We start from the raw sequence: 50,118 nt of genomic DNA, 5'->3' as shown, positions 1-50,118 counted from the left end.
CGGCGGCGGGGGCGGGGGCGGGGGAGGCGGCGGCGGCGGCGCGTCTTCCGCACCGAAGCTGTAGCGCAGACCCAGGGTCACCGTGTGCGACTGATCGTAGTCGCCGTCCCAGGTGCCGAACTGCGTGGCGCCCACGCCCGTGCCGGCCGTGGTCGAATCCCACGAGGCGTCGCCCGTCAGATAGCGGTAGGTCAGGTCGATGTTGGCGCGGTCGCCGATCGCCCAGGCCAGACCGGCGATCGCCTGAGCGGCGAACTTGGTCGAGGTGTCGTCGATGGCGAAGCCGGCCAGACGGTTGGCGCGCAGAGAGCCGATCGTGTCGACGTTGACGCGGTTCACACCGGCGCCCAGACCCACGAACGGACGGACGCCCCAGGCTTCGTAGCCGAAGTCATAGATGACGTTGGCCATCAGGGTGGCGGATTCGATGTCGCCTTCCGGCGAGAAGCAGCCGCCCGTCGCCGGAGTCAGGTTGCACAGACCTTGCGTGCCGGAAACGGCGCGGATCTTGCCGATGTCGCCCGAGCGGTAACCGCCTTCGAGCTCGACACGCCAATTGGGGTTGAAGCGATAGCCCAGGCGCGCAAAGGCGGCCCAGCCGTTGTTCACTTCATACTTCCAGCTTGCGCCGGTGGTGGACGACTCGGCGTTGATATCGTCCATGGTGTGATAGCCGGCGTCGATGGCGCCGTACCAACCATTGGGTTCCGCCGATGCGGCGCCGGCTGCGAACAGCCCGACCGCGGCGACGGAGGCGAGAAGTTTGAGCTTCATAGCTTCCTCACTGTGTGAATGCGCGAAGCTGCGCACTAGCACAGCATTCGCGATCCAAACGGCGTGGCTGGCGCCCGGTTCCGCTCCCGGATTATGATTGTGTCCACTGTGGCGCCATTTCAACACATTGGCCGCCCGCGAAAGGGAGCGATTATGACGATGCGGTTCGACGGACAGGTGGCGATCGTGACGGGGGCCGGCGGCGGTCTGGGGCGCGAGCACGCCCTGGCGCTGGCGGCGCGCGGGGCAAAGGTGGTGATCAATGATCTGGGCGGGGCGCGCGACGGCTCCGGCGGGTCTGCGACGGCGGCCGAGGCCGTGGTCGCCGAGATCGAGGCGGCGGGCGGCGAGGCCATGGCCAACGCCGCCTCCGTCACCGACGCCGCCGCCGTCCAGGCCATGGTCGATCAGGTCATGGCCAAGTGGGGCCGGATCGACATTCTGGTGAACAACGCCGGCGTCCTGCGCGACAAGTCCTTCGCCAAGATGGAGCTGGAGGATTTCCGCTTCGTCGTCGACGTTCACCTGATGGGGGCGGTCAACTGCACCAAGGCGGTGTGGGAGATCATGCGGGGTCAGAACTATGGCCGGATCGTGATGACGACCTCGTCCTCGGGCCTTTACGGCAACTTCGGCCAGTCGAACTATGGCGCGGCCAAGATGGCGCTGGTCGGGCTGATGCAGACCCTGGCCATCGAGGGCGCCAAGAACGACATCCGCGTCAACTGCCTGGCGCCGACCGCCCACACCCGCATGACCGAGGACCTGGGCGCCGCCCTGCCGCTGGAGGCCCTGGCCCCGGCCCTGGTGACGCCGGGCCTTCTGTATCTGGTCAGCCGCGACGCCCCGACCCGCGCCATCCTGGCCGCCGGCGCCGGCGGGTTCGAGCGCGCCTATGTCACCCTGACCCAAGGCGACTTCATCGCCGGCGACGATGCGCCCGAACAGGTCGCCGCCCGCTTCGACGCCATCTCGGACCGCGCCGGCGAGATCGTGCCGGACATGGGCGCCGCCCAAGGCATGATCGAATTGACCAAGGCCCAGAAGGCGCACGGCGGCTGAATACGAAGGCGCCTTGCGTTGACGCGACGGGAGGCGCCTATCGTCGTCACAGAGGAAACCGGCCTCAAGTCGCGCGAACGCGCGATAGGCCAAACAGAAATGGCCTCAATCAGCGCGAACGCGCGATAGGCCCAGGACAGAGAGCATCCATGCGCGAAGCCGTCATCGTCTCCACCGCCCGCACCCCCATCGGCCGCGCCTATCGCGGCGCCTTCAACGACACCCAGGCTCAGAGCCTCGGCGCCCATGCGGTCCGACACGCCGTCCAGCGCGCCGGCGTCGATCCGGCCGAGATCGAGGATGTCGTCATGGGCGCGGCCCTGCAGCAGGGTTCGACCGGAACCAATGTGGCCCGCCAGATCGCCCTGGCCGCCGGCCTGCCCTCTTCCGTCCCCGGCATGAGCCTGGATCGCCAATGCGCCTCGGGCCTGATGGGCATCGCCACGGCGGCGAAACAGGTCGTCTTCGACCAACAGAAGATGGCGGTCGGCGGCGGCCTTGAAAGCATCTCCCTGGTCCAGAACCAGCACATGAACCTGTACCGGATGAAGGACGAGGCGCTGCTGAAGCTGTCGCCCCACATCTATATGTCCATGCTGGAGACGGCCGAGGTGGTGTCGCGCCGCTATGGCGTGTCGCGCGAGCGTCAGGACGCCTACGCCCTTCAATCCCAGCAACGCACCGCCGCCGCCCAGGCCGCCGGCCGGTTCGACGCCGAGATCGTGCCGATGACCACGGCCATGCTGGTCATGGACAAGGCGACCGGCCAGACTTCGTCGAAGGAGGTGACCCTGTCCAAGGACGAGGGCAACCGCCCCGACACCACCCTGGAAGGGCTTCAGGCGCTCAAGCCCGTCTTCGGCGGCGGCGAGGAGATCCAGACGGGCGAGTTCGTCACCGCCGGCAACGCCTCTCAACTGTCGGACGGCGCCTCTGCCGTCGTGGTGATGGAGGCCGGCGAGGCGGTGAAGCGCAATCTGCAGCCGCTCGGCGCCTATCGCGGCATGGCCGTCGCGGGCTGCGAGCCGGACGAAATGGGCATCGGCCCGGTCTATGCCGTGCCGAAGCTGCTGAAGCGCCACGGCCTGACGGTGGACGACATCGGCATCTGGGAGCTGAACGAGGCCTTCGCCGCCCAGGTCCTGTATTGCCAGGACCAGCTGGGCATTCCCGACGAGCGTCTGAACGTCTCGGGCGGCGCCATCTCCATCGGCCACCCCTACGGCATGTCGGGCGCCCGCATGACCGGCCACGTCCTGATCGAGGGCAAGCGTCGCGGCGCCAAATACGGCGTCGTCACCATGTGCATCGGCGGCGGCATGGGCGCGGCCGGGCTGTTCGAGATCTTCTGAGACACCCATCCAACGCCGTCATCCTCGGGCTTGACCCGAGGATCGGACGCAGATCGGGCTCTGCGTCGCTCTTTTGGCAATGCGGCGGACCATCCGGCCCTCGGGTCAAGCCCGAGGGTGACGGCTGTAAAAAATCAGACCTTCTCGCTGATCTTGATCGCCGCCCGGCATCCCGCCTTGATCACGCCCGACAGCAGCCGATAGGCCGGCGCCTCGCGGCTGCCGTGTTCGACGGCGTGGTCGTGGTGGGCCAGTTCCTCTTCGCGGAACTGTGTCAGCTCGGCGGCCAGGGCCGGGTCGCGATCGCCGATCTCGGCGATCTGATCGGCATAGTGTTTCTCGATCACGCTCTCGACCGCCTCGGTGCAGGCGTGGGCGGCCTTTTCGCCCATCAGGGCCGTGCCGGCGCCCAGGGCCGAGGCCGCGATCCGCCACAGGGGCGTCATGACCGTAGGCCGCACCCGGCGTTCGTTCAGCAGGCGGTTGAAACGGTCCAGATGCACCGCCTCCTGATCCTGCATTTCCGACAGGTCGCGCACCATGTCGCCATGGGCCTTGCGCCTCTCGAACACCGCCTTCTGCGCCCGATAGATCAGGACCGCCGCATATTCCCCGGCGTGATCGACGCGCAGGATCTCGTCCATCCGGGCCTTGTCGGCGCCCTGTCCGGGGCGGGGGAGAGGAATGGAGCCGCTCATAATCTATGTCAGGGCCTTCTCGATCCGGGGCGCGCGGGCGTCCTTGGGCCGTTTGGCGGCCAGCAGGCTGAACACGGCCAATGCGGCGCTGATGATCGCATTCCACCCGGCCATCGACAGACCCAGCCAGCTCCAGGCCACATCGCCGCAGCCGATCACCTTGACGACCGGCCCCGTGCCCAGCGCCAGGGCCGCCAGACTGTCCATGTCGATGGCGCCGCCGCCGGGCGAACAGGTCGCCGGCAGGGCCCACCATCTATACTCGCCGCCCATGTGGAAGACGGCCGTGATCGCCCCCGTGGCGAAGACGGCCGCCAGCAGGAAGGCGGCGATGCGCGGCGTGCCGCGTCGTCCGCCGCTGAACAGGGTCCAGGCCGTGGCCACCGCCCCCACCACGACGGCGGCCCAATAGACCTCGCGCTGCTTCAGGCACAGATTGCACGGCGCCAGCCCGCCGAACCGCTCGAACGCATGGGCGGCGCCCAGCATGGCCAGCGACGCGGCCAGGGCGAAGGCGGTCCACCAACGGGTCAGAAGGCGATAGGCGTCTGTCATCGTGCTTCGCTCTTACCGCGCCCGCCCGCATCCGTCGACTTACAGAACCTTCAGCACGACGATCAGCCCGACCAGGGCGACCAGACCCACCCCGGTCCACAGCGCCAGCCGCTTCTCCACCTGGGCCAGCATGGCCGGACCCCAGCGTTTCAGGATCCATGCCTCCAGAAAGAACCGCCCGCCCCGCGTCACCACCGAAGCGGCGATGAAGACCGGGAAACTGAACGCCGCCAGGCCCGAGGCGATGGTCACCAGCTTGTAGGGAATGGGCGTCAGTCCCTTGACCAGAATGACCCACAGCCCCCACTGATCGAACCACTGACGAAACTGCTCCAGCCCGTCCGAATGGCCCAGCACCCGCATGATGGCCAGGCCCAGATCGGTCAGGAAATAGCCGATGGCGTAGCCCAGCACGCCGCCCAGCACCGAGGCGACGGTGCAGACCGCAGCATAGAAATACGCCTTCTGCGGCCGCGCCAGGATCATCGGCGCCAGCATCACGTCGGGCGGAATCGGAAAGAACGAACTCTCGGCGAAGGAAACCACGGCCAGGGCCTTGGTCGCGTGCCGGCTGCGGGCCAGTTCGAACACGCGGTCATACAGTTTGCGAAGCATGGGGATCCTCGGCGTCGAACCGACGCCCTTTGACGATGCGGATAACACGCCGCGCGCCGTCGCGTCATCCGCCCGCGCCTGACGCAAACCGTCGCTGGCGCCAAAAGCGCTTCCACGTCCAATGTCACCGCGAAGTCGCCTGAATCGAAAAACGCCAGTATGCTGACGCTTACACTCCAGGAGTTCCGAACCAGATGAAGACGAAGCGGATCGAAGCGCTGGCCGTCGCCCTGACCCTGGGCCTTGGCCTGACCTTGGGCATGACCCCGGCCTTGGCCGCCCCAGCCCAGGCTCAGCAGGCGGCGACCATCCAGGCGCGCACCGCGCCGGGCGGCGTCGCCGTAACCTGGCGACTGGCCCAGCCGGCCACCGAGGTCGCTTACCTGGACCCCAGTATCATCCGCACCCTTTGGACCGTAACCACGCCCGGCTTGAGCCTGGCGGACGGGGTGGTGAAATCCGACCGACCCTTCGACACCTTCGAAATCCTGATCGCGCCCGACGCGGCCGAGGTCGACCGCGTCTATATGGGCCTGACGCGCGTCGGCGCGGGCCATGTCCTTTACGGCCCCGGCCTGGCGCTCAGAGGGATGGACGCCGAACTGACCGCGCAGCCGGTCGCGCGCGAAACCACCCTGCCACAGGCCCACGCGATCAAGGGCTACGCCTATCTCGGCCCAGAGGCGGCGGTCACGCGCCGGGACGGGGGGGCTGTGGTGTCCGGCGCCTCTGTCCCCGCATCGCTGTCCAGGCTGATGAGCGACGGCTTCCTGGCGGCGCAGACCTTCTATGGCGCACGGCTTGGCCGCGATTTGCCCTATCGGCCCGTCCTGATCGTCACCACCGACAGCCCCGGCCCCTCGACCTTTCGCGGCGACGTCACCGACACGGGCGTCATCTCCACCCGTTTCTTCGGCGCGTCCTGGGATCCGCCGGCCGAGGATGTGGCGGACCCCCTGTCCACCTTCGTCTGGCATGAGACCTTCCACCTGTGGAACGGCCACGGCCTTACGGTGAAGGACGGCGATACGGCGCCTTGGTTGCACGAGGGCGGGGCCGAATACGGCGCCATGGTCGCCGCCGCCTCAACGGGCGTCATCGACGACGCCCAGGCCAGATCGTCGCTGGCCGAGCGACTGAACGGTTGCCGTTCGGCGCTCAAAGATCGCGACTACAATCCCCGGCGGCTTCAATCCGGCTCGGGCATCTATGACTGCGGCGTTGTGATCCAGTGGATCGCCGATCTGGAGGCCCGCCAGGCTTCCCAAGGCCGGCGTGACATCCTTGATGTGTGGAAGACGATGCTGGACGCCGGGCGCGCCGGCGACGGCTATGGCGTGGCGGATTTTCGGGCCCTGCTGCCCGCCGACAGCGGCGTGAACATTCTGCTGGACGGTCCCGGCGCGGACCGATGGACGGGAATCGAGGCGCGGCTGACGGACCTAGGCGTCGCCCTGAAGGACGAACCCGGCCGAGGCGACTATCGTCGCGCGGCCCTGTTCCATCTGAACGCCCAGAATTGCACCGGGGGCTCGGCAGGCTTCTATCAGGTTCCAGAAGGCATCAAGCTCGACACCACCGAGAAATGCGGCGTCCTGGCCGCGTCGCCGATTATCGCCGCCATAGAGGATCACGACCCCTACGCCGACGCCCAGGGCATGTTCTTCGCCGTCCAGGCCCGCTGCGCAGCCGAATTGCCGGTGCGCTATCGGTTCCAGGACGGCCGATCGGTCGAGGCCGTCTGCAAGGCCCCCCTTGCCACGCCCAAGGCCTGGGTCGTTACGGCGGCCCCGTCCTTGAAGACGCGCGGCGCCTGACGCAAACCGTCGCTGGCGCCAGGCCCGATCATCACGTCCCCGTGGCTTCGTCTTGGCTCCGTCGCCTTCCATGACTAGGTTCCGCGCCAATCGGCGGCCCCTTCCGGGTAAGACCGCCTCAAAATCTGTGCGGGAGACGCGCCATGAACGACATGACCAAGGCCCAAGTCGAGAAGCTGGATCTGGAGAACCCCCTCGGCGTCGACGGTTTCGAATTCGTCGAATTCACCGGGCCCGAGCCCAAGGCGATGATCGCGCGCCTGGAGACGATGGGCTTCACCCAGACCCATGTGAACCCCAGGACCGACGTCGTTCGGTTGAAACAGGGCGACATCAGCTTCTTGGTGCATCGTTCGCCGGCCGCCCACGCCGCCGACTTCGCCCGCGATCACGGCCCCTCGGCCAACGGCATGGCCTTCCGCACCACCGACGCCAAGGCCGCCTACGAGGGCGCGGTCGAACGCGGCGCCAAGCCGGCCGAGGGCGTCAATGGCGGGGCGCTGGGCGACGACTATCCCTACATTCTGGAGGGCATCGGCGGCAGCCTGCTCTATGTCATCGACCAGTATGGCGACGCCGGCTCCCTGTACGACGCCTGGGACGAGATCGAGGGCTGGGAAGAGGCCGAGCGCAAGAACAGCGTCGGCCTGGAGGTGCTGGACCACCTGACCCACAACGTTCGTCGCGGCCAGATGCGGACCTGGTCGGGCTTCTACGGCTCGGTGTTCAACTTCGAGGAGCAGAAGTATTTCGACATCAAGGGCAAGGCGACCGGCCTGTTCTCCCAGGCCATGATCGCGCCCGACCGCGCCATCCGCATCCCGCTGAACGAAAGCCAGGACGAGAACTCCCAGATCGAGGAATTCATCCGCCGCTACAACGGCGAGGGCATCCAGCACATCGCCCTGACGACCGAGAACATCTTCGAGACGGTGGAGGCCATGCGCGAGCGCGGCGTGGACTTCCAGGACACGATCGAGACCTATTTCGAACTGATCGACAAACGCCTGCCGGGCCACGGGGAGGACGTGGAGCGGATGCGAAAGAACCGCATCCTGATCGACGGTTCGGACGAAGAGGGCCTGCTGCTGCAGATCTTCACCCAGGACGCCTTCGGCCCGATCTTCTTCGAGATCATCCAGCGCAAGGGCAACGAAGGCTTCGGCAATGGCAACTTCCAGGCCCTGTTCGATTCCATCGAGCTGGACCAGATCCGTCGCGGCGTCATCAAGGTCGACGCCTGAATGAAGATGCGGCCGCCGACGTGGCTGCCCTGGCTCGGCCCGGTCCTCGCGGCCGGCGCCGGGGCCCTGGCGGGCGAATACTGGCTGGGCGGCGGGTTCTGGGTGGTGCTGTTCACCGCCCTGACCTGCGGCTTCGCCCCCATCGTGGGCTATCAGGTGTGGAAGCGGCTGCATCACCGATCCTGATCCCTCGCCCGTCTTCCGCGCCGCCCCTCCCCGTTTGTCATCCACGGGCTTGACCCGAGGATCGGGCTATATTCGAGATCGTCGTCGATATCCTCGCACCAGCGGCGGCCCCTCCGGTCCTCGGGTCAAGCCCGAGGATGACGCCAGAACGGGATCAGCCATACAACCGCATAAAGCTTCACCTCGGAAAACTCTCGACTTCTTAGATTTTCCGACCAATCGACCTGACAGTGTTCGGCGCGGGGTTACAATCCGCCGATGGAGGGACAGGCCATGATGCGATCTGTACGAAGTGCACTCATTGCACTGTTTATTTCGGGCGGTGCGGTCGCCGCGCACGCGCAGGACGCCCCGCGCTGGTCGCTGGCCATCCACGGCGGGGCGGGCGTGATTGAGCGCGCCAGCCTGACGCCGGAGCAGGACGCCGCCTATCGCGCGTCGCTTCAGCGCGCCCTGGACGCCGGCTCGGCCGTGCTGGCCCAGGGCGGCCAGGCGATGGATGCGGTGCAGGCCGCCATTCAGGTCATGGAGGACGATCCGCTGTTCAACGCCGGGCGCGGCGCGGTCTTCACGGCGGTGGGCAGGAACGAGTTGGACGCCGCCGTCATGAACGGGTCGGACCTGACCGCCGGCGCGGTCGCGGGCCTGACCACCACCCGCCATCCCATCGCCGCCGCCCGCGCGGTGATGGAGCGCTCGCCCCACGTCATGCTGATCGGGGCCGGCGCCGACGCCTTCGCCGCCCAGGCCGGGCTGGAGCAGGTCGATCCGTCCTATTTCTTCACCGAGCGGCGCTGGCAGGGTCTGGTCAAGGCCCTGACCGAGGCCGGCCAGCCCGTGCCGCCCCGTCCCGTCGGCGCTGCAATTCCTGGCGCTCAGGCCGCCCTGCCCGCCCCGCCGCTGAACGAGAAGAAGTTCGGCACGGTCGGAGCCGTGGCTCTGGACGCGCAAGGCCGTCTGGCGGCGGGCACCTCGACCGGCGGCACGACCGCCAAACGCTGGGGCCGGGTCGGGGACGTGCCGGTGATCGGGGCGGGCACCTATGCCTCCAACGCCGACGGCTGCGCCGTGTCGGCCACCGGCGACGGCGAATATTTCATCCGCGCCACCGTCGCCCGCGACATCTGCGCCCGGATCGGCTCGGCGACCCCGCCCGACGCAGCGGCGCAGGCCGAGATCGACGAGGTCAGAACGCTGGGCGGCCTGGGCGGCGTCATCGTCATGACCGCGACAGGCGCGCCCGTCTTCGCCATGTCCACATCCGGCATGTACCGGGCCGCCGCCGCATCCGACACCCCGGCCCGCGTCGCCATCTATGCCCACGAGGACTGACCCGGCGCCGCCGATTTCAGACGATTCAGACGAAATAGACTCTCTTTTTTCCAGACTGACCCCATGCCCGCATCCGACGACGAACTGACCGTAATGGCCCAGGAGGAACTGGACGCCGCCTGCGCCATGCCCTTCGTCGAGGTCAGGAAGATCACCCCCTGGGGCGACAGCTACGAAGGTTTCGCCCCGTCCGGCCGCACGGTCGAGATCGAGCGCCGCTACCTCTGGGCGGTCGAGCCTGAAGGCGGCGTCATCGTCGAAGTCGAGGTGCGCGACCGGGCCGCCCGCACCGGCGCCGAGGCCCGCGCCCTGCTGACGCCGACGCGCTGAGCGGCGGGTGATCGCCGCTCAGTTTCCAACCGCATGAAATCCGTCTAGGCCGAACTCATGAAACTCGCCTCGCTCAAGCACGGCCGCGACGGCCGCCTCGTGGTCGTCTCCCAGGACCTGAACTGGTTCACCGACGCCTTCCTGATCGCCCCGACGCTGCAGGCGGCGCTGGACGATTGGGAGAACTGCGGCCCCCGCCTTCAGGCCCTGGCCGAAAGCCTGGAGCACGAGGGCGTGCCGCGCGGCCGTTTCCACGAACGCGACGCCGCCTCGCCCCTGCCCCGCGCCTATCAGTGGGCCGACGGCTCGGCCTATGTGAACCATGTGGAGCTGGTGCGTAAGGCGCGCGGCGCGGAGATGCCCGACAGCTTCTGGACCGACCCCCTGATGTATCAGGGCGGCTCGGACGGCTTCCTATCGCCCCGCGATCCCATTCCCTTGGCGGACGAAAGCTGGGGCTGCGACCTGGAGGCCGAGATCGTCGTGGTCGTCGGCGACGTGCCGCAAGGGTCGACGCGCGAACAGGCTCTGGCCGCCATCCGCCTGGTCGGCCTGGTCAACGACGTCTCGCTCAGGAACCTGATCCCGGCCGAGCTGGCCAAGGGCTTCGGCTTCGTCCAGTCCAAGCCCGCCAGCGCCCTGTCGCCCGTCCTGGTCACGCCCGACGCCCTGGGCGACCGATGGAAGGACGGCAAGCTGCACGGAACCCTGTCGGTCCAGCTGAACGGTAAGGATTTCGGCCGCGCAGACGCCGGGGTGGACATGACCTTCGACTTCGGAACCCTGATCGCCCACCTGGCCAAGACCCGGTCGCTGGGCGCCGGGACCATCATCGGGTCGGGCACCGTGTCCAACAAGGACGCAGACGGCGGCCCCGGCAAGCCGGTGTCCGAAGGCGGCCTGGGCTATAGCTGCATCGCCGAGATCCGCACGGTCGAGACCATACTGCGCGGCAAGGCCGAGACCCCCTTCCTCAAGCATGGCGATACGGTGCGGATCGAGATGCTGGACGACCGCCACCACACCCTGTTCGGCGCCATCGAACAGACCGTGGCCCCGCTTCCCAGCATCGGATGACGGCGCTAGGGTGATCGCGGCGGCCGGGGGGTAAGGTCGCAAGAGGTCTTTGGGGAGAGAGACGACGTGGCGCCTGAAAAACTGATCCCGCTGGCGATCATTCCGATCATGCTGGTGCTCGTTCTGTTGAAGAACCGGCGCAAACGCGTGCTGAAGCCCCAGCTGCTGTGGATCATGCCGGCCATCGTCGTGCCCCTGATCGGGCTGGGCATTTGGGGCTCGGCTCAGAACCCCCACATGGCGCACGCCCCCTTCGGCCCCGACGCCTGGGCCGTGCTGGCCGTCGGCGGCTTGCTGGGCGGGATTGTCGGCTGGTATCGCGGCAAGACCGTCACCATAGAGCGCGAACCGAACGGCGTCCTGATGGCCCAGGCCTCGCCGCTGGGCCTGATCCTGCTGGTCGTGCTGTTCGCCGGCCGGTCCCTGCTGCGCGACCTGATCGAAAGCCACGCGGCCCAGTGGCATCTGAACGCCTTGGCCGTCACCGACGCCTTCCTGGTCTTCGCCATGGGCCTGATCGTCATGCAGCGCGTCGAAATGTACATCCGCGCCCGCCGCGTCCAAGCCGGCCGCCTGGATGAGCATGTGGAGGTCGTGGCGTGAGGTTGCGCTGGACGCGGCCTCGCCCCTTGTGGCATGAGGCGGTCCTTCCGCTGCGGGCGTGGTGGAATTGGTAGACGCGCTGGACTCAAAATCCAGTTCCGAAAGGAGTGCCGGTTCGACCCCGGCCGCCCGCACCACCTTTTAAGTCAATGACTTAGCTAGAAGGCCCCGCCGAAACGCGGGGCTTTTTGCGTTCTGGGGCTTCCGTTGAATTCATTCAACTTTCTCCCGGTTTCGCAACCTTCCGCCATTCTCCGAGCGCCGCGACAGCGCCGCAACGTTGCTTATTCGTTCTCGAAACTTATGGTGTTTGAATGAACGACGTGCCGCAGGACGCCAAGATTTTTATAGATAGGGCCACCTTCCTCCGGGGATCTATCGTCCAGAGCTTCGCGCAGATGGAATACATGCTGGGCGATCTGGGACATCAGGCGGCAACTCTTCCGGAGTATTCTGATTTCGCAGGGTTCAGGCGTCCGGTTGATAGCCGGATTGCCATGGCGCTGGAGATCGCTGCGGCTGCGGGACCGTTTGGGCCATACCGCACAGGAATCGAAGGCATCTGCTCAACTTTAAAAGCGATAGAGCCGTTTCGGAATTTCCTGACGCACGGCTGGCTTGAAGTGAGGTCAGCCCCAGCCGGGGTCTTACCTAAGTATCATCTGCAGTTCCGAAAGTGGGATCCCGCCAAGCCCAATCGGCCCCTCTACTTGCGCGTCGATATGGATTGGCTAACCGAGCTCGCTGATCGGGCTATGGCGGGTGCAGTTATAAGCCAAGCTCTATTCCGGGAGATCTATCAGGGCGTGGGGCTTCAGGACCCGCTGTTCGAAAATTACGACGGTGACACTCTCAAGCTGCCCCTTTTCTAGGCTTTCACTGCTGCCTGCCACCACGTGAGGGCCTCGCTCAGCACTTCTGTCATTTGCCATGACCGGATCTGCTCATCCGGAAAGCGCCTGGCTTGCGCCAATATTATTGGGGCCCCGTAGGGGCCTGTTCCGTAGCTGCCTTGCCCGTAGCCGCGTCGAGTGGCCCCCCTTGTAGCGCTAGCTTTGCGAACTGCGGAGTTCGTCACCGACCGATGCTTTCCGGCCAGGGCGAACTCGCGAAGAACGGCTCCGAAGGGGCATCCAGACAAAAAGTCTTCTTCCGTCACTTGCTCTTCAAGCACCGCCCAATCCAACACATGGAATAGAACAATGCAGGCAGCGACAGCGCGCGATTTCGACGATGGCTCATGACAGGCAGCCGCGACAGCCGGGGATGCTACCTCATCTAAAAACTCCCGAGCCGTCACGGTGAGGCCAGACAAGGGCGTCAATCCAGGCTCCAAGTTCACGCTCCGCTGATCATGCGTTCGCTGGCCTGGGCGATGGCGTCGTCGCCGGCAGGGTCGGTCCAGAGGTGGCCATAGAGATCCATGGTCAGCTGCAGGGTGGCGTGGCCGAGCAGCTCCTGCAGCTTCTTCGGCTTCACGTCCTGCTCGATCCAGAGGCTGGCGGCGACGTGGCGCAGGGTGTGCGGGCCGAACGCCGGCACCGGCCGGTTCTTGCCCTTGCTGTCCGGCAGCATGTCGACCAGGCCGGCGCGGCGCATCATGGGCAGCCAGCACTCGCGGAAGAACTCGTTGTAGCTCCAGACGCCCTGTCCGGATTCCGGATGCGGAAACAGTCGGCCGGCGGCGCGGACCTTCTGCCGGCGGCCGTCGACGTGGTCGAAGGGGCTGACCGGTCCGCGCGAAAGACGCCAGGCCCGGATCGCCAGAGACGTCGCCTCGCCGATCGGCACCTCGCGCGTGCCTTTCTTCGACTTGGGCGGATCCAGGGTGCGATAGTGCCGATCGAGACGCTCGCGGATCCGGACCTTGCCGCCCTTAGGCTTCACCTGGGCGGCGTCGTCGGCGAGGCCGAGAACCTCGGAGATCCGCAGGCCGCCGAACATCAGCAGGCGCACGATGGCGGCGTCGCGCAGGGGTGCGTCGCCTTCGCCGGCGGCGGCGAGCAGTCGACCGAGGACGGCCTTCTCCGGGATGACGAACTCCTCGTCCTGATCGCGTTCGACGCGCTTGCCGCCCTCTACCTTGCAGGCCTCGGCCGGGTTGGTCAGCAGCCAGCCCTTGCGAATGCCGAACCGGCACCAGGTCACCAGACTGCGGCGGACGCGCCGGGCGAGGTTGACGGATCCGGAGCTGGCCAGCACGTCATCGAGCAGGCCCTGAACCTGGGGCGCGCGCAGGTTCGACAGGCGGGTGCGGCCCAGGGCGTGAGGCGCGAGGTGGACGTCCAGGACCGACTGATAGCCGTCGCGCGTGATGGCCTGGCGCTGGCCGATCTTCACCAGGCCGTCGAAGTGGCGGATGTGCTGCTCGGCCAGCTCGGCCAGCGTCATGATCGAGGATCCGCCGATGCGGCCGGCGCCGACTTCGTTCAGCCAGGCCTGGGCCTCGCCCTTCCGTTCGAAGTTCTTGGACTGGCGCGCACCGTCCGGACCGGACCAGGTCGCGCGCCAGCTCGTTTTGACGCTGCCGTCCTTGCGCGGACGGTGTGAGATCTTGCGGATGTTGGCCACGCGGCGGCTCCTGTTCGGGCCGCATAGATACACGTCAGGCGCGCGGCGTCACCTTCCGCGCCGGGATCGGTCAGGACGGGCGATGCGGAAGGGTCTCGGGATCATTGAGCCAGGCGTCCAGCTCGTCGGGGAAGGCGTAATAGCCCAGGCCGTCACGCTTGCGGATCGGCACGGACCAGCCGCGTTCGCGGGCCTGGTAGACCCAGCGCTCCGGCTTGCCGATGTAGTCGCCGATCGCCTTCACGCCATCGAGGCGCCGGCGCACGGCGTGCGCGGATCCGTCAGCCATCTCGACGCCCCTGCCGATAGCCCATGTCGGCCAGCATCGCCGCGACCAGGTTCCAGATGTGGAAGTCGTGACGACGCCAGCCGCGCACCGAACCGCGCTTAGACACCCGTCCCTTGTCCAGGGCGGCGGCGTCGCGGCCGACGAAGGTTTCGCCCTGGTAGTCACCCAAGCGGGGGTTGGCGATCGTCGCCTGACCGTCGTTGGCGATGTGCATGCGGGCGAGCTCGGTCTTGCGACCGTCGATGGCGCTCCAAAGTTCGACGCGAACAACAATCATCAGTCGCCCTCCCCGTCATAGGTTTCTCTGTCTCGCTGAAGCGCGCGCTGGGTTAGAAGCTCATCCTCGTCGTCGGCCAGCTGCGCGCCTGATGCCCACGGTTCGAATGGGAAAGATGGGTCCAGTTCGTCAAAGACGTTGACCACGCCTTCGCCCGGACCATCCAAAATGGCGACCGTAACGGCCCACCCCTGGCGAGGACCGTAGAAGGCGATGCTGTCGATGCGCCCGCGTGCGCCGGGCTGGCTGGTGCGCTGCTCTTCCTCGCTGTCGTTGTCCGGGTAGACCCCGCCTTTGCAGGACTCCAGCACGCGCACTTCGTCTCCAGGCTTGTAGCCGTTCAGGGCAGGCGGAAGGGTTCCGTCAAAGGTTAGGGCGGCTGACTGCTCAGCCGCCCCTCCGCTTAGTTCTTCGAGTCGGCCAGCGCCAATAGTGCGTTCGCCACGTTGAGCGCCGCCTGAGAGAATTGCACTGCGTCGTCCGGGGCTTTGGCTTCCGCCGCCTTCGTGATCAGTTTTTGCACTTGGTCTTCCATTGGGCTCTGGCTCCGAATGTGCCTGCGCTGGTTGATCACCACCCGAGGCGCGCAGGCCATTCCCTTGGCGGTGTTCTGTTGCCTTGTCGCTAGCCTGTGGGGCACTAGCGGCGAGGCCGCGCGACCGCTCGATCAGCGCCATGACCTGGACGGCGTCGTCGAACTCGCGGAACAGGCCGATCGTGCGAGGCTGGTCTTTCACGACGATCGCCGTCGAGAAGCCGTCATAGATCGAGGCGGTCATCTCCAGCTCGGCCGTCATGAGATCGACCTTGGCGAAGGCTTGGTCGCGTGGGGACAGGTCAGCCATTTGCGGCCTCGGTCGGCAAGCCCATCAACTTGAGCACCATGGATGAGTGACCGCACCCGCTCTGCGTTATCCTTTTCGATAGTCCGAAGGCGACAGCATCGAAGTTTCCCATCGATCGGGCGGCCATCAGGTTGATAGCCATCGCGTGGGAATGATTGGCGGGAAGCGTCGCTGTAGTGCCGAAACTGTCCGGGGCGTACTCAACAGTAGCAACGAAGCCGAAGCCGCGCGCCTGAGATAGTTCAGAGGCCTTCAGCAGAAGAGGCGCGATCTCGGAGTCGTAAAACTCTTCATCAGTCATGCTTCGACCTCCGAGGGAAGAAGGGCGGCGGCGACGTCGCTATGGAAAGGCAGCCAGCCAAGAACCTCAACGTCGTCGGCTGCCTCGACCAGATGATCATGCGACCAGCACCAACCGACGACCTGCCAACGATCATCTTCGGTGTTGTCGCGATTGTTAAAACCGATGCTCCAACTCTCGCGGGCATCGTCCAGCGGCGTCCAGCTTCCGCCTTCGGGGTAGCGGACCCAAAGGCGCAGCATCTTGCCGTCGCACGGCGCGGTCGAAATCGGATTCGGGGTAGGCACCAGTCCTGAACGGGCGTCGCTCTCGCTTCGAACTTCAGAGGCCGCCTGCGCCAGGGCGAGGCTGAGCCAGCGGATCCGCTCCTTTGCGGCCGTCTGCCAAACGATGAGGTCCAGGTCGTTCCGGTTGGCCAGGAAGATGCCATTGGCGAGGGCGAAGTCAGTCAGATCGGGCCGTGAGCGCGGCCGCCCGCCATACTGCCGGGCGAACTCCGCCCAGGCCGCGTCATCCTCGCAGTGACCCGATCCGCGCGCCGGGACCCCGGCCTGCAGGACTGGCGAGGTTTCGGACGCCTTCAGCTTGCGGGCGATCGTCCGCGCGATGACCTCGCACGTCGCGTCGGACAGGCCGGGCGCGCCAGCGCGGATGGTCGTCAGGGCGGTTCCGTAGACGTCGGTCATGGCTCAACTCCGGCTTCGATCAGCTCGCCGCGATCGATGCTGAACAGGTGGGCGATTTCGCGCAGGGGCCAGCCGGCGCGGCGCATGGCGGCCGCCCAGGCGACGAGGCGCGGGTGGCGGTCGGGAATCGGGTCAAAGGCGTGGGACATCAGCGGCCTCTAGAATGCGGTGTGGCGAGCGGCCTCGGCGGCCGGGATGGCGAGAAGGGCGCGGCCCTGGTTCGTGGCGGTCCAGCCGTCCGGCGTGCGGGCGAGCAGGCCCTGGCGATCGAGACGCGTCAGGGCGGCCCGGGTGCGCAGGCCGTGGATGGCCGGGTCGCAGGATCCGAACAGACCCTTTGTCACGATGCGTTCGGCCTCGACGGCCGAGACGGGACGGCGGGCGGCCTCGAGCAGGATCCGGCGATCGCGGCGGTCACGGAGCCGGGTCATGCGGCGTCGTCCAGGATGACCAGGCGGTTGCGACGCAGCGCGGCCTTCAGATGTTCGAGCCCCCGGCCCTTCATCCAGGCGTGGCCGATCAGTCGGTCGCGACGGCCGTCGACGTCGGTGGCGAAGATGCTGACGCCGGGGCGGGCGACCAGATCGCCCTTGCACTCCAGGTCCGCGATGTCGGTCATCTCCAGGCCCTGTTCCCCGCGCTCGCGCTGGACGTGACGGGCCAGGTGGTCGAGATCCCGAAAAGCCATCGGCTTGTCGTGCGGGTTGGCGCCGACCAAGGCGTAGTCGATGTCGCCGGCGAGGGCGGCCCGGCCGCGCCGGTCGCGGCCGTCGCCCTTGGGCGGCGGTAGGGGGAGGTCATGGGCAGCGAGCAGCACCGCCCCCTCGATCCAGGGACGCCGCATGTCAGGCCTCTCCCTGGCGAAGGGCCAGCGCCATCAGGCGCATGCGCACCGAGGTCAGGGGCCTGTCGAGCGAACGCGCGATGGCGGAGGGGCCCTGACCCGCGAGGGCCAGGCTCTGCATCTTCTGGTCCTCGGTCGCGCTGAAGCGGCGCTGCACCCGACCATTGGCCAGGTGGATGACGCGGGGATTGGCCTGGGCCTGCAGGCCCGTCTCGTTCGGCGAGCGGGCGCCCTGGCGAAGGCACTGGTAGTGGACCGCGCCGGGCGTCACGCCGTAGGTCCGGGCGAGACGGCCATAGGACCAGCCCTTTTCGCGCCGCTCGGCCATTTCGATGATCTGCTGTTCCGTCAGCCGCGCCATGGTCAGTGCGCCTCCGCCCGTGCGGATTGGTCCGTCGCCCAGGCGGCGCGGAGGGTCGGCTGCGACGACGCCATGGCGCGCAGCACGGTCAGGGCGGCGTCGCGGGCGTCGACGTCGCCGATGCGGTTGAAGGCCTCCAGCACCTCCGACGCGCCTGGCCGGGCCAGCGCCAGGGCGTCCAGGTCTCCGGCTTCCAGCTCCCCCAGCAGATCCGCGCCCGTGGTCCGCAGCGCGTGGGCGATCTGCAGCAGGCGGGCGGCGGCGACGCGGTTCACGCCGCGCTCGTATTTCTGGATCTGCTGGAAGGTGACGCCGGCGGCGCTGGCCAGCTGCGCCTGGGTGATGCGGCGCGCCTCGCGGCGGACGCGGATCCGGGCGCCGATGGCGATGTCGACGGGGTCGTTCACGGCGGCGGCGTTGGACTTGGTCATAGCAATCTGTCCTTGCGGATGAGCCTGAGAAGCAGGCGGTGGAGGATGAAGAGGGCCTGGCCCACGTCAGACGGCGTCGCCGTCGCGCAGGGCGTGTTCGCCGCGCCAGGTGATGGAGAAGCGGGCCTGTTCGATCTCGACGAAGCCGAGCCCCTCGAGGCCGGCCAGGGCGCGCCAGACCTTGGCGCGTTCGACCTTGCCGGAGTGGGTGGTCGCGCCATTCCGGCGGACCGCCGCATAGACTTCGGACGCCTTCAGCGGTCCGAGCGTCTTCAGGGCGCGCAGGACCCGCTCCCATCGGCCGCCGGGGGCGTAGGTGCCGGGCGCCGGCTCCTGTCGGACGACGGCGTGTTCGGCGTCGCACTCCAGATCGTTGAGCGGGCCTTTCATGCCGTGCCCGCCGTGTCGGCCAGCATCCGCGCCCGGCGCTCCAGTTCGGCGACGATCAAGGCGCCCGCGCGGACCAGGTCCCGCGTTTCGCCAGTGGGCTTGAACATGTGCGGATCCCAACCGCCCGGCCAGAACATGGCGGCGTCGGGGTCGCCCGCTGCAGCGGCTGCATAGGCGGCGGCGGCATAGGCCATCTCGCCATCCTCGTTCTGCTCGTCGTCCTGGTCGGGCGTGAAGCGTTCGTCCTCGACCTGCCGGCGACGTTCGTTCGCGATCAGACGCAGGGCGGCATTGGTCGGATGCTCACGCGCCTGGGCCAGCGACGCCAGGTGGTCGCGCATGACGGCGGCGGGCGGAACAGGTGCGGCGGGGACGGTCGTGGAAGCCTCTGACGCCGGAAAGAGTTCGGCCGTTTCGTCGTCGTCCCCCGCTTCAACGGCGGGTTCGATCGGCGCGGGCCGCCCTTCGGGACGCGGGACTGAGCCATAGTTCGGCGTCGGCAGGGGCGGCAGAAGTCCAAGCGCACGGCGAGCGTCGTTGGCGCGGGTGGCGTTGCCGTAATCGACGCCATTGACGACGTGAGGGCCAGTCGGCGCTGGCTTCGGCGTGAGGAGATGCTTGCGTTTCGCAGCAGTGTTCAGGGTCGAAGTGTAGAACCCTTCGTCATCACCGTGCGCCGGTTCCCGCCGACCAGCCGGCATGCCAACCTTCTCGCGCCAGGCGATAAGCTGGGACAGGTTCGGGGCGCCCCTGTCAAAGTGTTCCGCCGCCCAGGCCATGCCCTTGGCGGTCGGCCGGACGACACAGGCGCGGCCCGTGTCCAGATCCCAGCCGAGGTAGTCAATAAAGCCATTGCGGACCAACAGGCCCATGCCCGCCGACGTGTAATAGTAGCCGTCGGTCAGAACGGCGACGCCATGCCCCGGCGGGTCGAAGGGCGCCCAGAGCATCGCCCATACGATCTCGACCAATGCCAGTTCTGCAGCGGGTGTCAGCGGCTCATCTGGGAGCGCCCCTTCCGGCCCCAGATCGGACGGACCTGTTTGGCTCAACACGGCTGCGCCGTGCTGAGCGACCTGTTGCCCGATCGTCGGTGCCTTCGGCGTCGTGACGCTGTCGCGCAGCTGGTCCCAGCTGCCGTTCTGCTCATAGGCCGCGATGGCTTGGGGCGTCGCTTCGCGCGCCACGCGCAGCTTCGTCTGGACGTCGCGCAGGCCGCCCCGGTCCCCTTCCCTCGCCCGGCCGATGCGGCGGGCAAGCTCGCTGGCGTTGGTGATGCCCAGGCCGTCGGCCGCCGCCTTCAGCAGCTTGGCGTCTTCCCAGGGCGAGAGGTCCTTGCGGGCGGTGTTCTCAATGACGGCAATCAGGGCCGCTTCGCCCTCCGTCGCCTCGCGTTCGACGAAGGGAACGCCCGCCTCCAGCGGCTCGGGAAGGTCGGGGTTGAAGAACACCGGGCTGCCATCCAGCACGTTCTCATTGTGCTGCTCGGTGTCGCGGTTCTGGATGAACTGGACCGCACGCCAGCGGCGTTCGCCGGCCAGGAGCATGCGCACGCCGTTCGCGTCAGGCGGGGTCAACAGCAAGGGCTGCAGGATGTCGCCCGCGCCGATGATGGCGTCGGCGAGGTCTTCCACCTCGGCCGGATCGACGGCGCGGTTGGCCGGGTTCGGCCGGATCTTGTCGACGGGCCAGCGGGTCGGCGCCTCGCTGCCGGCGGCGACCGCGCCGGCGGCGACGTCCTGGCCTTGGACCCAGCGCGCGCCCTTGTCCGTCAGAACCCAGGCGCCGGTTGCGGCGATGGTGATGACGCCGGCGGCCCGCAGCTTCTGCGCATCGCGGCGGACATTGGACAGGACCCGTTGCGTCGCCGAGGCCAGCTGGTCCGGCTGCGAGGTGTGGTCAGTCGCGGCGGCCAGGACGCGCAGGACGTCGGTGTAGGTGTGGACCACGGCGGGGAAGTCGGGGCGTGAAAGCTCGCGTGGGGAAACATGAGGCGCGGTCATCGCGGATCTCCGAAGGTCAGAAGGGGGAGGCCGCGCCGAACAGCTGGGCGCAGACCAGGGCCAGAAGGGCGGCGGCGATCAGGGCGGCGACGCCGCGCGGCGTGAAGGTGCGGCGCATGTCCGAGGCCGCCGGCCGGCGTCGGCGACCGAAGTCGCGTCGGGGATCGGGGGTCAGGCCGCTGCTCACAGTCGGCCGTCCCGGGCGTCCGGCGCCTCATAGAGGCCGTCCTTGATCAGGCGGCGGATCTTGGCGGCGCGGCGATCGGGCCGGTCCAGGATGGCGACGCTGATCACCGCGTCGATGAAGGCGTCCAGGGTGACGCCGTAGACGCGGGCGATGCGGCGGTTGCGGTGCAGGACGTAGAAGACGTGGGTGTCGGCCGTCGTTTCGTCGGGCTCGGCGTCCAGGGTCGCCGCCCTGACGTTGCAGGTTCTGGCGATCTTGCGGACGATGGTGCTGGCGCGCGGTCCGGTTTCGCCGTCCAGCACCTCGGTGCGCTGCAGGGCCGAGGCGTCGGGGGCGAAGTCGATCAGCACGCATGGCCCGTCCAGTTGCTCGGCCAGCGTCAGGATGCGCTCACGCGCCGGCTGCAGGGCGCGGGCGGGGCTCACTCGAGGTCCTCGGTCGGACGGATGCCGGCGGACCAGTCATGAACCGCGGCGACCTTGCCTTCGGCGTCCTGGCTGGCGAGGGCGAAGGCGTCGGCGAACAGATCCGCGCCGTGCAGGTTGGGCTCCAGCCGGACGCGCAGGGCCAGCAGCGCGGTCTCCAGCGTCGGCAGGCTCCAGTTCCGGCCATCCATGCGGACGAGAACCCGGCCCTCGACCGTGCGCCCGGTGATGACGGCGGCCGTTCCGATGTCGAAGTCGTGCATGCCGCCGGCGACCAGGGCCGCGATGATCTCGTCGGCGGACTGGTCCCAGGCGTCGAGCGGCGCGGGGAATGCGAAGGGTTTGCGCACGGCGTGCTCGGCGTCGCCGATGGGCGTCGGGGTGATGATCATGGTGGGCGCTCCTCGTTGAAAGGGCGCCCGCACCGGCGGGTTGGTAGTCCGTCTAAACGCAACGCGGCGGGCCGCCCCGCCGGTGCGGGACAACGCAGCCTTACCGCGAGTAAGATTTGCCGCGCAAGCGAAATCTTACCGCCAGTAAGATGTGCTACGTCGATATCGGTCGTAGGCACCTACGGTCAGGCTGGACTCCTGCGCGGCGGACGGGAATCAGTCGTTAAGGATTGGAGGCCGCATGAACAGGATATTCGGAGTGGCCACCTACCGGCGCGCAGGCAGCGGGCATGTGCGGAGCCGGCTGCAGCACTACACCGAGCGTCGCGTAGCCAGCTTCGCGGCGCGCGGCATGATTTCAGAACGCGCCGGCGTTATGGTCTTCGCAGTGGCCGGAAGCGGCGACTATTGGATGGAGCCAGAGATCATCGAGACCTATGGCGACTGCCCGCCTCGACCGCTGTGACGGCCTATCGAAGATCCGACGACGAGAAGCGACTTATGGCATCGCCGGACGGGCTCGACCTGAACTCGACGCCGCGAAGCCAGACGTCCTGAGCCGTAAGCGCACAGTAGTGCGCCCTAGCGACGCCTTTGACTGTTGCGTAGTCCAACAACGCAAGGCGCGCGCGATCAACGACGAGAACAAGATTAGGCCCATCCAGCTTGGAGTCGACAACCAATCCGGATCTCGAGCTTCGGCCCACCAGCATTGTGTTGTCAGTGGGAGATCCGCACGCCACGTCGGTCGAGGAGCGTCCGGTACCACCCAGTTTGGCGGCGTCATCCTCAGATGTGCGTCCGAATATGAGGACGACTGCCAGCAATCCTGCGCTGATGACTGCGAGAGCAACCCCCTGGTTTCGGTCGAGGCCTTTGAAGAGTCGCATGTCGGTCCGCTTTTCAGCCGGCTTTCAGAAGGGCTTCAACGGCTGCAGCGACGCGCTCCTGCTGTTTCTCATCAACCGTCGCCATCGCCGCCATTACGCGATCCTGAGCTGGTGAGCGGACATCGTCGAACGGCGTGCCTTCTCCGAGCAGCAGCCATTTCCAACTAACTTTGAACTTACGCCCGAATTGAATGGCGCGCTGGTCCTTCAGGCGCGTGCTCTTCGAGGCCTCGGGCGGTCGTTCATAGGCGGAATAGGTGTCCTCCTTCATGGATAGCGTTTCCGACGCCGATCGCGCCGTCGGAAAACCAGCCTGAAGGCGCGCCCAGCGAACGCGCTCCCAATCCTCTGAAAGCTGTGACCACTCGGTATCCATGTCGGATATCTTACCGAGAGTAATCTTACTGCGAGCAAGATCGATCTTGCCGTTAAATCTTACTCGCGGTAAGGCCGGACGATGTTCGCCACCGCAGCTGATTTGATCGATTCGAGAGGCGGCAACGCCGTTGTCGCCCGCGACACGGGTTACAGCGAAAGCGCCGTCGGGGTGTGGAAGCACCGGAACCGCGTTCCGCGCGCGGCCTGGCCCGAAATCATGAGCGCCTATCCGGACGTCGACCTGCCCGCCTTGCTGAGGCTGGAGCGGATGAGCGGCGGCGGAAAGGGCAGAGGTCATGGCCAGAAACTGGCGCCGCCTCTCCCGGCTGGCGCCGAGAATTCCGACGTGAACGTCTCGGGAACGGAGCGCTGCGCATGACCCTCGCCTTCAGTGGACCGCAACTGGTCACCACGCCATGGCACGCGGCCAATCGTAACGTCGTTCAGCACGACGCCTTCCGCTTCATCAAGCGCGCCCGGCGTGCGCGGATGCCGATCCCTCAGATGCGCGCCGGCTTGAACGCCATCAGTTCAGGCGTCGTCCCCGTCTTCGGGCGGGTGGGACAGATAGCCCATGACGGCGCCGCCCAGTGCGTCCAGCCCGTATCGGTCGTCGTCGGCGGCTATCGCCCAGTCGCGAATGTCGGGGCATCCGTTGGTTTCGCCGGCCTCGATCAGAGCCGCGATCGTGCGCTCGGCCGCCTCCAGTTTCTGGCTGGGACTGAGGGTCGGCATGGATCTCTCCGTGGGTTGGTTTGCACTGCCATGGAAGAGCGAGTCGTCGGCGGGGTCGAATCCCCCGCTGGCGACGAAGCCTCGGAGCGCCGCGCATGAGGCCGCTGCAGCTGAAGATGAAGTTCGGCAAGCTGATCGACGAGTGCGGCGGGCTGAAAGAGGCGAGCCAGGCCTGCGAGGATCTGGTGCGCCGTTACTCGGTTCCGCAGCTCTCGCGCTGCTGCACGCCCAACACGCCGGACTTCGCGCCGATCGATATCGTCATGGCGCTGGAAGAATACTGCGGCCAGAACATCGTCAGCGCGGCCATGGCCGAGCAACGGCCGTCAGAGCGGTCGGCGGTCGGCGACCTGATGGACGAGGCCAGCGAGGCGACCGAGGTCGTCGCCCTGCTGCAGCGTCATGTGCGTGAGGCGCGCAGCGACGGGCGGATCAGCCCGCGCGAGGCCAAGGCCATCATCGCCCAGGCCGAGGCCGCGATCGAGCAGCTGCGTGACGTGATCGACGCCGTCAACGCCGTGGCGGAGGCGGGGCGATGAGCAAGGTCCAGCCCGCTCTGATGAAGAGCCCGACGTTCCGCCGGTGCATGCGCGGCGTCGTTGCTCGCGCAAGCCGCCTGTCCCCCCTTACCGGAGAAAGCCATGACCGCGCCCAAAGCCCCACCCGCCCCGATTTCGGTCACGACCGAAACCACGCGCACCGTCCGACTGACGCAGGAGATCAAGGCCGGCGTCGTGGGGGAAGCGGTTCGCGTGTCGATCAGGCCGCCGGAAAGCGATCCTTTCCCACTGAGCGGCGCGAGCATCCTGCTATCGCCGGATCAGGCCCGTGCGCTTGCCGCTCAGTTGACCGAGGCGGCTGGTCAGGTCGCCTGACGATCAATCGCCTGCTGAAGAAAGCGGGAGCGCGACACCCAGGCGCGCGTGGTCCCGGGCTGAGCCTTCTGTTCCGGGTCTGCGCCTCTGATCGCCTCTGCGGCCTCCGCCTGCAGCTGCTGCAGATCGGCCGCCGGCAGACGCGCCAGAAGGTCGACGATCAGGGATTTGACTGCGACGACGTCGTCTTCGCTAAACCCAATATAGTCCTCAGAACGTATCATCGTCTTCTCTCCTATGTGTTGCGCTGCGGAGAAGAGGCCGAGTCGTCGGCGGAGGCGAATCCGCCGCCGACGACAAAGCGGCGGGCCAAGGCATGAGCCGCTACGGCCGCCTGGCGAAGGCTCCCGACAATCGGTTCACGCCGGAAGACGCCGCGTGCTGGCGCGACCTGATCGCGGCGTCCGGCAAGGCGGCGCGCGGGCTGGCGACGGCCGCCGTGCCCGAGCTGCAGCGCGTGACCAATGCGGCCAAGAACGCCTGCGCGCCTGGCGTCGTGACCCGCGAAAACCCGTGCGTGATCCTGGTGCGTCTGGCGCGTCGATACTGCGCAGAGACAGCGGCCGGACGCAGAGATCTGCAGGCCGAGCTGGCGACGGCGGCCGAGGCAGCTGAAGCGGCCATCGAGGCCGGGCAACCGCGTCGCCGCAAGGATATCGACGGATGAGCGACGTTCTCGAGGCCCCCGAAACCCACGTCCTGCGCGGCGTGCGACCGATCAACCTTATGGGCGTCGACGTCGCCTCTGCGGAGGCGGCCAAGCCTGAATTCGAATGGGTAGATCCCGGCGTGCTGCTGGTCGACGACGGCTATCAGCGCAACCTGTCGGAACGGTCCGTAAAGCTGGTCCGCAAGATCTGCGGGAGCTGGGACTGGCGCCGGTTCAAGCCGCCCGTCTGCGCCCGGACCGACCGAGGCCTGGAAGTGATCGATGGCCAGCACACCGCCATCGCCGCCTGTAGCCATCCGGGCGTCACCGAGATCCCGGTGATGGTGGTGGTCGCCGCGTCGCGCAGCGATCGGGCGCAGAGCTTCATCGGTCACAATCGCGACCGCCTGAACATCACGCCCATGCAGATGCATTTCGCCGCCGCCGCCGCCGGCGACGAGGATGCCCAGGACATCGATCGCGTCTGCGAGCGCGCCGGGGTGAAGCTGCTGAAATCGACGCCGGGCAATGGCGCCTGGAAGCCCGGCGAGACGGTCGCCGTCAAGGCCATCGGCGCGCTGATCAACCGACGCGGCGTCGTCCGGGCGCGCGAGGTCCTGGAAGTCCTGATCAAGGGCCAGGCCACGCCGATCAGCACCGTCCAGATCCGCGCGGTCGAATGCCTGCTGCATGACGACGAGTATCGCGAGGACATCGATGCGGACGGCATCGTCAATGCGATGCTGAAGCTCGGCTTCATTGCCGACCAGGAGGCGGCGGTGTTCGCCGCAACGCACAAGGTGCCGATCTTCCGCGCCCTGGCCATCGTCCTGTTCCGAAAGGGCAAGCGGCGTGCACGACGGGCCTGAAGCGACCGACCGCGAACTGGCGCTGATGGCGGCGAACCGTCGGCTGCAGGATCGCGTCCAGGAGTTGGAAGAGGCCTTGGGGGTCTTGATCCTGCCGCCGCTGGAATGGGGCCTGACGAAGAACGAGAGCCGTCTGCTCGGCGTGCTGCTCGAGCGCGAGCTGGTGACCAAAGACACGGCCATGGCCGCCCTCTATCGCGATCGGGGCGAGCGCGAACCCGAGCTGAAGATCGTCGACGTCTTCATCTGCAAGGCGCGCAAGAAACTGAAGCCGTTCGGCATCGTGATCGATACGCGCTGGGGCGTCGGCTATTCGATGTCGGCCGCCTCGAAGGCGGCGGCGCGTCAGCAGATCGCGGCGTCGGCCGGCCTGGGCGTGGCCGCATGAACCGGGTCGAGGTCATCGGCCCGGCGACGCTGCACCTGGGCGACAGCTATGAGATCCTGCCGACGCTGGGCGAGCAGGACGCGGGCGTGTTCGATCCGCCCTATCGGTTTGCGACCTCGGGCGGCGGCCGGTTCCGCAAGGCGCGGCCGTCGATGGACCAGATCGCGGCCAAGGGCCTGGACCAGGGGTTCGACGACAGCATCGTCAGTCCCGCGCGGTTCCGATCGGTCGCGGTCTTCTGCCACAACGACCAGCTGGCCGAGCTGCTGCCGCGAATGACTGCCCGCTATCACCGCGCGGTCGTCTGCAGCTGGCACAAGAGCAATCCGCTGCCGGTGGCGAACAAACATTATCGGCCGGACACGGAGTTCTGGATCCACGCCTGGCTGGAGGGCGCGCATCCGGTCGGGACGCTGGCCGACAAGGCGCGCTGGATCCTGAGCGAAAGCGGCCGGTTCAGCGGCATCGATCATCCGACCGTCAAGCCCGATCCGGTGATGGACAAGGTGCTGGCGACGATCAACGCCGCCTCGATCTGCGATCCCTTCATGGGCAGCGGATCGACCGGCGTGGCGGCGATCAAGCGGGGGCTGCGGTTCGTCGGGATCGAGAAGGACCCGGCCTATTTCGACATCGCCTGCGCGCGGATCGCCCAGGCCGTCGGCCAGGCGGAGGCCGCCTGATGCCGAAGTGGCCCATGAAGATCGCGCCGGGATGCGACCTGACGCCGTTCAAGGCCAAGGTGCTGCGCCATGTGGCCGACGCCGGCGAAGCGGGCCTGTGCGCCGGTCCCCTGACGCCGGGCGGCACCTTGGGCGCCCTGAGCCAGTTCGGCCTGGTCGAACCTGCCGCCACCCCGGCGAACGACGTCCTGGGCGGCCGACGCTATCGCGTGACGGCCGAGGGCCGCGTTGTCATCCAGAAGCTGGGGGCACGCGGATGACGCGGCGCAAACCCAAGACCTATTGCGACGACTGGTCTTGCCCATCCCTGTGGGGGTGCGAGCGTTCCTGGGCGCGGGCGGAGGAATACTGGAACTTCGACCAGGACGACTTCGACCTTGGTCGCGTCTCCAATCGCAAGTTCGAACGTCGCAAGGGCGTAGATTCCTGCGACGACTATGAGCGTGCGACACCCAAGCCGTGGCTTGCCGACGTGTTCACCAGCCAGGTGCCGATGACCCCGCCCCAGCGCGGCTTCCAGCTTTACGGGATCAAGGGAGGTCGCGCGTGAGCGACGACCGCCTCTTTGACCAGGCCCGCGACGCCGTCCGCTGCGAGGACGTCGCCGATCGGCGCGTGAAGCTGCTGAAGGCCAAGGGCGGCTGGCGCGGCGTCTGTCCGTTCAAGGACTGCGGGTCGAACAGCAAACAGTCGCCCTTCTCGATCTTCGGCGACGGCCGGCGCTGGAAGTGCTGGAGCTGTGATCCGCGCGGCGGCGACGTGATCGATCTGGAGCATCGGTTGTTCGGCAAGGTCGATGAGACGGTGCGGGACGCAGCGCTGCGCCTGGTCGGCGGCATCGTCCAGGAGGAAAGCGACGAGGCGCGCGAACGGCGTGCGCAGGCGGCCGAGGCGCGCGAGCGGGCGGCCATGGAAGACGTGGCGTGGAAGGCCGCGCTGGGCGCCCGTTTATGGCGCGAAGGCCAGCCCGCCGCCGGCACCCTGGTCCAGACCTATTTCGAACATCGCGCCATTCGCGGACCGGTGCTGGCGCGCGCCCTGCAGATCGTTCGCTTCCACCCGGCCGCCTACCATAGCGGCGATCCCGAGGCGGGCGTGCGCCTGCCGGCCATGATCAATATCTGCATGACCCCGCTGGGACCGACCGGCGGCTTTCACGTCACCTACTTGGCCCCCAACGGCAAGGGGAAGACGCACCGCAAAGGCGCGAAGAAGATGTGGGGGCCGCAGGGCCTTTTCCTGCTGGCGCGCAAGGACGGCGGCTATGGGCCGCCGGCGCGCCCCGAGCGCGGTCATCGTCCCGAGGGCTATGTGATGCGGGGCGGTTACTGGCTAAGCCGCCCGGACGCACCTGGTCCGTTGGCTGTCGCCGAAGGCCAGGAGAACGCGGCGTCGCGCGCGATGATGCTGGCCGGGGACCTGAGCCTGCCGGTTCGCGCCGTGGCGGCCGGATCGCTGGACAGCCTGCAGGGCTTCGAGCTGCATGACGAGGACAACGCGCTAGTCGACGCCTGGGGCGGCCTGGGCGATCCGATGCGCCCGCCCTTCACCTGGCCCGAGGATCCCTGCGCCCCCTGGGGCGTGGTCGACATCGCCTGCGACAGCGACATGAGCCCGGTGACGGTCCAGGGGCGCAGCGGCCAGAACCGGGTCGGCAAGAGCCGCGTGATCGACATCCGCCGCGACGCCCATGAGCGGGCGCGGATCTGCGGCCGACTGGCGGTCGCCGCCTGGTGCGCGCGCCTGGGCCCAGACAGCAAAACCCGCGTGCGCGCCAGCCGGCCGCCCGAGGGCTTGGACTTCAACGATTTGATGAGAGCGGCCGAAGCCGTCGGGGATGCGTGAGTGACTGATACGAACGACGCCTATGTGGTCGAGCCTAACGATACGACCACGGGCTATGTCGATCCGGATGTGAAGGACTGTCCCGTCATCCCCTTGGGGTTCGTCGGCCGGGACATCGTGTTCGCCCTGCCCGAGGGCGAGATCCGGCGCGAACCGTCGGCGCGCATCTCGGCCATGCTGGCCACCGACGTCTACGCCAGCATCGCGGGGACGGCCTTCCTGACCAACTGGAAGTCGCCGGACGACGGCAAGATCCAGCTGCAGCCGGCTGCGCGCTGGCTGGTGCGCAAGTGTCGGGATCGCGGCATCTATGACGGCGATCGGCCGCAGCGCGGCTATGGCGTCTGGCCCACGGCCGATGGGCCGGTCGTGCATGTGGGCAACGCCGTGGGGCGGTGGCCCTTCAAGGACGACGCCTGGCGTCAGGTGTCGGACATGCTGCGCGAGGATGTGTCAGGGCCGATCTGGCTGCTGCGCCCCCCGACCCCCCGGCCGAAGAAGGCAGCGTCGGTCGCTGAAGCCGGCGCAATGCGCCAGGCGCTGGACCGATGGAATTTCGCACCGCTGGATCCGAAGGCGAGCGAGGGCGGATTGAGCGAGGCGGACGTCGTGTTCGGCCATCTGGGCGTCGTCCTGTTGGGCGCATGGCCCCGGTTTCGGCCGCACATCAACGTCAGTGGCGGCGCTGGGACCGGTAAGACCACCCTGTCGCGGCTGATGCAGGCGGCGGCGAGCGCCAACGCCGGCGAGTTGCTGGACAGTTTCACCGACGCGGGGATCCGCAACAGTCTGTCAGGCGAGGCGCGCGGCCTCTACCTGGACGAGGCCGAGCCCAGCACCGATGGCCAGCCGGGCCCGGTCGAGAAGGCGATGGAGGTGCTGCGCCGCATGTCCACGGGCGAGGGCAGCGCCGGCCGCAAGGGATCGATCAACGGCGGGGTGGCGGCGACCTCGGCCGTGGGCAGCGCCTATCTGGCCAGCATCTATCCCATCGCCCTGGGGGACGCGATGTCGTCGCGGATGGTCGAGGTGCGTCTGCGGCCGCTGGGCAAGGCCAAGGGCGGGGCCGACGAGGACTTGGAGGAGGCCATCGTCAAGGCGCGGGACCTGTCGCCCTCCCTGCTGGCCCGGGCGTTGAGGGAGGCGGCGCGGTTCCGGTCCGATGTCTCGATGCTGAAGAGCGCGCTGGGCGAGGGCGGTCAGGCGCCGCGCGCGGCCGACCTGATCGCGTCCCTGGCGGCCGGGCGGCGGCTGTTGCTGTTCGATGAGGCCCTGACGGCCGAGACAGCCAGGGCCGAGGTCGCCTTGTGGTCAGCGCTGGCCAGAGGGCGAGAGGAATCGTCATCGGCGCAGAACCCGGGCCAGGCGTGCCTGTCGAAGGTCTGGGCCATCAACTCGGGCCAGCATTCCCACGACCGCCATCTGTCCTTGGGCGAGCTGATCACCGAGGAGCTGGAAGCGCCTGGTGCGCGGGAGAAGGTGCTGAAGGCATGGGGGCTGAAGGTGGAGAATGGGCACGTGGGCGCCGATCGGGTGGGGCCGTGGCTGATCATCTCCAACAACCATCCGACCCTGGCCAGGGCCTTGGCCGGGACATCCTTCGCCAACTGGCGCGGCGTGCTGGAGCATCTGGCCGACCTTGGGCCGACCTATGCGCCCCAGCACCCGTCCGGCCCCGTGCGCTTCGGCATGCACCAAAGCCGGGCCATGGCGATCCCCCTCGCCCCCTGGTTGGAAAGGCCCGTCGCAATCGGGGCGGACCGCAATGCGGTGACGGCCTTTGAAGCGCCGAACTGGCACCGGGACGCGCCGGTGTCCCATGATTCGTCCCACGCGCCGTCCCATGGGGAAACCTATGAATAGCGGGGCTTTGAGGGCGCGGCGGGACAGTGGGACGCCTGGGACAAGCGAGCCTCCCCGTAGGCATGCGAGCGTGCGGACACATACGACGCCACAGGTGCGTCCCATGCGTCCCGCGCCGTCCCATGTTTCTTTTTATGCAGTCTTCCAATTAGTTAAGTGGGACAGCCTTGCGGGACACCGTGGGACGCCCATCCAGTCAAAGAAAGGGCCTACCCAGTGACCGCGTCCGCCGAACAATCCGCCCCTCAAGGCAAGCGCTGGTATGTCGTGGTCACCCACGTCAACCAGGAGCGGATGGCGCAATACCAGCTGAAGCAACAGGGCTTCGAGGTTTACCTGCCGATGGTCCCGCCTCCCCCTGGCGCTCGGGTCCGGAACGGCATCGCCCCTGCCAATCGCCCGATGATCCCGCGCTACCTGTTCGTGTCGATCGACCTGGACCAGGAGCGTTGGCGCGCTCTGTTCTCGACCATGGGCGTGACCGAGGTGATCATGCGCGGCACCGGCGAGGCCGCCCGGCCGAACCCGATCCCGTCGAAGTTCATCGAAGAGATCCAGTCACGCGAGGTGAACGGCCTTGTCGTGCTGAAGCACGGCGACCGTCAGGCCGAGGCCGCCCTGGCCGCTTCGCTGCCCAGCAAGTATCGCCGGGGCGACAAGCTGCGCTACACTGGACCGACTGCCGACTATGAGATGATCTTCGAAGAGATGGTTGACGGAAACCGGGCTGCGGTCCTATTCAAGTTGCTAGGGCGTGATTCGCGCCAGATCATTCCGCTGCCGTCAGGGACCTGACGCGCAGTGCGGTAGCCATCCAGCCCACCTCCATCCTGAACGACCCGCCAGCGCGACGCGAAGGCGGGTTTTTCAATGGAGATCAACCACTTGCACCGCGCCAACGGCTTCACGGGTCCTTCCCCCCGACCCAAACCGTATACGGGCAGCTGGGGCATGTTCGTTCCCTAGTGAGCGATGTTGCAGGCGGTGCAACAGGCGTTGCGGGCGCAACAGGGAGCGCAACGGCATGAGCAACGCCTTCCTCCTCGAAGCACCGAGCGCGAGCCGCTGGGTCAGCGTCAGCGAGGCCGCCCGGCTAGAGGGCGAGGCGGGCCGCGCCGTCAACAAATCGTCGATCTCGCGGTTCATCGATCGTAACCCCGACGTCCCGGTGCGACGTGACGCCCGCAATCGTGTGACGGAGGTCGACTATGAGGCGCTGGCCGTCGCCCGCGCCCAGTCGCTGTCCGTCCAGGATAGTCGCCCGGCCTTTAATGCCGCCCCCGCGCCGACGCCCGCCGCTCCCGTCGTCGGCTCGCGCAAGCGCGATCTGGAAGTCGAAAAGCTCGAGCTCGATCTGGCCGAGCGGAAAGGCGAGCTGTTATCGCGCGCTGCGACCAGCATGGCGATCGATGCCATCGGCGTCGCGTTCCTGCAGGGCCTCGAGCGCCGGCGCCGCACCTTGGCGACGCAGCTCGTCGGCATCAGTGAACAGCGCCCGATGGAGCTCGCGCTGAAGGCCGCCGACACGGCGTTGCTGAACGACCTGGTCGGCAAGCTGCAGAAGCTGGCCGGTGACATCGTCGAACCGGAGCAGGCAGCGGCCTAATGGCGCTGTTCACTAGCAGGGACATCGCCGCCCAGGCGGCTGCGCTCCTGCTCGGTTTGGCCACGGCGATCACGCCTGCGGCCGACGAGCAGATCAGCGCCTGGGCGAACGGCCGGGTGAACATTCCCGGCGAGACCGGCACGACGCGCGAAGGGCTGCTGTCCTGGGACGGCTTCGAGCCTTTGATCGAGCCGCTGGATCGCCTCCACCCCGACGATCCGGCGCGCACGGTGACCTTTGTCGGATCCGCGCAGATCGCCAAGACGACGATCGGCGTCATCGCCACCCTTTATTACTCGACGGCCATATCGCGGCCGTGGTGCGTAGCCCTTCCCAGCGCTGAAGAGGCCCTGAAGTATAACCGGACGAAGTGGCAGCCGCTGGTCGACTCCACGCCGGAGCTGAAGCGGAAGATCCGCGCGGTCACATCGCGCGACGAGCAGGGTTCGACCAGCACCTACAAGCGTTTCGCCGGCGGCTACGGCCAGTTCTTCGGAACCGAGACGGCCAAGGCGCTTCAGATGCTGACCTTCTGCCTAGTGGTGAAGGAGGAGACGCCGAACTGGAAGCTGTCGGTCGGCGACCGTGGCGACCCGCACAAACAGATCGCCATGCGCCAGCTGCAGTGGGAGCTCGCGGGTGCCAAGACGTTTCACAACTCGACGCCCGGCCTGGTGCGCCGCGACGAAGAGAACGGCGGCCAGCTGACCGGTTGCCCGGTGACGATGGATTTCCTGGCCGGGGACCAGCGCCGGCTCTATCTGCCCTGCCCGCACTGCGCGCATCTGCCCGGCGGCGTCCTTCTCCGGCTCGATCGCGACGCGATGATGGGCATCGCAAAGGGCGAGACGCCGCACTTCACCTGTCCCGGATGTGGCGCGGACATCGAGCACCGTCATAAGGCCGAGATGGTCGCGGCCTGCCATCCCTATCGAAACGCGCACGCCGTGCGCGGCGGCTGGATCCCGACCTTCCCGTCCGAGCTGGTCGACAACCCCGCCCCCGGCGCCTTCATCCGGGCCGACGAGTTCGACCAGTGGCGCGCCCGCCCAGTCGAAGGTCGCCAGCCCAGCTATCACGCTTGGCAGGTCGTTTCGGGCGCCGTCGACTGGGCGTTCATTGCGCAGCAGATCCGCGACGCGGAAGACGGCGACGAGAAGGACAAGATCGCGCTGCATCAGCAGATTTTCGGCGAGGCCTATGAAGTCACGATCCAGCAGGCGGACGTCGACAAGCTGTTGGATCGCCGGGATACGAAGTTCACGAAGGGCGTCGTTCCCTCGGGATATGAGATCGTCACCATCGCCGTCGACCTCAACGGCGACTGGGCGCAGTGGACCGCCTATGCCTGGGGGCCGGGGGCTGAGCATGTTCCCTTCGACAAGGGGCGCATCGATGGCAGCCCGCCCGACGCCAACATCTGGACCGAGATCGCGGCGCTGGAGCGCAGGATCTGGCCGCATGAAGATGGCGGATCGGTCGCCACCGAGGTCGTCGGCGTCGATTCCGGTTACGGCACCTATCACGTCTACGCCTACTGCTCCGCGCATGCGAAATCGAAGGCGCTGGATGGCGCCGACGGGTGGGGCCGGATGCCATTGCGAAAGGCGCAGCAGCGCCAGAAGCTCCAGGGCGATGACGGGACGATCGTTTCCTGTCGCACCTGGCGGGTCGGCACCTGGGATCTGAAGCGGGCGCTGCTCAACGAAGCGATCCCGCTGAGCCTGGAAGGTGACAAAGGCCTGCGTGCTCCCGGCCGTCCGCACTGGCCGGGTTGGCTGGAGCGAGATTTCTTTGAGGAGCTGACCGGCGAGGCCCTGGTCACCGTCCAGGACAGCAAGACCGGCGTGGTCAAGGACGAGGCCTGGGTTCGGGTTCGGCGTCGCAACGAAGAGATGGACCTCTGGGTCTATAACCGCGCCCTCGCCGCCTCGATCGGCATTGGCGTCCCCGGCGCGGAACCCGACTGGCTGGATCTTGCCCGGCGCCGCCAGACCGGCCAGGCCGGACTGGAAGAGTTGTGGGAACGGCCGACATCGAAACCCGCCGCCGGCGCGCCTGAAGCGCCACCTTCGGCGAAGAGCAAGTGGGACTTCTGATGGCGCTGTCGGTCGAAGAGCAAGCGATGTTGACGAAGTTCCGGGCCGCCTGGGCTGACCTGATCACGGGCAAGCAGGTCGCCAAGGTCAGCAGCGCCGGCCGCAACGTCGAATATACGAAGGCGGATCTGCCCAAGCTGGAACAGGCCATCGCCGACCTCGAGGCCAAGTCGCTCCTGCCCGCCGGCCAGACCGTGCGCCGGCGGGGCGCCCTCCGCTTCAGCCTATAGCCCCACACCCGCGCCCTATTCCTTACCGACCCGCCCCGGGTTTGAGGTCGGATCGGCGGTCCTGCGAGCAATCGTCAACACCGGGGGCGCGGGCGTCGAAAGGCGCGTCGTAGACCGGTGAAGGCCGTCACACCCGGACATCATCATCAACGGAGGCCATCATGAGCCGCACGACACGCACACCCTCGCCGGAAACGGCGCCGCCCGCCGAAGCGCATGGCGATATCGCCCTGACCGCCCTAAAGGATTTGCCTGCTGTCGGCGCGCTTCTGGCGTTGGTCACGGCCATGCTGGCGGTCGCTCGCTTCCCGAGTTCGCCCATGCCCGTGGCGCTGACGGATCGCCTGTCGGCAGCGCAGCAGGAGTTCGCCGCTGCATTGGACGGTCCGGCCTTCGCACCGCTGGCAGGCTTGGTCGATCTCAGCCAGGAACAGACTGGCGGCTATGACGATGCCTGGATCCGCGAACAGTTCGAAGCTTTCAACGCCGCCTTGAAGGATCGCTTCACGGGCGTGGATGAGGGCCTGCGAGCCGCCACCGACACGCTGACCGCACTGTCCGGCGCCGTTGATAAGATCAGCGAGCGCCTCGACAATCTGGATGCTCTCACGGAGCGCGTTTCGGCGATCGAAGCCGCCGCCGCGCCAGCTGACAAGAAGGCCTAAGCCGCCCCATGCGCGCGCCCCTGGCCCCCACCGGATTGGTCGCCCCTGACGGGCGATCAATCTCTCGCTTCGAAGTCGCTCGCGCTCGCGCAAGCGCCAGCGTGGCGACCACGGCTCCGGCCATGGCCGGGGGCTATCCGCTCGCCTATGAAGGCGCCGGAAGTGGCGGGACGTATTTCTCGGAATGGCCGGCGCACCTCCGCTCGGCAGACCGCGACCTCCTGCCAGCGCGCGGCGCACTCACCGCCCGCATCCGCGAGCGGATCCGCAACGACCCGGTCGCCGCCTCCTCCGTTCCGCGACGCGTGAACGCCGTTGTCGGCAAGGGTTGGCAGGTCAAATTCCGCCCCAACGCGCGCGCACTCGGCATCACGCTGGAAGCGGCGCGCCAGCTCGGCGCGGACCTAACGAACGAGTTCAAACTTTACGCCTACGGACACGCCTTTCAGTCCGACGCCGAACGCAAGCTGTCGTTCGGCCAGCAGCTGCGCCTGGCGGTCTGGCACCTGGCGGGCGCAGACGGCGAAGCGCTCGGTCTGGCGGAGTGGGCTGACGATGAGCAGACCCGCTATCGCACCCGGCTTCGCCTGGTCGATCCCGACCGCCTGACCAATCCGAACGGCCGTCCGGACAAGGACAATCTGCGCGCCGGCATCGAGACGAACTTCGCCGGCGTGCCGATGCGGTATTGGATCCGCGAGCGTCACCCGACCGACTTCGCCGGTCCCGGCCAGTTCAATTGGACCGGCTTTGAACGCTGGACCGAGTGGGGCCGCCCCCAGGTCTTCCACGTCTTCGAACCGCAGCGCGCCGGTCAGACGCGCGGCGTCAGCCGGTTCGCCTCGGTGCTGAAGAGTTTCCGCGCCCTGTCGAAGTTCACGGACGCCACCCTGCAGAGCGCCACGATCAACGCCCTGATCGTCGCCTTCATGAAGTCCAACTCCGGCCCCGAGGCCGTGAGCGAAAGCTTCGAAACGAAGGAGATGAAGAACCTCGAGGCTTGGCGCCAAGAGTATTACGAAAAGAACCCGATCAGCCTCGCCAGCGGCGCCACCGTGCCGGTCCTGCCCTACGGCGACGAACTGCAGCTGCAGACGGCCGCGAAGGACGTCGGCAGCTTCGACGCCTTCACCCGATCGATCCTGCGCCTGATCTCGGCCGCGCTGGGCCAGACCTATGAGGAAGTCACGATGGACTTCTCGCAGGTGAACTATTCGTCGGCCCGCGCCGCCATGGTCCACGCCTGGTCCGACACCGTGGCCATGATGGGCCTGCTGGAAGATCAGCTCGTCCGCCCCTTCGTCGTCGCCTGGGCGGAAGAGGCCTTTGACCGTGGCTATGTCCAGGTGCCCGAGGGCGCGCCTGATTTCTATGACGCGATCGACGCCTACTGCCAGATCCACTGCATCGGCCCCGGCCGGGGCTACATCGATCCGACGAAGGAAATCGACGCGGCCGCCGCGCGCGTCGAGGCCGGCCAATCGACCCTGGAAGACGAGTGCAACGACCAGGGCCGCGACTGGGAAGAAGTCATGGAGCAGCGCGCTCGCGAGCTGGCCAAGGCTGAAGAACTGGGACTGACGGCGCATGGCGGCGCGGCGCTGGTCAAGGTCGCCGATCGCTCACGTGACCCCGCCCATGACGCCGCGCTGGACGCTCGCGCGGCCTGATCGAAAGACAGACATGACCGACATCGCTCTCCTGGCCTCGCGTTACGCGGGCCGGCCCTTGCTGATGACCGCTGAGGCGGCCGAGCAGCTGGCGCACCGCATCCGCACGATCGACGCCCGCGCCTTCGAACGTCCCGGTCGGATCAGCGCCCTGCTGCGCCGCGTCGGCCTGTCCAATGGCGGCAAGGCCGATGTCGGCCTGGAGAGGCGCACGCCGTTCGCCATGCACGATGACGACGTCGAGCCGACCATCCCCATGGAAGAGCAGCTGGCCTACTCGCCGCGTTGGCTGGGCGATGTCGAGGACACCGGCTTCTGCTGGTCGTTGAAGGACGGCGTGGCGCTGATCTGCTGCGATACCGTCCTGGTCGAACGCGGCGACGAGTTCTGCGGCCAGGTCTGGCACGGCTATGACACCCTGTTGCTGGCCATGCGCGAGGCCATGGCCGACGCTCGGGTTCGCGGGATCTTCCTGGTCCTGGACACGCCCGGCGGCGTCGCCGGCAGCGGCCTGCCGGAACTAGCGGCCTACATGCGCAGCGCGCGCGAGGCCGCCGGCGGCAAGCCGATCTGGGTCTATGCCCGCATGGCCTGCTCGGCCGGCTATTGGATCTTGGCGTCAGGCGACCACGCGATCGCGGGCCAGTTCGCCTACGTCGGATCGTGCGGCGCCGTCGTCGGCCACGAAAACCACAGCGCGGCTCTGAACAAGGCCGGCATCGAGATCACCACTATCGAGTTCCCCGAAGGGGCGCTGAAGACCGAGGGCGGCCGCTGGAAGGCGCTCAGCGACGCCGGCCGCGCCGCCTGGCAGGCCGACATCAATGAGCTGGGCCAGACCTTCTTCGCCGACCTCGAGGCCGGCCGCCCTCAACTGACCAACGAGAAGCTGATGGCCCTGCGCGCGGACGCCTTCATGGCGCAGCACGCCGACCCGGAGCGCTCCGGCCTGGCGCTCGGCCTGGTCGACGCCATCGCGACCGAGGAGGAGGCCTTCGCCCAGCTGGTCGCCCACGTTTCCGCCCCTGCGGACGAGACAAAACCCGCCGCCGCGTCAGGGGCGCGCGCGGCAACTGCAGCCAAGGAGGCCGTCATGGCCCAGCCCACCCGCAAGCCCGCTGCGGCCGCCCAGGTCGCCCAAGCCCAGAAGGCGTTCTCACTCGCCAAGGCCAATCTCGCCAAGGCCAAGGCGAACGCCGCCGCTGATGTCACCAACGACGAGGATGAGGACGCCGACGCCGCAGACCCGGCCAAGTCCGACACCGATGAGGCGGACGACGAGCAGGACGATCCCGAAAGCGAGAGCGATGAAGACGACAAGGAAGACAAGCCTTCCGACGCCGTCGCCATCGCCAGCTCGGCCGAGGCCAAGGCGCATCCCGCCATGGCCACCGCTGCGATCGCATCGGGTCAGACCCTCGCCCAGTTCAAGGCCAGCGTCGGCGCCATGGCCAACGGCCGCACCGGGCGTCTCGACGCCGCCATGGCGAACGCCCGGCGTCTCAAGCCTGACGCCACGAAGTCCGCGAGCGGCATGAGCGCCTCGATCGCGGCCCGCATCGAGAAGAATCGCGGGGCCAAGGCCTCGGCCTGACCCGTCCAGCCGGCCGGAGCTGGTCTCGATCCGGTCATTCCCTGACCCCTGACATAGGAGGCCGTCATGAAGGCCTATTCTTTCGAGACCGGGCTTTCCGGCCTCAGCGACTTCATCCATTCGGAATATGATCCGACGTTCACGACCGACAAGCGCACGCTTGCGGCCGGCGTCGGAACGGTCCGAGCCCTGGCCCGGTTCGCTCTGGTCGCCAGCATTCCGACCGGCGCTGCGACGGTCACGGCCGGCGCGGTTGTCGGCACCGGCAACGGCGCCGTCAACGCCTTGACCGCCGACGCCGGCGCACCGGCCGGCGTCTATCAAGTCCTGTTCATCGAGCCTGCCGCCAATGCGGGCACCTTCCAGGTGATCCGCCCGGATGGATCGATCGACGGCACCGGCAACGTGGGTGTCGCCTACAACGGCACGATCAACTTCACCCAGGCCGACGGCGCCACCGACTTCGTCGCCGGCGACCGACGGGAGATCACCGTCGCCTATGCGCCGGGATCGACGAAGGACGTGGCCTGGTCGCCGACCGCTACCGACGGATCGCAGGTGATCAGCGGCGTCAACCTGTTCGCAGCCGAGGCTCCGATCGGGACGGACGTCGAGATCACCGTGCTGGCGCGCGGCCCCGTCGTCGCCCGCCGTGAGGCCATCGCCTGGCCGGCCGGCACGACCGACCTGCAGAAGACCGCCGCTTACGCGCGGCTGGCGGCCCTGGGCATCCAGTGCCGCGTGTCCGGCTGACGGACGACTGACGGCCGCTCTCGGGGGGCCTTTCCTTCACACACCTTGAAAAGGAGGGCTCCCCATGGATCCCGAAGAACTGCTGAACAGCGGCGCAATGCTGCCGATCACCGCCGCCGAACATGCCGGCCTCATAAACTCCATCCCCGACACCTTCGGCCAGCTCAACGCTGATGGAATGTTCCCTGCGGAGGGGCTGTCCACGCCCTTCGTGCGGGTGGATATCCATGACGGCGTCATCACGGCCCTGCCGGTCACCGAGGGTGGCCGCCCCTCGACGATCGCGCGCCACGACGGCGGCCGCGCGGTGATTTTCCAGATCCCCAACGTCAGCCACGAAGACAGCGTCCTGGCCAACGATCTGCGCGACTGGCAGGCCTATGCGGCCCGGACGAACGTGCCGGACGAGGCGATCACGAACCGGGTCGAGACGCGTCACAAGCGCAATCGGCTGAAGTTCGACATCACCCGCGAAGTGATGAAGATGTCGGCGCTGAAGGGCCAGATCCGCGATGGCGCCAATACCCTGCTCTATGACCTGTATGACGTTTTCGGCGTCGAGAAGCGGGTGGTCTATTTCGACCTGGATGACCCGAACTTCGACGTCCCCGGCGCCATCGAGGAGATTATCGCCGGCACCGAGGACGGCCTGGTCAACGACACCATGGACGGCCTGGAATCGCGCATCTCGGCCAAGTTCTACAGCAAGATCATCTCGCACCCCTCGGTCGAGAAGTTCTTCGCCAACACGCCGGCCATGCTGCAGCTGCTGCTGAACCAGCAGCGCGAACGGTCGGCCGAGGGCTTCCGTCGCAAGATCGAGCTCAATGGCGTCGTCTTCCGCGAGTATCGCGCGAAGGTGAAGCTGTGGGGCGACGAAGGAACGACGCAGCTGCTGTCGGACACGCAGGGCGTCGCCTATCCGACCGGCACGATCGACGCGCACACCACCTATGCGGCCCCGCCGCTGGACGTGCGCGAACTGAACGGTTCGGTCGCCGGCGTCGATGACCTGGTCCACTTCTCGGAAGAGGTCATGAAGCACGGCGCGGGTCTGGAATGGAAATACCAGATGAACGCCCTGCCGATCTGGAAGAAGCCCGCCCTGCTGACCGAGCTTCGCTACGGCGAAGAGCCCTGATCGGCTGACCGGCCAGGAGATCGTCATGAACTTCAGCGACCACCTGGCCGGCCTCGATCTCGCGATCGAGGACCATCTTTGCGACGACGCCCTCTATCTGGTGGAGGGCGTCGCTCCGCTTCCGGTGCGACTGCAGCTGGACCAGCCCGACAGCGCCGACCGACTTCAGGTCATGGGCTTCGTCCGCTCTCGTCCCGTGATCACCATCCTCAAGGCAGCTGTGCCTGGCCTGCGCGAAGATCACCGCTTCCAGATGGTTCTGGCCGGCGGCGTCCTGGGCGACATCTGGCAAGTGGCCGAGGCCCCGACCGCGCCCGGCGATGGTCGCTGGTGGGTCGTCGAGGTTATGCCGGGGTGACCACCTTCGCTCAGCTGAAGGCGGCGCTGGTCGGAGACTTCGACAAGGAAACAGGCGCCGCGCTTCAACACGTCGAGGGCGCCATCCAGTCCGCCCTGTTCGATTACGCCGGCGACACCCAGACGAAGTGGCGACAGGACGTCGCCCAGTCCGGCCTTCGAAACGCCGGTCGGATGACGAAAACGATCCGGCTGCGCAAATACAAGAACCGGGGGCTGAACCCCGCCGCCCAGGTCTATTCCACCTTCCCGATCCTGCAGCGCGCCTTCGAGCAGGCGACGACCGTGCGGTCACCCAACGGACATTTCCTTCTCATCCCCAACCCAGACGTCTGGCCGGCCGGCCGCGTCGTGCGGCCGGGGGGACGCAGCGGTCAGCGCAACAACACCCTGGCCATCGCCGAAGCGCGCTTTGGACCGCTGCGTCTGATCTATCGCCAAGGCCAGGCCTCGCTGCTGGTCGCCGAAGCGCGGTCCAGCGCGTCCCGCCCGGGCTCGTTTCGCAAAGCCAGCGCGACCGCCCTTCGCACCGGCAACGGCCTGACCACCATCGTCGTCTTCTACCTGGTCAAGGAAGCCCGCCTGCCTCGGATGCTGCGCGGCAACGTCATCCGCGAGCGCGCCCAGCGCAACGCCGCCGCCGCCGTCGACAGGCTGTTCATTCGCTACTTCGAACAGCCCGCCAGCCAGGGCCTTCTGACGGGACCGAGCAATGATTGAACCCGCCTATCAGCAGCTGGCCGCCAGCATCGCAGACGCCCTGATCTCGGCCGGCTTCATCGTCGCCGTCGGCGACCTGAAGATCGACCCGCCGGCGCCCTTCACCCCGACCGGCGACGAACGATCGCTCGTCCAGGCGGCGGCCTTGGTGAAGGTTCGAACCGCCCCCGTTCGGCAACTGCTGGGCGGCCCGAGGGTCCGTTACGTCGTCGAACGGCAATGCCAGCTGGAACTGGCGATCTGGGGCCCGGAGCGACTCCGCCGCGAGAGCAAGGTGGCGGACGCCCTGTTCGCCCTCGCTCTTCTTCAGGACGATGACCCGACCCTGTCGGGGAAGGCCGAGCGCCTGGTCCTTGGCGAGCAGACCGATGACGAGCTGCCGCCGAACGGCGTCAGCTTCCTGATCACCTTCACCATCCGCGTCCGCTCGGGCGACGCGCTGGGCCGCACCCCCTGACCGGAGCCTGACATGACCACGGAAAACGACACCCAACCCGACGCCCCGAACAAGCCCGGCCCCAAGCCCAGGCTGGTCTGGATCGTCACCCCAGAGGCCGGCCTGCATCAGGTCAACGCCAGCGCCGTCGACGGCGCGATTTCCAACGACAAGGGCCGCCGCGCGACCGAGCGCGACCTGGCCATCGCCGGCGTCATCGACGCCCAGGAGGACTGATCCATGCCCGCTGATGTCTGGTATGGCGGCGACTGCGAAACCCGCATCGGCCGCCGCGCGAACCTGCAGACGGCGCCGACCGTCTGGCAGAACTTCGAGTTCCTGTCCCTGACCATCACGCCGGCGCAGGAATGGCGCGAGCGGAACAAGCTGGGCAATCCCGGCATCCGCAAGAATGTCTTGGATCCAACGCGGCCGCGTAAGGGCTTCTTCCGTCTGACGGGAGAGCTGGTCGTCGACGCCGACACGCGCCAGCTGCCGTTGCTGCTGCGGGCCGCCATGGGCCCGCCGGCGGCGCCTGTCGCCAACGGTCCGCTGTTCGACCACCTGTTCGAAAGCGGATCCAAGACGGAACAGTATTTCGATCTGGCCGTCCGCGTCGGCGAGAACGACGTGCGGGTGTATGAAGGCCTGACCCTGTCGCAGCTCTCGACCCAGTTCACGGGCGAGAACACCCAGGACTTCAACCTGAACGTCAGCCTCGCGGGCCTGCGCCGGAAGACGCTGACCGCCTTCCCCGACGGCGATGTCACCGCCGTTCCGACCGAGGCGCCCATCCTGCGCGCCCTGTTCGAGGTCGACGACGTCGCCGCCGGCAACATGTTGTCGGGCTCGTTCAGCTTCAGCCGTCAGCTGCAGGAGGGCATCTTCCTCAGCGCCACCCCTTCGGTGTCCAGCCTGCGGCCGAACGGCGCGCAGCACTCCGGCTCGGCCTCGTTCCGCGCGATCGGCGCCGTGTTCGACCAGATGGAAGAGGAAGAGGACACCTTCGCCGCCAGCTTCCGCATGCTGGGCGTCGAGAGCGGTCACCTGATCAAGCTGCGCCACCCCCAGGCGCTGTTGGCGCCCAGTGCGACCCCGATCACCGGTCCCGGTCAGATCGAGCGCACCATCAACTGGTCGCCTTATCAGACGGCGGCGGCGGCGGCGGCGCAGATCATCGTCACCAATGACGTGGCGGCCTACGCATGATCCGCGTCGCCTTAAAGAAGGATCCGGTCACAAAGGCTCTGGTCGGTCAATATCGCGGCGCCACCATCACAGTCCGGCGGCTGCGCACGCCGGAATGGACCCGCGCACGGTCGGCTGCCCAGGCGATCCTGCAGAATGATGCTGAGCTTCTGCCGCTCTTGGTCGAGCATGACCTCTTGCCGGAGGGCGGCGTGCGCGCCTGGAAGCGGATGCGTGACGACGATCCTTCCAGCTATGCCAGCTTCATCAGCGGCGTGTCTGGATGGTTGACCGCTGTCGAATGTGCGTTGGTCGGCGTTTCCGGTTGGGAAGGCTTTGCGACCGATGACGGCGTTCCCGCGCCGATCACACGCGAAGTGCTTCAGGCCCTGTTTCTCGACGAGGCGTTAAGCGACCAGGTGATGGCGGTCCTGACGGAGGCGGCTCTGCTGTTGATCGTCGAGGGGGAGCCCTTCGGGGCCTCGCCGACTGGTTCTTCGGCGCCAGGGACGACGGCGTAGGCCCCGACCACTGTTTCAACTGCCAAAAGGTCGCCGCGCCCTGCAGCCAGGGCGTCGCGATCAAAGGGCGTCGATGCCCGCGTTTCGAACACGCCTGCCGCACGGTCGAAGGGGCGGAGGTGTGGGACGCCGTTCAGCGCTCCGGCGCCTGGACGGGCGGGGGCATGACGCCGCGCCGCATTGATCGCCATGGCGTTCGCGCCCGGATGGGCCATGCGCCGGCGTGGATCGTGGAGACGCTGCTGGACGCCTTCGAGCCCGCCGCCCTGCGCGCCGCGAGCGTGGCCGAGAAGAAGCGCGAAAAGACTGAACGACGCGCACGGCGTGCGCCCGACCAGAAGGATAACGACGATGACTGACGCCACGGCCGGACGCAGCGGCGTCGGGATCCGCCTGTATGTCGCCGGCGGCGAGGTGGTGAAGCGCACCTTCGACCAGGTCGGCGACAGCGGAAAGAAGATGTGGGCCGAGATCGCCCTGGGCGAACGGGCTGCGAACCCGGCGGTTCGCGCGCTTTCGCTTGGCGCTGGCGAAGCGAAACAGGGCTTCGAAGGCCTCGCCGCACGTGTCGGGCCGGCCGGCACGGCTCTCAGCGCATTCGGGTTTGCGGGTCTGGCGGTCGCCGCGACGCTGGGCGGATTGGCCGTCGCGCTGGTGAAGGTCCGAGACGGCATGGCGTTCGCGGCGGAGTTGACGGATGTCTCCGACCGCATCGGTATCGGCGCGGAGTCTCTTCAAGAGTGGCGCTACGTCGCCGACGAAGCGGGCGTCTCTGTTGAGAGCCTTCAAGGGAATATGGAGAAACTCAACGGCGTCGTCGGAGCGTTCAAGGCGGGCATCGGGGATGCCAAGCTCAAGCCCGTTTTTGAGGAGCTGGGCATCACGAAGGCCCAGCTTCAAAACGTCAGCACGGCAGACGACATGCTGATACTGCTGGCCGATACCCTGGGTCAGGTGAAGGACCGCGCCACTCAGGTGAAATTCGCGAGGACGCTTGGCGTCGAAGAAGCGCTCCCCATCATCCGCCTGGGGTCGGAGCGTATTCGCGAACTCTCCAATGAGGCGCGGGATCTCGGCCTGGTCATGAGCGACGATGTGCGCGCCAAGTTCGACGAGGCGGACCGCGCGATGGAGCGTGCGCAGCAGCGTATCGAAATGGCCTTGAAGGTCGCCGTGGTCGATCTCGCGGATGATTTCGCCGGGCTGGTCGAGAACATCGCCGACGCGATCCAGTGGTTGAGCCGGCTCGATAGCGCGATGGACAACTATCGCATTGACGACAACCCGGCCACGCGGGCCGGAATGTGGGTCAACAGGCGCGTTCGCGATCTGGCGGCGGGACGGAACGCCGCTGAAAGTGAGGCCCGCTGGCATCCCTTGGGCTCGGACATCCTTGATCGGCTTGCCATGTTTCGGACGAGGCCTGGCGAGGTTTGGAATGAAGGCGGGGGCTTCGACCCGAAGGGCCATAGCGGGAAAAGCTCATCGTCGGCGGCGAACAAGGCTGCGAGGGAAGCCGAACAACGGCGTGAGCGAGCGGAGCGAGCGCAGCAGCAGCAAGAGCGACTGAATGACGACCTAGCGCGCTCCGTAAGTCTGGGGAACTTGTCGATCAACGATAAAGCTTCCAACGAGATCGCCGATCTTGAGCTCGAACGTGCGGCTCGGCTGCGTGAGATCGCCAGATCAGAGCAGGAGTATATTCGCTCGAAAGGGCTGCGTGGCCTGACCGAAGCGGAAGCCGAGCAACTGCGGGTCAGTCAGGAAGAGCTTCATCTTAAGAAGAAAGACATAATTGATTGGAACCGTCGGCGAGAGCTAGCAGCGCGCAGGATGAAGGACGACGAGGACGCCGCCCGGTCCGCGACCGAACTTCTGGACATCGATGCGCAGATGGTTCGCACTCAAGCCGAACGTCATCGCATCGAGCGCGAGATCCTGCTCGCGACGATCGAGATCGCCCGCAAACGCAAGGCCTTCGAGCTGGAGAACGACCCGGAGCTGGATGACCAGCAGCGCGGTCAGCAGATGGCGATTTTCAATCGCGGCGCGTCCCGCCGGGTCGAACTGTTCGACCATCAGGAGACGGAGCGCCTGCGGGCGCAGTTCAAGTCCTACGGCCGCGAAGTCACCGAGGCCATCCGCGAGGGTCGGATTGGCGAATATATCGGCGACCAGCTGAAGCAACGGTTGCTGGACGGCGCCCTGGACCAGCTCTTCAACCTGTTCAACGGCATGAAGTCTGGCGCTGGCGGCGCGGCGGGCGGCGGCGCTGGGAGCTGGCTGTCATCGGCATTCAACGTCGCCAAGTCGTTTTTCGGCGGCGGCCGGGCGGCCGGCGGCGGGGCCGAGGCCGGCCGCTTCTACCACACGGTGGAGCACGGTCGCCCCGAGCTGTTCATGATCGGTGGATCCGGACACGTCACCAGCGCCGTCGAGACGGCGCGGATGTTGCGCGAAACCATGGCCGAGACGAGTGGTGGATCCTCGCGCGTCTCTGGGCCGCCGATCGTTCACCAGACGCTGAAGTTCGACAACCGGGGGGCCGTCATGACATCCGACCTACTGCAGAACATGGAGGAAATGTCAGCCTCATCCGCGACGGCCAGCGTCGCGGCGTCGCGCGAAACCGTCCCGACCGACATGGCGCGCCGCCAGCGTTACACACTGAATCGGCGCCGCTGATGCCGATGATGCTGCCGATCACACCGCCCGCCGAGCAGGAGGTGAATCTGGTTTCCGCCAAGAACATGCTCATCCCCGCGTTCGGCGACGGCGAGCAGGAGCTGCTGCGCAAAGGGACGCGTTACGAAATCCAGTTCGACATGGGCGAGATGGATTATGTCGACGCCCTGGACTGGACCGACCTGACGACCGAAGGCGACACGGTCGTCATGGCAGTCTACCAGCCCGGCCTCGTCACGGGCGCGCCCGGCGCACCGCGCGTCAATGGCGGAGGGCAATCTGGACGGGGCCTGGCGATCGACGGCCTGGTCAACGGCTATACCGTTCGAAAAGGACAGTTCCTATCGGTCATCACACAGGGCCGCCGCTTCCTCTACCGCGCGCGCACGACGGTCGTCGCTAACGCCGGGGCGGTCCTTGTCCCGCTGCAAACCATGCTGCGTTTTCCGCCTGGCGATAACGACGTCGTCGAGCTGGAGCAGCCGATGATCGAGGGTTGGGCGCGTGATGTCTCGGGCCTGCGGATCATCGCCAACCACAATGTCACGGTGTCCTTCACGGTGAGAGAGCGCTGATGGACGCCAATCTGATCGCGGCCTTTCAGCGTCATGCCTTCATCAAGGCGACGCTGGTGCGGTTGGGCATGGCGGGCGGCGCTGTCGGCCTGACGGATGGCGGGTTTGTCGTCTTTGACGCTGGCGAAGGCGATGGGCCGGAACCCTATGTGTCGAACCACCCCGTTTACGGCGCCCTGGACACCGTCCCGGCGATCAAGGACGGCGCTGAAGCGCAGACCACTCGCATCGATCTGTCCCTCCTGCCGGCGTCCGATGCGGCCGCGGCCGCCCTCGCGTCGCCGACTACTCAGGGCACGCGGGTCCAGTGGTGGGAAGGCGCGATCGATCTGGACACCGGTCTTCTCATTGGCATCCCGGAACTGAAGTTCGACGGCGAGATCGATAAGGCGCGCTTCCAGGTCAGCGACAGCTGGAACCTAACGCTGGAATGCGGAACCCAGGCGGAGCGTCAGTTGGAGCCGAACGCCGATTGGCGGCTGAACAACGCCTTCCATCAGCTCATCTGGCCCGGCGAGCTCGGGCTGTCCTACGTCGACGGCGTCACCCGGAAGAAGGAGTGGCGCAGCCGCCCCGAAAACCCCGGCGTGTTCAAGCGGCTTCTGAAGTCGCTGGTCCCTCTGCTGCCCGACTGAGGTCATCCGACATGAATACGATGCTGAAACGGGCTGCGGCGACGCAGGCCTGCATGGACCGTTTCGCCTACAGGTCGATCGAGCCCGGCGTGCGCGATTGCGGCAAGCTGACGGCCCATGCGCTGCACAAACAGGGTCGATCGGCGAAGCTGCTGAACGCCTCGCGCCACAAGACCTGGCGTGGGGCGCTCGCCTACCTGAAGCGCAACAAGTTCGCCTCGCTGGTGGACCTGGTCGATGCGATGGGGCTGCAGCGCATTCCGCCGGCGGCGGCGCTGCCGGGCGACATCATCGCCATGCCGACGGACGAGGCCAACGGGTTCGGCTGCTCGCTGACCGTCGCCTTGGATAACGGGCGTGTCCTCGGCCTCAATCCGGCGTCCGATCAAATCGAGCCCATGATCCCCCATCTGTTCGTCTGCGCCTGGAGGGTCTGAGTGCCTCACCTTCTGCCCGCCGCCGCCAGCGCCATTGCGCAGGCCGCGCCTGCTGCTGCAGCGACGGCCGCCAAGGCCACCGTCATGGGCACGCTGAAGTCCGTCGCCTTCAACGCCCTGACCAGCCTCGCGATCAGCTCGGCCTTGTCGGTGTTTTCCCCGACGGTCGGCGCCTCTGCGCGCCAGGTCGAGTTCGTCATCGATCCCGATGGCCCGATTCCGTTCGCCGCCGGCCGCGTCGGCGTCTCAGGTTCCGTCGTTCACCGGGACACCTTCGGCCCGGACCTGATGTATTACGGGATCCCGTTCGTCCTGTCCGGCGCGGGGCCGATCACCGCCATCGAGTCCTTCATGGCGGACGACTACCCGATGGCGTTCGACGCCAACGGCGGCGCTGTCACCGAACCCTATCGTCAGGAGCTGTTTTTCCGCTCGGTGCTGGGCTTCCAGCCTGCGCCGGTCGCCCTGTCGACGCCGGGCGGTCTGAAAAAGGGCGCCACGCTTCCGGGCTGGACGGGGGCGCACAAGCTGTCGGGCAAGGCGGCCGGCCTCATCGTCATGGCCGAGAACTCCAAGGGCTCGGCCTTCCCGACCGGCGAGATCAAGCCGCTGATCCAGCTTCTCGGCCTGAAAGGCTGGGATCCGACGCTGGACAGCACCTATCCCGGCGGAGACGGCCCGTGCCGGCTCAATGACGCGTCGACGTGGGTGACCCTGACGTGTCCGATCCTCTGGGGCCTGAAGTGGGCGCTCGGCCTTTGGGAAGGGCCGTCGCTCAAAGGCGCGCCGGCGCACGACAGTCTGACGGATCATCAGGTCGGCGGTATCGGCGTGCGCCTGTCGGGGGTGGACGTGCCGGCGTTCGTGTCGGCCTCCAACATCGCCAAGGCGAACGGCTGGACCGTTTCGGCCTATCCGAACACGGACGACGACAAGCACCAGGTGCTGGAAACCTTCCTGCAATCCGGCGGTGCGACCTACGCCCAGCGGGCAGGCAAGATCAGTTGCATCAGCCGGGCCGCGCCGCGCGCCAGCCTGGTCACGATCTCGGCTCGCGACACGGCGGGGCCGCTGGAGATCGACACGGCCGCCAGCCGGATCGACCGCATCAACACGCTGCGCCCCCGGTTCTGGAGTCCGGCGCATCGTTGGCAGATGACCGCGATGACCGGCGAGGTCACCGCCCAGGCCTACCGCGACGAGGATGGCGGACGGACCCGCTCGCGCGGCATCGATTTTCCTTTCGTATCCGACGCTCGCCAGACCGGGCAGCTGGCCGCGCTGCAGATCGCTAACACCCGCGAGGGCATCGCCGGCGTCGTTCCGCTGAAGCCGCACCTGCAGCGCATCCGACCCGGCGACGCCTTCACCATCACCGAGCCGGGCTTCGTGCTGGATGGGCTGAAGTGCCTGTGCCTGAATACCGATTACGATGCCGCCACAGGCGTGGTTCGTGTGTCGTTCGTCAGCGAAACGGACGGCAAATATCCCTTCGCTCTGGGCCAAAATCCCACCCCGCCGTCGCCCCAGGTTCTGACGCCCGTGGATCCTCGCCACGTCACGCCGCCGGAAGCTGGCGACTGGACCATCACGCCGCGACCTCCGACCTCGGGCGGCGCGCAGCAGCCCGGCTTCGACCTTACAGGTTTTGTCTCCAACGCGACCGCGACCGCCATTATCGTCGAAACCGGTCCCAGCGCCGATGGGCCGTGGACACAGGCCTATCAGGGACCGCCGACGGTCACGAACATCCCGATCGACGGGCTGCAACCCGGCGCGACCTACTTCATCGCGATCCAGTATCAGCGGAACCAGAACTACTCCGAGCGCGAGGTTTTTGGACCGTTCACTGCTCCGAACCTGATCGCTGGCGACCTGTCGCCGGAAAGCCCGGTGCGGATCGCTGTCACCGAGATCACGGACCGGCTGGTCAGCGTCGAACAGATTTCGGCGACGAACGCGGCGGCCGTCGCGGATCTGGAAG

Annotated in this window: 66 protein-coding genes and 1 tRNA gene; 44 read left to right on the top strand and 23 right to left on the bottom strand. The window is 67.3% G+C overall.

What is annotated here, in order from left to right; genetic code table 11:
- Positions 1-774 (bottom strand): outer membrane beta-barrel protein (locus RTU05_RS03620; protein WP_312595788.1); only part of this gene is annotated, 774 nt, incomplete at its 3' end.
- A 153-nt stretch (positions 775-927) separates the two neighbouring features.
- On the opposite strand from RTU05_RS03620, the gene RTU05_RS03615 reads away from it, so the two are divergent.
- Positions 928-1,836: an SDR family NAD(P)-dependent oxidoreductase gene (locus tag RTU05_RS03615; RefSeq protein ID WP_312595786.1), complete on the top strand. Its 909-nt coding sequence runs from the start codon at positions 928-930 to the stop codon at positions 1,834-1,836.
- Between the two features lie 149 nt (positions 1,837-1,985).
- Positions 1,986-3,188: an acetyl-CoA C-acyltransferase gene (locus tag RTU05_RS03610; RefSeq protein ID WP_312595784.1), complete on the top strand. Its 1,203-nt coding sequence runs from the start codon at positions 1,986-1,988 to the stop codon at positions 3,186-3,188.
- A gap of 134 nt (positions 3,189-3,322) precedes the next feature.
- Here the strand turns inward: RTU05_RS03610 and RTU05_RS03605 are convergent, their stop codons facing one another.
- The 3 genes from RTU05_RS03605 to RTU05_RS03595 are packed head-to-tail and all read right to left on the bottom strand — an operon-like array spanning position 3,323 to position 5,056.
- A complete protein-coding gene (locus tag RTU05_RS03605; protein ID WP_312595782.1) occupies positions 3,323-3,886 on the bottom strand; it encodes a demethoxyubiquinone hydroxylase family protein in 564 nt (187 codons plus the stop codon).
- Positions 3,887-3,889: 3 nt separating this feature from the next.
- Positions 3,890-4,441, bottom strand: coding sequence for a disulfide bond formation protein B (locus tag RTU05_RS03600; protein WP_312595780.1), 552 nt, complete (start codon positions 4,439-4,441; stop codon positions 3,890-3,892).
- A 39-nt stretch (positions 4,442-4,480) separates the two neighbouring features.
- Positions 4,481-5,056, bottom strand: a complete 576-nt coding sequence (locus RTU05_RS03595; protein ID WP_312595778.1) for a YqaA family protein — start codon at positions 5,054-5,056, stop codon at positions 4,481-4,483.
- 194 nt (positions 5,057-5,250) lie between these two features.
- On the opposite strand from RTU05_RS03595, the gene RTU05_RS03590 reads away from it, so the two are divergent.
- The 9 genes from RTU05_RS03590 (at position 5,251) to RTU05_RS03550 (ending at position 12,517) form a co-directional block, all read left to right on the top strand.
- Positions 5,251-6,873, top strand: coding sequence for a hypothetical protein (locus RTU05_RS03590; protein ID WP_312595776.1), 1,623 nt, complete (start codon positions 5,251-5,253; stop codon positions 6,871-6,873).
- A gap of 143 nt (positions 6,874-7,016) precedes the next feature.
- Complete coding sequence (gene hppD / locus RTU05_RS03585; RefSeq protein WP_312595774.1) at positions 7,017-8,117, top strand: 4-hydroxyphenylpyruvate dioxygenase; 1,101 nt, start codon at positions 7,017-7,019, stop codon at positions 8,115-8,117.
- Positions 8,118-8,303 (top strand): hypothetical protein, encoded by a 186-nt coding sequence (locus RTU05_RS03580; protein WP_312595772.1) that lies wholly within the window; start codon positions 8,118-8,120, stop codon positions 8,301-8,303.
- A gap of 273 nt (positions 8,304-8,576) precedes the next feature.
- On the top strand, positions 8,577-9,635 hold the full coding sequence (locus RTU05_RS03575) for an isoaspartyl peptidase/L-asparaginase (RefSeq protein ID WP_312595770.1): 1,059 nt from the start codon (positions 8,577-8,579) through the stop codon (positions 9,633-9,635).
- Between the two features lie 63 nt (positions 9,636-9,698).
- Positions 9,699-9,965: a hypothetical protein gene (locus RTU05_RS03570; protein WP_312595768.1), complete on the top strand. Its 267-nt coding sequence runs from the start codon at positions 9,699-9,701 to the stop codon at positions 9,963-9,965.
- A 57-nt stretch (positions 9,966-10,022) separates the two neighbouring features.
- A complete protein-coding gene (locus tag RTU05_RS03565; protein WP_312595766.1) occupies positions 10,023-11,042 on the top strand; it encodes a fumarylacetoacetate hydrolase family protein in 1,020 nt (339 codons plus the stop codon).
- Positions 11,043-11,108: 66 nt separating this feature from the next.
- The gene (locus RTU05_RS03560; RefSeq protein ID WP_312595764.1) at positions 11,109-11,645 is read left to right on the top strand and encodes a CcdC protein domain-containing protein; all 537 of its coding nucleotides are present in this window, start codon (positions 11,109-11,111) and stop codon (positions 11,643-11,645) included.
- 52 nt (positions 11,646-11,697) lie between these two features.
- Positions 11,698-11,782: transfer RNA gene (locus tag RTU05_RS03555), tRNA-Leu, on the top strand.
- Positions 11,783-11,959: 177 nt separating this feature from the next.
- Positions 11,960-12,517: a hypothetical protein gene (locus tag RTU05_RS03550; RefSeq protein ID WP_312595762.1), complete on the top strand. Its 558-nt coding sequence runs from the start codon at positions 11,960-11,962 to the stop codon at positions 12,515-12,517.
- Positions 12,518-12,983: 466 nt separating this feature from the next.
- On the opposite strand, the gene RTU05_RS03545 is transcribed toward RTU05_RS03550, so the two are convergent.
- From RTU05_RS03545 to RTU05_RS03470, 16 genes are all read right to left on the bottom strand, one after another.
- Positions 12,984-14,216 (bottom strand): tyrosine-type recombinase/integrase, encoded by a 1,233-nt coding sequence (locus tag RTU05_RS03545; protein WP_312595760.1) that lies wholly within the window; start codon positions 14,214-14,216, stop codon positions 12,984-12,986.
- Positions 14,217-14,286: 70 nt separating this feature from the next.
- Positions 14,287-14,505 (bottom strand): hypothetical protein, encoded by a 219-nt coding sequence (locus tag RTU05_RS03540; protein WP_312595758.1) that lies wholly within the window; start codon positions 14,503-14,505, stop codon positions 14,287-14,289.
- Positions 14,498-14,782 (bottom strand): hypothetical protein, encoded by a 285-nt coding sequence (locus tag RTU05_RS03535; protein WP_312595756.1) that lies wholly within the window; start codon positions 14,780-14,782, stop codon positions 14,498-14,500. The genes RTU05_RS03540 and RTU05_RS03535 overlap by 8 nt, the downstream gene beginning before the upstream one ends.
- A complete protein-coding gene (locus RTU05_RS03530) occupies positions 14,782-15,627 on the bottom strand; it encodes a hypothetical protein (RefSeq protein WP_312595754.1) in 846 nt (281 codons plus the stop codon). The genes RTU05_RS03535 and RTU05_RS03530 overlap by 1 nt, the downstream gene beginning before the upstream one ends.
- Positions 15,620-15,928, bottom strand: coding sequence for a hypothetical protein (locus RTU05_RS03525; protein ID WP_312595752.1), 309 nt, complete (start codon positions 15,926-15,928; stop codon positions 15,620-15,622). Before RTU05_RS03525 ends, RTU05_RS03530 begins: the two co-directional genes overlap by 8 nt.
- On the bottom strand, positions 15,925-16,614 hold the full coding sequence (locus RTU05_RS03520) for a hypothetical protein (RefSeq protein WP_312595750.1): 690 nt from the start codon (positions 16,612-16,614) through the stop codon (positions 15,925-15,927). Before RTU05_RS03520 ends, RTU05_RS03525 begins: the two co-directional genes overlap by 4 nt.
- Positions 16,611-16,763, bottom strand: coding sequence for a hypothetical protein (locus RTU05_RS03515; protein WP_295227310.1), 153 nt, complete (start codon positions 16,761-16,763; stop codon positions 16,611-16,613). The genes RTU05_RS03520 and RTU05_RS03515 overlap by 4 nt, the downstream gene beginning before the upstream one ends.
- A 9-nt stretch (positions 16,764-16,772) precedes the next feature.
- Positions 16,773-17,045 (bottom strand): hypothetical protein, encoded by a 273-nt coding sequence (locus tag RTU05_RS03510; RefSeq protein ID WP_312595743.1) that lies wholly within the window; start codon positions 17,043-17,045, stop codon positions 16,773-16,775.
- Positions 17,042-17,458: a hypothetical protein gene (locus tag RTU05_RS03505; protein WP_312595741.1), complete on the bottom strand. Its 417-nt coding sequence runs from the start codon at positions 17,456-17,458 to the stop codon at positions 17,042-17,044. The genes RTU05_RS03510 and RTU05_RS03505 overlap by 4 nt, the downstream gene beginning before the upstream one ends.
- 1 nt (position 17,459) lies before the next feature.
- Positions 17,460-17,819 carry a hypothetical protein gene (locus RTU05_RS03500; protein WP_312595739.1) on the bottom strand — a complete coding sequence of 120 codons (360 nt, stop codon included), beginning with the start codon at positions 17,817-17,819 and terminating at the stop codon, positions 17,460-17,462.
- A 2-nt stretch (positions 17,820-17,821) separates the two neighbouring features.
- Positions 17,822-18,250 (bottom strand): helix-turn-helix transcriptional regulator, encoded by a 429-nt coding sequence (locus tag RTU05_RS03495; RefSeq protein WP_312595737.1) that lies wholly within the window; start codon positions 18,248-18,250, stop codon positions 17,822-17,824.
- A gap of 66 nt (positions 18,251-18,316) precedes the next feature.
- Positions 18,317-18,640, bottom strand: coding sequence for a hypothetical protein (locus RTU05_RS03490; protein WP_312595735.1), 324 nt, complete (start codon positions 18,638-18,640; stop codon positions 18,317-18,319).
- On the bottom strand, positions 18,637-20,643 hold the full coding sequence (locus RTU05_RS03485) for a ParB N-terminal domain-containing protein (RefSeq protein WP_312595733.1): 2,007 nt from the start codon (positions 20,641-20,643) through the stop codon (positions 18,637-18,639). Before RTU05_RS03485 ends, RTU05_RS03490 begins: the two co-directional genes overlap by 4 nt.
- A gap of 16 nt (positions 20,644-20,659) precedes the next feature.
- Positions 20,660-20,830 (bottom strand): hypothetical protein, encoded by a 171-nt coding sequence (locus RTU05_RS03480; RefSeq protein WP_312595731.1) that lies wholly within the window; start codon positions 20,828-20,830, stop codon positions 20,660-20,662.
- On the bottom strand, positions 20,827-21,255 hold the full coding sequence (locus RTU05_RS03475) for a hypothetical protein (protein WP_312595729.1): 429 nt from the start codon (positions 21,253-21,255) through the stop codon (positions 20,827-20,829). Before RTU05_RS03475 ends, RTU05_RS03480 begins: the two co-directional genes overlap by 4 nt.
- The gene (locus tag RTU05_RS03470; RefSeq protein WP_312595727.1) at positions 21,252-21,647 is read right to left on the bottom strand and encodes a hypothetical protein; all 396 of its coding nucleotides are present in this window, start codon (positions 21,645-21,647) and stop codon (positions 21,252-21,254) included. Before RTU05_RS03470 ends, RTU05_RS03475 begins: the two co-directional genes overlap by 4 nt.
- A 241-nt stretch (positions 21,648-21,888) precedes the next feature.
- Between RTU05_RS03470 and RTU05_RS03465 the strand changes: the two genes are divergently transcribed.
- On the top strand, positions 21,889-22,113 hold the full coding sequence (locus RTU05_RS03465; RefSeq protein ID WP_312595725.1) for a hypothetical protein: 225 nt from the start codon (positions 21,889-21,891) through the stop codon (positions 22,111-22,113).
- A gap of 437 nt (positions 22,114-22,550) precedes the next feature.
- Here RTU05_RS03465 and RTU05_RS03460 read toward each other — a convergent pair whose 3' ends face one another.
- Entirely contained in the window at positions 22,551-22,913 is a 363-nt protein-coding gene (locus RTU05_RS03460) for a hypothetical protein (RefSeq protein ID WP_312595723.1), read from the bottom strand.
- A gap of 81 nt (positions 22,914-22,994) precedes the next feature.
- Between RTU05_RS03460 and RTU05_RS03455 the strand changes: the two genes are divergently transcribed.
- Positions 22,995-23,294, top strand: coding sequence for a hypothetical protein (locus RTU05_RS03455; protein ID WP_312595721.1), 300 nt, complete (start codon positions 22,995-22,997; stop codon positions 23,292-23,294).
- A gap of 152 nt (positions 23,295-23,446) precedes the next feature.
- On the opposite strand, the gene RTU05_RS03450 is transcribed toward RTU05_RS03455, so the two are convergent.
- Positions 23,447-23,650, bottom strand: a complete 204-nt coding sequence (locus tag RTU05_RS03450; RefSeq protein ID WP_312595719.1) for a hypothetical protein — start codon at positions 23,648-23,650, stop codon at positions 23,447-23,449.
- 95 nt (positions 23,651-23,745) lie between these two features.
- Here RTU05_RS03450 and RTU05_RS03445 point away from each other — a divergent pair, with 95 nt between their 5' ends.
- Together RTU05_RS03445 and RTU05_RS03440 are read left to right on the top strand one after the other, a co-directional pair.
- Positions 23,746-24,189 (top strand): phage regulatory CII family protein, encoded by a 444-nt coding sequence (locus RTU05_RS03445; protein ID WP_312595717.1) that lies wholly within the window; start codon positions 23,746-23,748, stop codon positions 24,187-24,189.
- A gap of 102 nt (positions 24,190-24,291) precedes the next feature.
- Positions 24,292-24,525, top strand: a complete 234-nt coding sequence (locus RTU05_RS03440; protein WP_312595715.1) for a hypothetical protein — start codon at positions 24,292-24,294, stop codon at positions 24,523-24,525.
- On the opposite strand, the gene RTU05_RS03435 is transcribed toward RTU05_RS03440, so the two are convergent.
- Positions 24,513-24,749, bottom strand: coding sequence for a hypothetical protein (locus RTU05_RS03435; protein ID WP_312595714.1), 237 nt, complete (start codon positions 24,747-24,749; stop codon positions 24,513-24,515). The genes RTU05_RS03440 and RTU05_RS03435 overlap by 13 nt on opposite strands.
- 92 nt (positions 24,750-24,841) lie before the next feature.
- Between RTU05_RS03435 and RTU05_RS03430 the strand changes: the two genes are divergently transcribed.
- The 29 genes from RTU05_RS03430 to RTU05_RS03290 all read left to right on the top strand — a co-directional run.
- Positions 24,842-25,192, top strand: coding sequence for a hypothetical protein (locus RTU05_RS03430; RefSeq protein ID WP_312595712.1), 351 nt, complete (start codon positions 24,842-24,844; stop codon positions 25,190-25,192).
- Positions 25,189-26,043 (top strand): DUF6551 family protein, encoded by an 855-nt coding sequence (locus RTU05_RS03425; protein ID WP_312595710.1) that lies wholly within the window; start codon positions 25,189-25,191, stop codon positions 26,041-26,043. Before RTU05_RS03430 ends, RTU05_RS03425 begins: the two co-directional genes overlap by 4 nt.
- Positions 26,027-26,431, top strand: coding sequence for a winged helix-turn-helix domain-containing protein (locus RTU05_RS03420; protein WP_312595708.1), 405 nt, complete (start codon positions 26,027-26,029; stop codon positions 26,429-26,431). Before RTU05_RS03425 ends, RTU05_RS03420 begins: the two co-directional genes overlap by 17 nt.
- Positions 26,428-27,114, top strand: a complete 687-nt coding sequence (locus tag RTU05_RS03415; protein ID WP_312595706.1) for a DNA methyltransferase — start codon at positions 26,428-26,430, stop codon at positions 27,112-27,114. Before RTU05_RS03420 ends, RTU05_RS03415 begins: the two co-directional genes overlap by 4 nt.
- Positions 27,114-27,374 (top strand): hypothetical protein, encoded by a 261-nt coding sequence (locus RTU05_RS03410; RefSeq protein ID WP_312595705.1) that lies wholly within the window; start codon positions 27,114-27,116, stop codon positions 27,372-27,374. Before RTU05_RS03415 ends, RTU05_RS03410 begins: the two co-directional genes overlap by 1 nt.
- A complete protein-coding gene (locus RTU05_RS03405) occupies positions 27,371-27,664 on the top strand; it encodes a hypothetical protein (RefSeq protein ID WP_312595704.1) in 294 nt (97 codons plus the stop codon). The genes RTU05_RS03410 and RTU05_RS03405 overlap by 4 nt, the downstream gene beginning before the upstream one ends.
- The gene (locus RTU05_RS03400) at positions 27,661-28,959 is read left to right on the top strand and encodes a CHC2 zinc finger domain-containing protein (protein ID WP_312595703.1); all 1,299 of its coding nucleotides are present in this window, start codon (positions 27,661-27,663) and stop codon (positions 28,957-28,959) included. Before RTU05_RS03405 ends, RTU05_RS03400 begins: the two co-directional genes overlap by 4 nt.
- The gene (locus RTU05_RS03395; RefSeq protein WP_312595702.1) at positions 28,960-30,822 is read left to right on the top strand and encodes a hypothetical protein; all 1,863 of its coding nucleotides are present in this window, start codon (positions 28,960-28,962) and stop codon (positions 30,820-30,822) included.
- A gap of 216 nt (positions 30,823-31,038) precedes the next feature.
- Positions 31,039-31,617 carry a transcription termination/antitermination NusG family protein gene (locus tag RTU05_RS03390; RefSeq protein WP_312595701.1) on the top strand — a complete coding sequence of 193 codons (579 nt, stop codon included), beginning with the start codon at positions 31,039-31,041 and terminating at the stop codon, positions 31,615-31,617.
- A 229-nt stretch (positions 31,618-31,846) separates the two neighbouring features.
- Positions 31,847-32,428: a hypothetical protein gene (locus tag RTU05_RS03385; RefSeq protein WP_312595700.1), complete on the top strand. Its 582-nt coding sequence runs from the start codon at positions 31,847-31,849 to the stop codon at positions 32,426-32,428.
- The gene (locus RTU05_RS03380; protein WP_312595699.1) at positions 32,428-34,527 is read left to right on the top strand and encodes a terminase gpA endonuclease subunit; all 2,100 of its coding nucleotides are present in this window, start codon (positions 32,428-32,430) and stop codon (positions 34,525-34,527) included. Before RTU05_RS03385 ends, RTU05_RS03380 begins: the two co-directional genes overlap by 1 nt.
- On the top strand, positions 34,527-34,757 hold the full coding sequence (gene gpW / locus RTU05_RS03375; RefSeq protein WP_312595698.1) for a gpW family head-tail joining protein: 231 nt from the start codon (positions 34,527-34,529) through the stop codon (positions 34,755-34,757). The genes RTU05_RS03380 and gpW overlap by 1 nt, the downstream gene beginning before the upstream one ends.
- Before the next feature lie 161 nt (positions 34,758-34,918).
- Positions 34,919-35,422, top strand: a complete 504-nt coding sequence (locus RTU05_RS03370) for a hypothetical protein (protein ID WP_312595697.1) — start codon at positions 34,919-34,921, stop codon at positions 35,420-35,422.
- 101 nt (positions 35,423-35,523) lie between these two features.
- Entirely contained in the window at positions 35,524-37,092 is a 1,569-nt protein-coding gene (locus RTU05_RS03365; RefSeq protein ID WP_312595696.1) for a phage portal protein, read from the top strand.
- A 13-nt stretch (positions 37,093-37,105) separates the two neighbouring features.
- On the top strand, positions 37,106-38,686 hold the full coding sequence (locus tag RTU05_RS03360; RefSeq protein ID WP_312595693.1) for a S49 family peptidase: 1,581 nt from the start codon (positions 37,106-37,108) through the stop codon (positions 38,684-38,686).
- Positions 38,687-38,752: 66 nt separating this feature from the next.
- A complete protein-coding gene (locus tag RTU05_RS03355) occupies positions 38,753-39,439 on the top strand; it encodes a head decoration protein (protein ID WP_312595691.1) in 687 nt (228 codons plus the stop codon).
- 64 nt (positions 39,440-39,503) lie between these two features.
- Positions 39,504-40,580 carry a major capsid protein gene (locus RTU05_RS03350; protein ID WP_312595689.1) on the top strand — a complete coding sequence of 359 codons (1,077 nt, stop codon included), beginning with the start codon at positions 39,504-39,506 and terminating at the stop codon, positions 40,578-40,580.
- Between the two features lie 25 nt (positions 40,581-40,605).
- Positions 40,606-40,938, top strand: coding sequence for a hypothetical protein (locus RTU05_RS03345; RefSeq protein WP_312595687.1), 333 nt, complete (start codon positions 40,606-40,608; stop codon positions 40,936-40,938).
- Complete coding sequence (locus RTU05_RS03340) at positions 40,935-41,657, top strand: DUF6441 family protein (RefSeq protein ID WP_312595686.1); 723 nt, start codon at positions 40,935-40,937, stop codon at positions 41,655-41,657. The genes RTU05_RS03345 and RTU05_RS03340 overlap by 4 nt, the downstream gene beginning before the upstream one ends.
- On the top strand, positions 41,650-42,114 hold the full coding sequence (locus tag RTU05_RS03335; protein WP_312595684.1) for a hypothetical protein: 465 nt from the start codon (positions 41,650-41,652) through the stop codon (positions 42,112-42,114). Before RTU05_RS03340 ends, RTU05_RS03335 begins: the two co-directional genes overlap by 8 nt.
- A gap of 12 nt (positions 42,115-42,126) precedes the next feature.
- Positions 42,127-42,330, top strand: a complete 204-nt coding sequence (locus RTU05_RS03330; RefSeq protein ID WP_312595682.1) for a hypothetical protein — start codon at positions 42,127-42,129, stop codon at positions 42,328-42,330.
- 3 nt (positions 42,331-42,333) lie between these two features.
- Positions 42,334-43,302 (top strand): phage tail tube protein, encoded by a 969-nt coding sequence (locus tag RTU05_RS03325; RefSeq protein WP_312595680.1) that lies wholly within the window; start codon positions 42,334-42,336, stop codon positions 43,300-43,302.
- On the top strand, positions 43,299-43,802 hold the full coding sequence (locus RTU05_RS03320) for a hypothetical protein (protein ID WP_312595678.1): 504 nt from the start codon (positions 43,299-43,301) through the stop codon (positions 43,800-43,802). The genes RTU05_RS03325 and RTU05_RS03320 overlap by 4 nt, the downstream gene beginning before the upstream one ends.
- 119 nt (positions 43,803-43,921) lie before the next feature.
- The gene (locus tag RTU05_RS03315; RefSeq protein ID WP_312595676.1) at positions 43,922-44,161 is read left to right on the top strand and encodes a hypothetical protein; all 240 of its coding nucleotides are present in this window, start codon (positions 43,922-43,924) and stop codon (positions 44,159-44,161) included.
- Positions 44,154-46,487: a hypothetical protein gene (locus RTU05_RS03310; protein ID WP_312595675.1), complete on the top strand. Its 2,334-nt coding sequence runs from the start codon at positions 44,154-44,156 to the stop codon at positions 46,485-46,487. The genes RTU05_RS03315 and RTU05_RS03310 overlap by 8 nt, the downstream gene beginning before the upstream one ends.
- Positions 46,487-47,062: a hypothetical protein gene (locus RTU05_RS03305; protein ID WP_312595673.1), complete on the top strand. Its 576-nt coding sequence runs from the start codon at positions 46,487-46,489 to the stop codon at positions 47,060-47,062. The genes RTU05_RS03310 and RTU05_RS03305 overlap by 1 nt, the downstream gene beginning before the upstream one ends.
- Positions 47,062-47,697: a hypothetical protein gene (locus RTU05_RS03300; protein ID WP_312595671.1), complete on the top strand. Its 636-nt coding sequence runs from the start codon at positions 47,062-47,064 to the stop codon at positions 47,695-47,697. Before RTU05_RS03305 ends, RTU05_RS03300 begins: the two co-directional genes overlap by 1 nt.
- 11 nt (positions 47,698-47,708) lie before the next feature.
- Positions 47,709-48,134, top strand: coding sequence for a DUF6950 family protein (locus RTU05_RS03295; RefSeq protein WP_312595669.1), 426 nt, complete (start codon positions 47,709-47,711; stop codon positions 48,132-48,134).
- Positions 48,135-50,118, top strand: a 1,984-nt coding sequence (locus tag RTU05_RS03290) for a hypothetical protein (RefSeq protein WP_312595667.1), incomplete at its 3' end; no start/stop codon positions are given.

It is taken from the genome of Brevundimonas sp., assembly GCF_032017145.1.
Lineage (GTDB): Bacteria > Pseudomonadota > Alphaproteobacteria > Caulobacterales > Caulobacteraceae > Brevundimonas.
Note: the sequence above shows the minus strand (reverse complement) of the source record. Positions and strands in the feature narration are given on the sequence as shown.

What these genes read in the sequence shown, in the direction of transcription:
- RTU05_RS03615 (WP_312595786.1), top strand. Translation starts at nt 928, where the DNA reads ATGACGATGCGGTTCGACGGACAGGTGGCGATCGTGACGGGGGCCGGC.
- RTU05_RS03610 (WP_312595784.1), top strand. Translation starts at nt 1,986, where the DNA reads ATGCGCGAAGCCGTCATCGTCTCCACCGCCCGCACCCCCATCGGCCGC.
- RTU05_RS03605 (WP_312595782.1), bottom strand. Translation starts at nt 3,886, where the DNA reads ATGAGCGGCTCCATTCCTCTCCCCCGCCCCGGACAGGGCGCCGACAAG.
- RTU05_RS03600 (WP_312595780.1), bottom strand. Translation starts at nt 4,441, where the DNA reads ATGACAGACGCCTATCGCCTTCTGACCCGTTGGTGGACCGCCTTCGCC.
- RTU05_RS03595 (WP_312595778.1), bottom strand. Translation starts at nt 5,056, where the DNA reads ATGCTTCGCAAACTGTATGACCGCGTGTTCGAACTGGCCCGCAGCCGG.
- RTU05_RS03590 (WP_312595776.1), top strand. Translation starts at nt 5,251, where the DNA reads ATGAAGACGAAGCGGATCGAAGCGCTGGCCGTCGCCCTGACCCTGGGC.
- hppD (WP_312595774.1), top strand. Translation starts at nt 7,017, where the DNA reads ATGAACGACATGACCAAGGCCCAAGTCGAGAAGCTGGATCTGGAGAAC.
- RTU05_RS03580 (WP_312595772.1), top strand. Translation starts at nt 8,118, where the DNA reads ATGAAGATGCGGCCGCCGACGTGGCTGCCCTGGCTCGGCCCGGTCCTC.
- RTU05_RS03575 (WP_312595770.1), top strand. Translation starts at nt 8,577, where the DNA reads ATGATGCGATCTGTACGAAGTGCACTCATTGCACTGTTTATTTCGGGC.
- RTU05_RS03570 (WP_312595768.1), top strand. Translation starts at nt 9,699, where the DNA reads ATGCCCGCATCCGACGACGAACTGACCGTAATGGCCCAGGAGGAACTG.
- RTU05_RS03565 (WP_312595766.1), top strand. Translation starts at nt 10,023, where the DNA reads ATGAAACTCGCCTCGCTCAAGCACGGCCGCGACGGCCGCCTCGTGGTC.
- RTU05_RS03550 (WP_312595762.1), top strand. Translation starts at nt 11,960, where the DNA reads ATGAACGACGTGCCGCAGGACGCCAAGATTTTTATAGATAGGGCCACC.
- RTU05_RS03540 (WP_312595758.1), bottom strand. Translation starts at nt 14,505, where the DNA reads ATGGCTGACGGATCCGCGCACGCCGTGCGCCGGCGCCTCGATGGCGTG.
- RTU05_RS03535 (WP_312595756.1), bottom strand. Translation starts at nt 14,782, where the DNA reads ATGATTGTTGTTCGCGTCGAACTTTGGAGCGCCATCGACGGTCGCAAG.
- RTU05_RS03530 (WP_312595754.1), bottom strand. Translation starts at nt 15,627, where the DNA reads ATGGCTGACCTGTCCCCACGCGACCAAGCCTTCGCCAAGGTCGATCTC.
- RTU05_RS03525 (WP_312595752.1), bottom strand. Translation starts at nt 15,928, where the DNA reads ATGACTGATGAAGAGTTTTACGACTCCGAGATCGCGCCTCTTCTGCTG.
- RTU05_RS03520 (WP_312595750.1), bottom strand. Translation starts at nt 16,614, where the DNA reads ATGACCGACGTCTACGGAACCGCCCTGACGACCATCCGCGCTGGCGCG.
- RTU05_RS03515 (WP_295227310.1), bottom strand. Translation starts at nt 16,763, where the DNA reads ATGTCCCACGCCTTTGACCCGATTCCCGACCGCCACCCGCGCCTCGTC.
- RTU05_RS03510 (WP_312595743.1), bottom strand. Translation starts at nt 17,045, where the DNA reads ATGACCCGGCTCCGTGACCGCCGCGATCGCCGGATCCTGCTCGAGGCC.
- RTU05_RS03505 (WP_312595741.1), bottom strand. Translation starts at nt 17,458, where the DNA reads ATGCGGCGTCCCTGGATCGAGGGGGCGGTGCTGCTCGCTGCCCATGAC.
- RTU05_RS03500 (WP_312595739.1), bottom strand. Translation starts at nt 17,819, where the DNA reads ATGGCGCGGCTGACGGAACAGCAGATCATCGAAATGGCCGAGCGGCGC.
- RTU05_RS03495 (WP_312595737.1), bottom strand. Translation starts at nt 18,250, where the DNA reads ATGACCAAGTCCAACGCCGCCGCCGTGAACGACCCCGTCGACATCGCC.
- RTU05_RS03490 (WP_312595735.1), bottom strand. Translation starts at nt 18,640, where the DNA reads ATGAAAGGCCCGCTCAACGATCTGGAGTGCGACGCCGAACACGCCGTC.
- RTU05_RS03485 (WP_312595733.1), bottom strand. Translation starts at nt 20,643, where the DNA reads ATGACCGCGCCTCATGTTTCCCCACGCGAGCTTTCACGCCCCGACTTC.
- RTU05_RS03470 (WP_312595727.1), bottom strand. Translation starts at nt 21,647, where the DNA reads ATGATCATCACCCCGACGCCCATCGGCGACGCCGAGCACGCCGTGCGC.
- RTU05_RS03465 (WP_312595725.1), top strand. Translation starts at nt 21,889, where the DNA reads ATGAACAGGATATTCGGAGTGGCCACCTACCGGCGCGCAGGCAGCGGG.
- RTU05_RS03460 (WP_312595723.1), bottom strand. Translation starts at nt 22,913, where the DNA reads ATGGATACCGAGTGGTCACAGCTTTCAGAGGATTGGGAGCGCGTTCGC.
- RTU05_RS03455 (WP_312595721.1), top strand. Translation starts at nt 22,995, where the DNA reads ATGTTCGCCACCGCAGCTGATTTGATCGATTCGAGAGGCGGCAACGCC.
- RTU05_RS03450 (WP_312595719.1), bottom strand. Translation starts at nt 23,650, where the DNA reads ATGCCGACCCTCAGTCCCAGCCAGAAACTGGAGGCGGCCGAGCGCACG.
- RTU05_RS03445 (WP_312595717.1), top strand. Translation starts at nt 23,746, where the DNA reads ATGAGGCCGCTGCAGCTGAAGATGAAGTTCGGCAAGCTGATCGACGAG.
- RTU05_RS03440 (WP_312595715.1), top strand. Translation starts at nt 24,292, where the DNA reads ATGACCGCGCCCAAAGCCCCACCCGCCCCGATTTCGGTCACGACCGAA.
- RTU05_RS03435 (WP_312595714.1), bottom strand. Translation starts at nt 24,749, where the DNA reads ATGATACGTTCTGAGGACTATATTGGGTTTAGCGAAGACGACGTCGTC.
- RTU05_RS03430 (WP_312595712.1), top strand. Translation starts at nt 24,842, where the DNA reads ATGAGCCGCTACGGCCGCCTGGCGAAGGCTCCCGACAATCGGTTCACG.
- RTU05_RS03425 (WP_312595710.1), top strand. Translation starts at nt 25,189, where the DNA reads ATGAGCGACGTTCTCGAGGCCCCCGAAACCCACGTCCTGCGCGGCGTG.
- RTU05_RS03415 (WP_312595706.1), top strand. Translation starts at nt 26,428, where the DNA reads ATGAACCGGGTCGAGGTCATCGGCCCGGCGACGCTGCACCTGGGCGAC.
- RTU05_RS03410 (WP_312595705.1), top strand. Translation starts at nt 27,114, where the DNA reads ATGCCGAAGTGGCCCATGAAGATCGCGCCGGGATGCGACCTGACGCCG.
- RTU05_RS03405 (WP_312595704.1), top strand. Translation starts at nt 27,371, where the DNA reads ATGACGCGGCGCAAACCCAAGACCTATTGCGACGACTGGTCTTGCCCA.
- RTU05_RS03385 (WP_312595700.1), top strand. Translation starts at nt 31,847, where the DNA reads ATGAGCAACGCCTTCCTCCTCGAAGCACCGAGCGCGAGCCGCTGGGTC.
- RTU05_RS03380 (WP_312595699.1), top strand. Translation starts at nt 32,428, where the DNA reads ATGGCGCTGTTCACTAGCAGGGACATCGCCGCCCAGGCGGCTGCGCTC.
- gpW (WP_312595698.1), top strand. Translation starts at nt 34,527, where the DNA reads ATGGCGCTGTCGGTCGAAGAGCAAGCGATGTTGACGAAGTTCCGGGCC.
- RTU05_RS03370 (WP_312595697.1), top strand. Translation starts at nt 34,919, where the DNA reads ATGAGCCGCACGACACGCACACCCTCGCCGGAAACGGCGCCGCCCGCC.
- RTU05_RS03360 (WP_312595693.1), top strand. Translation starts at nt 37,106, where the DNA reads ATGACCGACATCGCTCTCCTGGCCTCGCGTTACGCGGGCCGGCCCTTG.
- RTU05_RS03355 (WP_312595691.1), top strand. Translation starts at nt 38,753, where the DNA reads ATGAAGGCCTATTCTTTCGAGACCGGGCTTTCCGGCCTCAGCGACTTC.
- RTU05_RS03350 (WP_312595689.1), top strand. Translation starts at nt 39,504, where the DNA reads ATGGATCCCGAAGAACTGCTGAACAGCGGCGCAATGCTGCCGATCACC.
- RTU05_RS03345 (WP_312595687.1), top strand. Translation starts at nt 40,606, where the DNA reads ATGAACTTCAGCGACCACCTGGCCGGCCTCGATCTCGCGATCGAGGAC.
- RTU05_RS03335 (WP_312595684.1), top strand. Translation starts at nt 41,650, where the DNA reads ATGATTGAACCCGCCTATCAGCAGCTGGCCGCCAGCATCGCAGACGCC.
- RTU05_RS03330 (WP_312595682.1), top strand. Translation starts at nt 42,127, where the DNA reads ATGACCACGGAAAACGACACCCAACCCGACGCCCCGAACAAGCCCGGC.
- RTU05_RS03325 (WP_312595680.1), top strand. Translation starts at nt 42,334, where the DNA reads ATGCCCGCTGATGTCTGGTATGGCGGCGACTGCGAAACCCGCATCGGC.
- RTU05_RS03320 (WP_312595678.1), top strand. Translation starts at nt 43,299, where the DNA reads ATGATCCGCGTCGCCTTAAAGAAGGATCCGGTCACAAAGGCTCTGGTC.
- RTU05_RS03310 (WP_312595675.1), top strand. Translation starts at nt 44,154, where the DNA reads ATGACTGACGCCACGGCCGGACGCAGCGGCGTCGGGATCCGCCTGTAT.
- RTU05_RS03305 (WP_312595673.1), top strand. Translation starts at nt 46,487, where the DNA reads ATGCCGATGATGCTGCCGATCACACCGCCCGCCGAGCAGGAGGTGAAT.
- RTU05_RS03300 (WP_312595671.1), top strand. Translation starts at nt 47,062, where the DNA reads ATGGACGCCAATCTGATCGCGGCCTTTCAGCGTCATGCCTTCATCAAG.
- RTU05_RS03295 (WP_312595669.1), top strand. Translation starts at nt 47,709, where the DNA reads ATGAATACGATGCTGAAACGGGCTGCGGCGACGCAGGCCTGCATGGAC.